Origin of the sequence: Cytobacillus sp. FSL K6-0129 (assembly GCF_038007625.1) — a bacterium.
Lineage (GTDB): Bacteria > Bacillota > Bacilli > Bacillales > Cytobacillaceae > Cytobacillus > Cytobacillus kochii.
In genome coordinates, this window is record NZ_JBBOXM010000001.1 from 230,686 (window position 1) to 288,356 (window position 57,671).

A 57,671-nucleotide genomic window follows, 5' to 3' on the forward strand; every position below is an offset into this window, starting at 1 on the left:
TAATTATTAGCAGATTGGAGTTATGAAAATGAGTTTTTTTAAGAGGTTGAAAGAAAAAATCACTTTACAAACGGATACTGTTACAGAGAAATTTAAAGACGGGTTATCAAAGACAAGAGATAATTTCTCTGGCAAAGTTAATGATTTAGTTGCAAGATATCGTAAAGTGGATGAAGATTTCTTCGAAGAATTAGAAGAAATTCTTATCCAAGCAGATGTTGGTTTTGATACTGTCATGACATTAGTAGAAGAATTAAAGATGGAAGTGAAAAGAAAAAATATTCAAGATCCGAAAGAGGTCCATGCAGTTATTTCTGAAAAATTAATTGATATTTATGAAAGAGCAGGCGAATCTTCTGCAGATTTAAATATTCAAGACGATGGTCTAACAGTTATGTTGTTTGTCGGCGTCAATGGTGTGGGGAAAACAACGACAATAGGAAAACTTGCTCATAAGCTAAAAGGGGAAGGAAAAAAGGTCATGTTAGCCGCAGGAGATACGTTCCGTGCTGGGGCGATTGAACAGCTTGAAGTATGGGGCGAAAGAGTCGGGGTTGAAGTAATTAAACAAGGGGCAGGATCTGACCCTGCTGCAGTGATGTTTGATGCTGTACAGGCAGCAAAGTCAAGAAAAGCAGATGTACTTATTTGTGATACAGCTGGTCGCCTGCAAAACAAAGTGAATTTAATGAAAGAACTTGAAAAAGTAAAACGTGTCATTGAACGAGAAGTACCAGGTGCACCTCATGAAGTTCTGTTAGCTTTAGATGCGACAACTGGGCAAAACGCAATGGTTCAAGCGAAAACGTTTAAAGAAGCGACAAATGTAACAGGTATTGTTTTAACGAAATTAGACGGAACAGCTAAAGGCGGCATCGTCTTGGCCATTCGAAATGAGTTGGAAATCCCAGTGAAATTAGTTGGTTTAGGTGAGAAAATGGATGATTTACAAACATTCAATGCAGAACAATATGTGTATGGATTATTTGCCGAAATGGTTGAAGCAGAAGAATAAGAATAAGAACAAAGCTCATTGCTGAAGAATGCAATGAGCTTTACTTAATGAAATCGGTTATTTTAAAATGACGGAAGCTTGGCTCACTAATATAGCTTATATATAAGTTGACACACTATAAAAGTCAGTCTATGCTTGACAATTCAGTGTGTGATAGGTAAACTTTACATTGTAAAGGCTTTTCACTTAACAAGGGGGTTTAGAGATGCTTGAAAAAACAACGAGAATGAATTATTTGTATGATTTCTATCAATCGTTGTTAACACCAAAACAAAGCAGCTATATGTCCCTTTATTATCTTGATGACTACTCCTTAGGTGAAATTGCAGAAGAGTATCACGTGAGCCGTCAGGCAGTTTATGATAACATAAAGCGTACAGAAGCGATGCTTGAGGAATACGAAGAGAAGTTATTATTGTTTCATAAATTTCAAGAGCGCGCTAAAATTATTGCAAAATTAAAGAGTAATTTTCAACCAGAAAGCTTAAAAGAACAATATGAAGCCTTGCTGGAAGAGCTTGAGAAATTAGATTAGGAGGCGGCGTGCATGGCATTTGAAGGTTTAGCCGACCGACTGCAGAATACAATTCAAAAAATCCGTGGAAAAGGAAAAGTAAGTGAAGCGGATGTAAAGGAAATGATGCGTGAAGTTCGCTTAGCATTACTTGAAGCCGATGTTAACTTTAAAGTAGTTAAACAATTCGTTAAAAAGGTAAGCGAACGTGCTGTCGGACAAGATGTAATGAAAAGTCTGACTCCAGGACAACAAGTCATCAAAATTGTTAAAGAAGAATTAACAGAGCTTATGGGCGGCGAACAAAGTAAAATCGCTGTTAGCAATCGTCCACCAACTGTTATTATGATGGTTGGGTTACAAGGGGCAGGTAAGACGACAACGACAGGAAAGCTTGCAAACTTATTAAGGAAGAAATATAACCGTAATCCAATGTTAGTGGCAGCTGATATTTATCGACCAGCGGCTATTAAGCAATTGGAGACATTGGGTAAGCAAATTAATATGCCTGTGTTTTCCTTAGGAGATCAAGTTAGTCCTGTTGAAATTGCCAAACAAGCCATTGCTAAAGCGAAGGAAGACCATCATGATTATGTGCTAATCGATACAGCTGGTCGTTTACATGTGGATGAAACCCTGATGACTGAGCTTAAAGATGTAAAGGACTTGACAAATCCAGACGAAATCTTCCTTGTAGTTGATGCAATGACGGGACAAGATGCTGTTAATGTAGCGTCTAGTTTTAACGAACAGCTCGGGCTCACTGGTGTGGTATTAACTAAATTAGATGGTGATACCCGTGGTGGAGCAGCACTATCTATTCGCTCAGTCACGGAAACACCGATTAAATTTATTGGACTTGGTGAGAAGTTAGATGCAATTGAAGCTTTTCATCCAGAGAGAATGGCCCAAAGAATTTTAGGTATGGGTGACGTGCTTTCACTTATTGAAAAGGCGCAAGCTAATGTAGATGAGGAAAAAGCGAAAGAGCTAGAAAAGAAAATGCGTACAGCTTCGTTCACGCTTGATGATTTTCTAGAGCAACTTGGTCAAGTGAAGACGATGGGGCCACTTGATGAATTATTAAAGATGATGCCTGGTGCAAACAAGGTAAAAGGGCTGAATAACTTAAAAATTGATGATAAACAAATTGCCCATGTTGAAGCCATTATTCAATCAATGACACAAGAAGAAAAAAGTCAGCCTGAGATCATTAATGCAGGTAGAAGAAAACGAATTGCAAAAGGTAGTGGGCGAACGGTCCCTGAGGTCAATCGCTTACTGAAGCAGTTTGAAGAAATGAAAAAAATGATGAAACAGATGTCAGGAATGCAACAAAAAGGGAAGAAAAAGGGCGGTTTAAAGCTTCCTTTTAACCCTTTTTAATAAAAAAATACTATGTAAAGAAAAAAACCTTTACAAACCAGGGTAGTATCTGATAATATACTATCTTGTGTGAAACTATTCGGAGGTGCTTTAAAAATGGCAGTAAAAATTCGTTTAAAACGTATGGGAGCTAAAAAATCTCCTTTCTATCGTATTGTAGTAGCTGATTCTCGTTCACCACGTGATGGACGTTTCATTGAAACAGTAGGAACTTATAATCCAGTTGCTCAACCAGCAAGTGTTGATATCAATGAAGAACTAGCGCTTAAATGGTTACAAGATGGTGCTAAACCGTCTGATACGGTTCGTAACTTATTCTCAAATGCTGGTATTATGGAAAAATTCCATAATGCAAAGCATGCAAAATAAGTGATTAACTTATGATCAAGGACCTTATCGAGACAATTGTGAAGCCCCTGGTTGATTTTCCTGAAGATATTCAAGTGAGTATTCGTGAAGAAAACCGAGCGGTGACCTATTTGCTTTCTGTCAACAAGAATGACATGGGGAAGGTAATTGGTAAGCAAGGGCGCATTGCAAAAGCGATAAGAACTGTTGTTTATGCAGCAGGTACTTCTCAAGAAAAAAAGATTTTCTTAGAAATTAAATAATCGATTCTATCGATATAGCTGAATAAACAAACATGAGAAAGGAGGGGATACCCTCCTTTTTTCACCATTAAACAAAATTTTCACATTCTATTATTGAATGGAGGCTGGTTGATCTTGCAAATTATTCAAACGGTTACTGTGAAACAAGTTTTAACTGAAACGAGTAAACAGGAATTATTAAATAACTATGAATGGAAAAAACAGCAACTACAAAAAGAATGTGATCAATTTAAGTTTGAAATGAGAAAGTGGGAGAAGAACCAAAAGGCCCAAAATGGCCATCTTCGCTCCTTTTTTGATAAAGAAATAGAATCAAGAAATGAAAAAATGAAATTACTTGATTTTCAAATAGAGCAATTACATATGCTTCCACTTGGAAGTGAATTAAAAGAAAAAGAAGTTCAATCGTTAATAACCATCGAAAAGGGAGATAATTGGGAAGAGATCGAAAAAGGAAAAACGATTATCATTAAAGATGGATTGGTTGACGATATCCGCTAGAGGTGAGTATGAAATGGAAACATGGTTTAATGTTGGTAAAATTGTAAATACCCATGGTGTTCGTGGTGAAGTTCGCGTCATTTCTCGAACAGATTTTACAGAAGAACGCTATTCACCAGGAAATAAATTGACCTTATTTATGCCTGATAATAAACAAGGGAGAGAATTAACAGTTTCATCCCACCGCAAACATAAGTCTTTTGATTTACTTACTTTTGAAGAGGTTGTCGGTATGCAAGAAGCTGAAAAGCTTAAAGGTGGCATTTTAAAGGTAAATGAATCGCAATTGAGTGCATTAGAAGAAGATGAGTTTTATTATCACGAAATCATTGGGTGTAAAGTCTACACGATGGATGGTGAAGAGCTTGGTGAAATTAAAGAAATTCTTTCACCAGGTGCGAATGATGTTTGGGTGATTAAAGGTAAGCAGAAAAAAGAAATCCTCATTCCTTATATTGCTGATGTCGTTAAGGAAGTAAATATCGCTGATCAGAAGATTATGATCGATTTGTTAGAAGGCCTATTATAATGAAAATAGATGTACTATCTCTATTTCCAGAAATGTTTGCAGGTGTATTCGGTCATTCTATCTTAAAAAAAGCAAGTGAAGCAGGAGCTGCATCTTATAATGTAGTGAACTTTAGGGAATATGCGGATAATAAGCATCAAACAGTCGATGACTATCCCTATGGTGGCGGAGCGGGTATGGTGTTAAAACCACAGCCGATTTTTGATGCTGTCAGTGATATAAAGAGTAAAAGTGATGCAAATCCTCGTGTTATTCTTCTATGTCCTCAAGGAGAAAGGTTTACACAGAAAAAGGCTGAAGAGCTTGCCGAAAGTGAGCATCTAATTTTTATATGTGGACATTATGAAGGTTATGATGAACGGATTCGTGAACATATTGTAACTGATGAAATTTCCATTGGTGATTATGTGTTAACAGGTGGAGAATTAGGAGCTATGGTTGTCATTGACAGTGTGGTGAGATTATTGCCTAATGTTTTAGGAAATCAAGAGTCACATATGAAAGATTCTTTTAGTACTGGGATGCTTGAACACCCTCATTATACGAGACCAGCTGATTTTCGAGGATTGAAAGTCCCGGACGTATTAACCTCAGGAAACCACCTTCATATTGAACAATGGCGACAGAGGGAATCGTTAAAGAGAACGTATCAACGACGTCCTGATTTACTTGAACAAATAGATTTGACTGATGAAGAAAGAAATTGGTTAGAAGAAATTAAAAAAGAACAGATTTAACATTGATGTTCTGCAGATGATATGGTATTATAATCTTTGTGACTTGGGCTTGTTAAAAGTCTTTTGTCTGATAACGATGTTCCGCTGTAACACAAATGGTTTGCATGAGCGTCTTGGGAGGAGTTGAAAACGATGCATAAATTAATTCAAGAAATCACTCAAGAACAACTTCGTTCGGATCTACCTGAATTCCGTCCTGGTGATACTGTACGTGTACACGTTAGTATCGTAGAGGGAACTCGTGAGCGTATCCAAGTATACGAAGGAGTTGTGATTAAGCGTCGTGGTGGTGGAATTAGCGAAACTTTCACAGTTCGTAAGATTTCTTACGGTGTAGGCGTAGAGCGTACATTCCCTGTACACACACCTAAAATTGCGAAGCTTGAAGTAATTCGTCGCGGTAAAGTCCGTCGTGCGAAACTTTACTACCTACGTAACCTACGTGGTAAAAAAGCTCGTATTAAAGAAATTCGATAATCGGTTTAACAAAAGGGATGTAAGTTCAACTTATGTTACCTTAGTTAAAATGAAGAAAGGAGAGCTTGTATTTTTACAAGCTCTTTTTCTATACATATTTCTCATTTCTGATATGATAATAACATACTTATAGGCTGTTTTTTCAGCATTGGTAGTGTTAAGAAGCAGTTTGATTCTACTAAATCAAACAATAGTTCATTGTATAGTTGCATCGTCTACTTCTTTTATGTATAAAATAAGAGTATGTCAATAATTGAGAGAATAAAACGCAGCTGTATAAGTGGCTATGCTTTTAAAAGAGAAAGAATGGTGGGGAAACGATGGCTAAGAAGAAAAGTGAATTATGGGAATGGACAAAGGCATTAGTTGTCGCCGTCTTGCTAGCAGCAATTATTAGATATTTTCTTTTTGCACCGATAGTGGTAGACGGATTATCGATGATGCCAACACTGCATGATCAAGACCGAATGATTGTCAATAAATTCAGTTATAAAATTGGAGAGCCTGATCGGTTCGATATCATTGTTTTTCATGCACCAGAAAATAAAGATTATATTAAAAGGGTCATTGGTTTACCTGGAGACAAAATTGAATATAAGGATGATACATTATACGTAAATGGGGAACCTTATGAGGAGCCATATCTTGACGAGTATAAGCAACAAGTAGCTGACGGTCCATTAACAGAGCCATTTACGCTAGAAGAGAAAATCGGCCAAGAAACAGTGCCTGAGGGCCATTTGTTTGTAATGGGTGATAATCGCCGCTTTAGTAAAGATAGCCGTCATATTGGCCCAGTTCCTATGGAAGATGTATTAGGAACTGCTGGAATTATTTATTGGCCGATTGAGGATATTAGATTAATTAAGTAGATTTGAATGAATGATAACATCTAAAACACAATATGGCGCTTAAGGTGATTGCATGATTTCTCTTAACTTAAAGGATGAGTTTATCCTTTTCCTTAAACAAGCGCCATGATTGTGTTTTTTTAGTACGTAGTAGGTAATTTAAATGTTTAATAAAGCGTAAGTTTGAAATGTGAATTTAAAGGTGATGATACGTAATGACAATACAATGGTTTCCAGGACATATGGCGAAAGCTAGACGAGAAGTAACAGAGAAGTTAAAATTAGTCGATATTATTTTTGAATTGATTGATGCAAGGATTCCTCTATCTTCACGCAATCCAATGATTGAACAGATTATTCAACAAAAGCCTAGATTAGTATTGCTTAATAAAGCAGATATGGCCGATCCTATCCTAACGAAACAGTGGATTGAATATTTTAAAAGCAAAGGATTAACCGCAATTAGTATTAATTCACAAGATGGTCAGGGTATGAAGGATATTACTCTAGCAGCCAAACAATTACTTCAAGAGAAATTCGACAAGCAAAAAGCAAAGGGAATAAGGCCGCGAGCCATTCGAGCGATGATAGTTGGCATACCTAATGCAGGTAAGTCAACCTTAATTAACCGCCTGGCGAAGAAGAATATCGCTAAAACAGGTAATAAGCCTGGTGTCACGAAGGCACAAAGTTGGATTAAAGTTGGAAAAGAGATGGAGCTACTTGACACGCCAGGGATTTTATGGCCGAAATTCGAAGATCAAGAAATTGGTTTAAAGCTTGCATTAACTGGTGCGATTAAAGATACGATCTTAAATCTACAAGATATTGCTGTTTATGCTCTGAGATTTATGACAGAACACTACCCAGAGAAGTTAGTTGAGAGGTATCAATTAAATGAGCTTCCTGAAGAAATCGTAGAACTATTTGATGAAATTGGCCAAAAAAGAGGCTGCTTAGTGAGCGGTGGTACAGTTGATTATGATAAGGTGACAGAGTTAATCATTAGAGAGTTCCGCTCAGAAAAATTTGGTCGCTTAACATTAGAAAGTCCGAAAGATATAATAGAAGAAGAGTAATGTGTTCATTGAATGGAAAGAAGAATGGAGTAAGTACATTATCCGAGTATAAAGGTCTTAATCATAGGCCTTTATTTTTTCGTCCATAAATGCAAATGTTTAAGAATTTGACCAATCTGTCGATGAAATAGGAGAGTGCAGATATGAAATCGATTAAAGAAATAGAGCAATTATTAAAGAATAGTGATAGAGAAGATGACTACATAAAAACATTAAGATTAGATGAAAGAAAAGGTGTGCAAAAAGCATTAGGACGCTGGGAAAAGCAAATAGAAAAACGAGAAGCCTTACTAGAGAAGTACGAGCTCATGCAAAAATACGAAAAGCTATTTAATAAGGAAGGTTATCGGATGATCGCCGGTATAGATGAGGTGGGGCGAGGACCGTTAGCTGGACCAGTTGTAGCAGCCGCCGTTATTTTACCTGAGAACATTCAGCTTCTAGGTATTGATGATTCAAAAAAACTCTCTGAAGAGAGACGTTTGTATTATTATGAAAGAATTATGGAGGAAGCAACTGCTGTTTCAACATGTATGATCGATCATCATGAAATTGATACAATGAATATTTTAGAGGCATCGAAAAAAGCGATGATACATGCGGTAAATAGTTTACATACTCAACCTGATTTTTTGCTTATTGATGCCGTTAAATTACCCACACCCTACCCGAGTGAATCAATTATAAAGGGCGATAGCAAAAGTATTAGTATTGCTGCTGCATCGGTTGTAGCAAAAGTAGAACGTGACAGGTTGATGAAAGATTATGATAAACAATTTCCTGACTATGGATTTGCAAAGAATATGGGCTACGGTACAAAGGAACATTTGCGTGCAATTGAAGAAAAAGGAATATCGCCCATTCATCGTCGTAGCTTTGCTCCAGTTAAAGACTATCTAATTGACAATAGAAGGTGATAAGGTTGGTGGAAGTGAATGAATTAACGCTGGTTTCAAAAGACCCAATAAAAAACCAGCCACTCATGTTACGGCCGGGGCAATTGTTAAAGGGCAAAGTTTTGAAGGTGAACGAGGAAAACATGGCTGAAATTCAAATAGGGGCTCAGAAGATTTATGCGAAAACCGCAATCAATCTAATTAACAATAGTGATATTTGGTTTGTGGTGCAAAAGAATGGTGAAGGAATTAACTTACAAATTATCGATGAAAATCAACTTTTAAAAGGCATATCGCCCCAAGCGATTTTACAAACGATGGGAATAAATGCTACACAAGAAAAGGTTGAGCTAGTTAAATGGTTTCAAAGTCGAGAGGTTCCACTTACTCAATCACTTGTAAAATCATTTACTCATTGGATGACAGGAGATACAAAACAAGATATCGCTGTGTTTAAAACACTTTTAGATAGACGATTACCATTAACTAAAGAAGTTTTCAACGCCGTACATAGCATGAAAAATGAGCCAACAATCACGTTCGCAATAAACAATCTTCAACATAAGCTTACGCCCTATCTCAATAACGAAACAGCTCAAACACTTGATAACCTTTTAAATAAATTTAACCATCTTTTCAATGATAAAATGTTAACAAGTTTAATGGATGGCTGGCTGAAAAATAGCGTTCAAGCAAAAGAAAGTTTCTCCTTGTTACAAAAGTTAGGTGTATTTTCGTCGAAAAGCAGTGAAGAACAAATCATTCAGCAGCTGTTATATACCAGTTCAGATGAAAAAAATAAAGCAATATTATCTCTTTTACAAAATATACAAAGCGGGGGATTACAAAAACAAACGGCCCCTTTTTTGCTCACATTAACAAAATTGAATCATGCTTTTTCATTTACATGGGAGAGTGGGACTAACTTACAGGCTAGCATAAAAAATGGAGAAATTACATTGCCTTTAAATGCTAACCAGATAACAAGTTTAATAAAGGATGGTCTGGCGAAATTATATGACCATCCATCAATCCCCATCAAGCAAACCTCATTACCACTTGTAGATGTTTATTCTCGTATGCAAGAACAACTTCAAGTGCTAGAAAACATAAATAAAAACGCTTATTCAAAAACGCAACAACTTTTGTATAATATTGCGGAAGAAAACAGGCAGCAATTACATAACCCAGTGATGATAAAGGGTGAACTAAAGCAAATATTAGCTATATTCGGTTTAACTTATGAACAGCAACTTAATGAAAGACAGCCAATCAACATTCAGGCGATTAAACCACTCATTTTACAGTTGATCAAAGAAATCCAGCAACCTGCTCTGAGTGAAGCTGCTAAGGAGTTATTAAATAAAATCACTGGGATGCAGCTACTTTCACATGATACAAATGGACTCTCCCACTTTGCCCTACAGTTGCCATTTCCACTAAGCCCATTCAGTAAACTCCTTTCAATGCAGTGGTCAAGTAAAAGGAAAAAGAATGGGGAAATTGATCCAAGTTTCTGTCGGGTGCTATTTCATTTAAATATGGAAACATTGGGTGAAACCTATATAAAGTTGCAGATTCAAAACAGAGTAATCACGATGAATATTTCAACTGAAAACAAAAAACTGCTCCCAGATACCCAGCCATATGAGGAGCTGATTAAACGTAAATTAAACGAAACGAATTATCAATTAACACAAATTAATTTTTCCGAAATAACAAGTAAAGTAGAAGAGGATAAGACGGATAAGACGGATACATTTCAAATTACAGGTGTTGATATGCGAATATGAATGGACAAAACGCTAAACAAGCAGTTGCCTTAACTTACTCAGAAAAGATGGATGCACCGGTCGTTTCTGCAAAGGGAAAAGGGCTTATTGCAGAAAATATAATAACTGTTGCACAACAGCATGAATTACCGATTCAAGAAGACCCTTCTTTAGTGGAGTTACTAGGAAAATTAAATATGAATGAAAAGATACCTGAAGAGCTGTATCAAGTAGTCGCGGAAGTTTTCGCGTTTATTTATCAAGTAGATAGAAAAGCGAAAGACAAAGAAGTGCGAAATAATGGTGTCCGTTCACTGAATCAACAGTAATACTTTTTGACCCATTCAAGTGGAGTATGGTAATTATTCATCTTTTTGAAAAGGCAAAGTAGTTGAAACAATAATATTTTTTTGAAATAGAAAAAATGCGATGAGATAAAGGCTTAAAGCACTTTTTTTGAATAAGTATTGAATCAGCTGATTGAATATTTCAGCTAATACAGTAGACAACTTTTGTCACATTATATAAAATGTAAACGCAGTCTAATTTTTTGAAGAGTTAGTTAGGAGGATGGGAAATGAATATACATGAGTATCAAGGAAAAGAAGTCCTCAGACAATACGGGGTTGCAGTACCAAATGGTAAAGTAGCATTCACTGTTGAAGAAGCAGTAGAAGCCGCAAAAGAATTAGGTACTGACGTTTGTGTTGTAAAGGCGCAAATCCATGCAGGTGGACGTGGAAAAGCTGGCGGAGTAAAAGTAGCTAAAAACTTGGAAGAAGTGCGTACATATGCTGAAGAAATTCTAGGTAAAACGCTTGTTACTCACCAAACAGGACCAGAAGGAAAAGAAGTAAAACGTTTGCTTATTGAAGAAGGTTGCGACATTCAAAAAGAATATTATGTTGGACTAGTTTTAGACCGTGCAACTTCTCGCGTAACGCTAATGGCTTCTGAAGAAGGCGGAACAGAAATTGAAGAAGTAGCAGAAGCTACTCCAGAGAAAATCTTCAAAGAAGAAATTGATCCAGTTGTTGGATTAACAGCGTTCCAAGCACGTCGTATTGCTTTTAATATTAATATCCCTACAAAGCTTGTAAACCAAGCTGTTAAATTTATGATGGGTCTTTATCAAGCATATGTAGAAAAAGATTGTTCAATTGCTGAAATTAACCCATTAGTTGTAACAGGGGACGGTAAAGTAATGGCCCTTGATGCAAAATTAAACTTCGATAGCAACGCATTATATCGTCGTAAAGACATTTTAGAAATGCGTGATTTAGAAGAAGAAGATACAAAAGAAATTGAAGCTTCTAAATATGACTTAAGCTATATCGCACTTGATGGTAACATTGGTTGTATGGTTAACGGTGCGGGCCTTGCTATGTCTACAATGGACATTATCAAGCATTATGGCGGCGATCCGGCAAACTTCCTTGATGTTGGGGGCGGTGCGACTGCTGAGAAAGTAACTGAAGCATTCAAAATTATCCTTTCTGATGAAAATGTTAAAGGTATTTTCGTTAATATCTTTGGCGGAATTATGAAATGTGATGTTATTGCTACAGGTGTTGTTGAAGCGGCTAAACAAGTTGGATTAGAAGTTCCTCTAGTTGTACGTTTAGAAGGTACAAATGTGGACTTAGGTAAGAAAATTCTTGCTGAATCTGATGTTGAAATCGTTGCAGCAGACTCTATGGCTGACGGAGCGCAAAAAATCGTATCACTTGTAGGATAAGACCTATAGGTAGATGGCGAAAAAGTGATAATGGGCATAGTGCCTTAGTTATTATTTTTGAGATACGGAAATCAGGAAGGAGAAAAAAACATGAGCGTATTTATTAATAAAGATACAAAAGTGATTGTACAAGGAATTACTGGTTCAACTGCGCTATTCCATACAAAACAAATGCTTGAATATGGTACTAAAATTGTCGGCGGTGTGACTCCTGGTAAAGGTGGCATGGAAGTCGAAGGTGTACCTGTTTTTAATACTGTGAAAGAAGCTGTTGAAGCAACTGGTGCGACTGCATCTGTTATTTATGTTCCAGCACCTTTTGCTGCAGATTCAATCATGGAAGCAACTGATGCTGAATTAGATCTTGCTATCTGTATCACAGAACACATTCCAGTACTTGATATGGTGAAAGTGAAACGTTACATGGAAGGTAAGAAAACACGTCTAGTTGGACCTAACTGTCCTGGTGTTATTACAGCAGATGAATGTAAAATTGGTATTATGCCAGGATACATTCACAAAAAAGGTCATGTGGGTGTAGTTTCACGTTCTGGTACATTAACTTATGAAGCAGTGCACCAATTATCAGAAGCTGGAATTGGACAAACAACTGCTGTAGGTATTGGTGGAGATCCTGTTAATGGTACAAACTTCATCGATGTACTAAAAGAGTTTAATAATGACCCTGAAACTTATGCAGTTATCATGATTGGTGAAATCGGTGGTACTGCAGAAGAAGAAGCTGCTGAGTGGGTAAAGGCGAACATGACTAAGCCAGTTGTTGGCTTTATTGGTGGTCGTACAGCGCCTCCAGGAAAACGTATGGGCCATGCTGGTGCGATTATTTCTGGTGGTAAAGGAACAGCTGATGAAAAAATCCGTGTAATGAATGAGTGCGGAATACAAGTAGCTGATACACCTTCAGTAATGGGTGAAACACTTATTAAAGTGTTAAAAGAAACTGATCTTTATGATAAATGTAAAACGCATTAATTAATAGATAAAGTCCCCTTTTTAAAGAAGGGGACTTTATTAAATAAAATAATATTCTTAAAATTCAGAAAAAGGAGTGCGTTCTTATGAATGATTTGATGACAACTAAACTACTTACTCTCCATCATTGTCGATCTGTATCGTGGAAAACGCTATATCAAATTGTAAAAGCAGATCCCACCCTTTCCTCCATCTCTTTTCAGCGACCAAACCCTCTCCCTTATTTTCACTTCCTAAATGCAGATACGAGAAAGAAAATTAATGATGAAATTCTTACCTTAAACATGGAAGAGCTACTTTCACAGTACGTATACAACGACATAAAAATCATTTCTATTATGGATGAAAATTACCCTAAGCTTTTGAGAGAAACGTATCAGCCACCTTGGTTTCTCTATGCAAAAGGAGACTTGTCGTTACTCAATATGAAACCAATTCTTTCTGTTGTCGGAAGTCGAAATATGACTGAATACGGAGCGAGAGTCATCGAAGAAATTTTTCCCACACTCATAAAAAGAGGATTTATTATCGCAAGTGGTTTAGCAAAAGGAGTAGATGCCCATGCTCATAAGGTAGCTATGCACTTGAGTGGGCATACGATTGGTGTATTGGGAAGTGGATTTTTTAATATGTATCCAACTGGTAACCGCCATTTATTTCAGCAAATGTCTCATAATCATCTAGTGTTATCAGAGTACCCACCGCATACAAAAGCGGAAAGATGGCATTTTCCAATGAGAAATCGCATAATTAGTGGTATTAGCCGTGCGACTTTAGTCATTGAGGCAAAAAGGAAAAGTGGTTCTCTTATTACTGCTAACTTTGCTGTTCAAGAAGGTAGAGATGTGTTTGCGGTACCAGGAGGCATTCTTTCACCTTTTTTCTCAGGAACGAATGAACTAATTCAAAATGGTGCGAAATTAATACTTTCAGCGGAAGATATTATAGAAGAGCTGGTATATTAGGGGCAAAAATCATAAATTTTACAGGAATTTTTATGAAAAAGGTTGAAATTATTGAAAAACTGTTATACATTTTGCTTCAGAAGTTTGTTTGTATGACAGCAAATGGAGAGGCGATAGTAGCGGTTTAGATTTGACAAAGCTAAATAAATTGATTAATAATAGTGGATATTTCGAAGAACAAATACGATTGAGCATTTAAATAGGTAGAAAATGGTCAATAAATAAGAATAAACATTTATTTAAATGAAAGAAACAGCGGGTTTAGCAAATTTATTCCCTCTTGAGGAGGACAACTGGATGTCAGATTTTCTAGTAATCGTAGAATCCCCAGCTAAAGCAAAAACAATAGAAAGATACTTGGGGAAAAAATATAAAGTGAAAGCATCCATGGGGCATGTAAGGGATTTACCTAAGAGCCAGACGGGTGTAGATGTTGAAAATAATTATGAACCAAAATATATAACGATTCGCGGTAAGGGACCCGTATTAAAAGAGTTAAAAACAGCTGCAAAAAAAGCGAAGAAAATTTATCTCGCAGCTGACCCCGATCGCGAAGGGGAAGCAATTGCATGGCATTTGGCGCATAGCTTAGATATGGATATTGATTCAAAATGTCGTGTTGTATTTAATGAAATCACAAAAGATGCCATTAAAGAATCTTTTAAACATCCAAGAGCGATTAATATGGATTTAGTTGATGCCCAGCAAGCAAGAAGAATGCTAGATAGGTTAGTGGGCTATAATATTAGTCCACTACTATGGAAAAAGGTTAAAAAAGGGCTTAGCGCCGGTCGTGTACAATCAATTGCCGTTCGTTTAATCCTTGATAGAGAAAAGGAAATTAACAAATTCGAACCAGAAGAATATTGGAGCATAGATGGAGAGTTTGTCAAAGGTAAATCTACTTTTGATGCAAGCTTTTTTGCCCTAAATGGTAAGAAGTTTGAGTTGAAATCTGAAGAAGATGTGCAAGTTGTTTTAAAAGAGTTAAAGAATAATGAGTTTGAAGTAACAGATGTAACGAAAAAGGAGAGAAAGAGAAACCCTGCAGTTCCTTTTACTACATCTTCTCTTCAACAGGAAGCAGCAAGAAAATTAAATTTCCGAGCAAAGAAAACAATGATGCTTGCTCAGCAGCTTTACGAAGGTATTGATTTGGGAAAAGAAGGTACAATCGGATTAATTACTTATATGAGAACGGATTCTACGAGAGTATCTGAAGTTGCTCAAAGTGAAGCAGTGGATTATATTACAAACCAATATGGCAAAGAGTATTTGCCAGCATCAAAAAGAAAAGAAAAGAAAAACGCTAATGCTCAAGATGCACATGAAGCCATCCGACCTACCAGTATATTAAGGGAACCGAATTCGCTGAAAGAGCATCTTTCAAGAGATCAGCTTCGTTTATATCGTTTAATCTGGGAACGTTTTACTGCTAGTCAAATGGCTCCTGCCATAATGGATACAATGAGTGTTGATTTAATCAACGGTCAAGTGACCTTTAGAGCAAATGGTTCAAAGATTAAGTTCCCTGGGTTTATGAAAGTTTATGTCGAAGGAACAGATGATCAGACGGAAGAAAAATCTAATATGCTTCCTAATTTAAAAGAGGGAGATAAAGTCGTTAAGAAGGATATCGAACCGAAACAACACTTTACTCAACCACCTCCAAGATATACTGAAGCAAGGTTAGTCAAAACGCTTGAAGAACTAGGTATAGGTAGACCATCAACTTTTGCACCGACGCTAGATACAATTCAGAAGCGCGGCTATGTCACATTAGATAATAAACGTTTTGTGCCAACTGAATTAGGAGAAGTTGTTTCCGTACTATTAATGGAGTTTTTCCCTGAGATATTAGACGTGGAATTTACTGCAAAAATGGAACAAGATCTGGATTATATTGAAGAGGGAAAAGAAAATTGGGTTAAAATCATTGATGAATTTTATCAAGGTTTTGAAAAACGATTAGAAGTAGCAGAGAAAGAAATGCAGGAAATAGAAATTAAAGACGAACCTGCGGGAGAAGATTGTGAACAATGTGGAAGCCCGATGGTATACAAAATGGGACGCTATGGCAAGTTTATGGCTTGCAGTAACTTTCCAGAGTGTCGCAATACAAAGGCCATAGTGAAGGAAATCGGTGTGAAATGCCCTACTTGTAAAGAAGGTAATATCATTGAGAGAAAAAGCAAAAAGCGCCGTATCTTTTATGGTTGTGACCGCTACCCTGAGTGTGAGTTTATTTCATGGGATAAGCCGATAGCAAGAAGCTGTCCGAAATGTGAATCACTACTTGTTGAGAAAAAACTGAAAAAGGGTGTACAAGTACAGTGTGTTGACTGCGACTATAAAGAAGAGAAACAAGGATAAATTGAAGTGAGCAATGGTTTGCTCATTCCTAATAAAAAAGTATATGTGCACATAGAAACGAACAATTATTAATTATTTATATTAATTGTTCGTTTTTTTATATTAAAAGCATATTTTTGTGTGTTCAAAAAAACGAATTGGTTTTAAAGAAGATAGGGTTTTTTTCGAAGTCATATAAAGATCTTGTTTAATTGAATTTGAGAGATGTGAATATGAAAGTAAAGATAAATCGTCGTTCCTATTTTAAAAACAACTAACTATTTAATATCTTATAACTGTTCTATATCAGTAATAATGAATGATGGAATCAAAATACAATTTGAAGTTTTTGTGAAGTATTAGAATGAAATGTTATCAAATGAGATGATAAAAATGCGATGATTGTGGTAAAGATGGTTAAGAGACTGAAAGCAATAACATCATGTATTCTATGAAAAAACGGTAAAATCACACAGTGGATGGACAAATGATTTTTTGAGATAGACAACGGTTAAAAAAATACTTTATGCTTTCAAATTTTTTTGTAATATTGTACAATGCAATTTGGGATTAAAAGATTACACTCGTTTATGATTTAGTTAAAACGAACAATTAAATGAATGATATAAATTATTTTACAATAAGTAAGGAGAATTAATTAATGACTGAACAGGTAGTAAACGTAGTTGGGGCTGGGTTAGCTGGAAGTGAAGCCGCTTGGCAAATTGCTAAACGAGGCATTCAAGTACGCTTATATGAAATGAGACCAGTTAGACAAACAGCAGCTCATCATACAGATAAATTTGCTGAATTAGTTTGTAGTAATTCTTTAAGAGCCAACAATTTAACGAATGCTGTAGGTGTATTAAAAGAAGAAATGAGACAATTAAATTCTGTGATTATTTCTTCAGCAGATGAAAGTGCAGTTCCTGCAGGTGGTGCTTTAGCTGTTGACCGCCATGACTTCGCTGCGAGGGTAACTGAAGCAGTGAAGAATCACCCGAATGTGACAGTGATAAATGAGGAAGTAACGGATATTCCTGAAGGGATTACTGTTATTGCGACAGGCCCATTAACAAGTGAATTACTTTCTGAAAAACTACGTGAACTGTCTGGGGAAGATTATCTTTATTTTTATGATGCAGCGGCACCAATTATCGAAAAAGATTCCATTAATATGGATAAAGTCTATTTGAAATCTCGTTATGATAAAGGGGAAGCAGCTTATTTAAATTGTCCGATGAACGAGGAAGAGTTCAATGTATTTTACGAAGCGTTAATTAATGCTGAAACTGTGCCGTTAAAAGAATTTGAGAAGGAAATCTTTTTTGAAGGTTGTATGCCTATCGAAGTGATGGCATCTCGTGGAAAGAAAACAATGCTCTTTGGACCGATGAAACCTGTTGGTTTAGAGGATCCTAAAACAGGGAAGAGGCCATATGCTGTTGTTCAATTACGTCAAGATGATGCAGCAGGTACACTTTATAATATTGTTGGATTCCAAACGCATTTAAAATGGGGGCCACAAAAAGAGGTACTTCGTTTAATACCAGGTTTAGAAAATGCTGAAATTGTAAGATACGGTGTCATGCATAGAAATACTTTTATTAATTCTCCTAAAGTGCTTAAATCAACTTATCAATTCAAGAATAGAGAATCTTTATTCTTTGCTGGGCAAATGACTGGCGTAGAAGGATATGTTGAATCAGCTGCTAGTGGGTTAATTGCAGGGATTAATGCTGCCCGACTTGTGAAAGGGCAAGAAACAGTAGAGTTTCCGATTGAGACTGCTATTGGGAGTATGGCAAGATATATTGCTAATGCCAATCCGAAGAATTTCCAGCCTATGAATGCCAATTTTGGTTTATTCCCAGAGTTAGAAAAAAGAATTAAAGGTAAGCAGGAGAGAAATGAACAACATGCTAATCGAGCATTAGAGACAATTCAGAACTTTGTGAAAAATATGTAAATTTTCTTGCGTGGGTTGCTTAAATATGATAGTATGATGAAGCCCTTGTGAGGTGAGTACAAAAAATGAGCGAAAATGTGAACATTTCTTTAAAGTTATTTATCGAATATTTACAAATCGAAAAGAATTATTCACAATATACAATTGAGCATTATCAGACGGATATAAAAGGATTTTTTATGTTCATGGCTGAACAAGGTTTGAAAAAGTTAAATGATGTCGAATATATGGATGTTCGATTATTTCTAACAAAGCTTTATCAAGAAGGTTTAGCTCGAAAGACTATTGCTCGTAAAATTTCCTGCTTAAGAAGCTTTTTTAAGTTATTGGTACGAGAAGGTATGGTTAACGATAATCCTTTCCAATTAACATCCATCCCAAAAGGTGATAAAAGACTACCGCAGTTTTTTTATGAAGAAGAGATGGAACAACTCTTTAATAGTGTAGAGGTAGATACAGCACTTGGCCAAAGAAATATGGCGATTTTAGAAGTGTTGTATGCAACAGGCATAAGGGTAGCTGAATGTGCTTCTATACAGCTGAGTGATATTGATTTGGATATTTCCGTTATTCTTATTCATGGAAAAGGGAAAAAAGATCGATACATACCATTCGGAAGTTTTGCTCACGATGCTCTTTTAAAATATTGTCATGATGGACGTCTAAAACTCCAAAAAGAGAAGAGCAACCATTTATTTTTAAACCACCGTGGTGGCGCATTAACTGACCGCGGTATAAGAGGTATATTAAATAAATTGATTGAAAAGTCGTCTCTAGAAGGTGGCATCCATCCCCATAAGATTAGGCATTCATTTGCTACACATTTAATGTCAAATGGGGCTGATATGAGAACAGTTCAAGAGCTTTTAGGTCATGCTTTTCTTTCATCAACGCAAATTTACACACATGTTACACCTGATTACTTGAAAAAGACATATAATCAGTATCATCCTAGAGCATAGATTTTAAAGAAGTTTAACTATATGATGGATAAACGAATAGTCATACTCATATATAGTCTATAGTGGATTATTAACATACTCCAAAAGGAGGAATAAACATGTCACAATTTCATGCAACAACAATTTTTGCAGTACAACACAATGGCGAATATGCAATGGCTGGAGATGGACAGGTTACATTTGGTGAATCGGTTGTCATGAAGCATACTGCAAGAAAGGTAAGAAAGCTTGCAAATGGCAAAGTGATTGCCGGATTTGCAGGGTCTGTTGCCGACGCATTTACTTTATTCGAGAAGTTCGAAGGAAAGCTTGAAGAATATAACGGTAACTTGCAGAGAGCGGCTGTAGAGCTTGCTAAAGAGTGGAGAAGCGATAAGGTTCTTCGGAAACTTGAAGCGCTTTTAATTGTTATGAATAAAGACGGTTTATTACTCGTATCAGGAACAGGTGAAGTCATTGAACCTGACGATGGTGTACTAGCAATCGGTTCAGGTGGTAATTATGCATTAGCAGCAGGTCGTTCTTTAAAGAGATTTGCAGGTGAACATTTAACAGCTCGGGAAATTGCAAAAGCTTCGCTTGAAATGGCTGCAGAAATTTGTGTATATACTAACCACAATATTATTGTGGAAGAACTGTAAAACAAAGGAGTGCTAAAATGGTTAAAATGACAAGTTTAACACCCCGTCAAATTGTCGAAAGACTTGACCAGTTCATAATCGGTCAAAAAAATGCCAAGAAAGCTGTAGCAGTTGCATTAAGAAATAGATATCGTAGAAGCCTACTGAATGAAGAGCTTCGTGATGAAGTAAGTCCTAAGAATATTTTAATGATTGGACCAACAGGAGTTGGTAAAACTGAGATTGCAAGAAGGATTGCGAAATTAGTTGGTGCTCCATTTGTTAAGGTAGAGGCAACGAAATTCACTGAAGTGGGTTATGTAGGTAGAGATGTAGAATCTATGGTTAGAGATTTAGTTGAGACATCTGTACGACTTGTGAAAGAAGAAAAGGTAGCAAGTGTGCAAGAAATAGCAGAGAAAAATGCTAATCGCCGCATTGTCGAATTGCTCGTACCTAGTAATAAAAAGTCCGCCAATTATAAGAACCCATTAGAAATGTTTTTTGGTGGTGGGAATGATCAACAAGAGAGCGATCATGAGCAACAAGATGATCAGTCAATTCAGCAAAAGCGTAAAGTAGTGAAAACAAAGCTTGAAAATTTAGAGCTAGAAGATGAAATAATCACTGTTGAAATAGAAGAACAGCAACCGTCTATGTTTGATATGCTCCAAGGTTCGGGTATGGAACAAATGGGGATGAATATGCAAGATGCACTTGGTGGATTAATGCCAAAGAAAAAGAAGAAGCGAAAACTTACAGTAAGCGAAGCTAGAAAAGTTTTAACGAACGAAGAAGCACAAAAGCTTATTGATATGGATGAAGTAGGTTCTGAAGCCATCTATAGAGCAGAGCAATCTGGTATGATCTTTATCGATGAAATTGATAAAATCGCAAGTAAAAACTCAGGTGGCTCCTCAGCAGATGTTTCTCGCGAGGGTGTGCAAAGAGATATTCTTCCTGTCGTTGAAGGATCAACTGTTGTAACGAAATATGGTACAGTAAAAACCGATCACGTCTTATTCGTTGCAGCTGGGGCATTCCATACCGCTAAACCGTCTGATTTAATACCTGAATTGCAAGGACGTTTCCCAATTAGAGTCGAATTGACAAAATTAACTGTGGATGATTTTGTGAAAATATTAGTTGAGCCTGATAATGCCTTGATCAAACAATATCAAGCTTTATTAGAAACAGAAGGTATACAAATTGAATTTTCTGACGATGCTATACGTAGGATTGCAGAATTTGCTTATGATGTAAATCAAAATACCGATAATATTGGAGCAAGACGATTGCAAACGATTATGGAAAAAATGCTTGAAGACCTTTCGTTTGAAGCGCCTGAGGTAACATTAGAGAAGATTGTGATTACGCCACAATATGTAGAAGAGAAGCTCGGGGAAATTTCTAAGAATAAAGATTTAAGTCAATTTATATTATAATCCTTATTTGATGAAATTTCATTGTACTCCTAATCAAGCAAATCTTAGCAAAAAAAAAAAGTAACGAAACATTCAAGGGATTGAAATAATGTTCCAAAGTTATAGGAGGAAAAATCAATGAATTTATTAAAAAAATCAAGAACAATTAATGCAATGCTACAAAAGGCTGCAGGTAAGCCAGTTAACTTCAAAGAAATGGCAGAAACTTTAAGTGTTGTTATCGAAGCAAATATCTACGTAGTAAGCCGTAGAGGTAAACTATTAGGATATGCTGCGAATCAACAAATCGAAAATGAGCGAATGAAGAAAATGCTTGAAGATCGTCAGTTCCCAGAAGAGTACACTAAAAACTTATTTAACATTCAAGAGACATCATCTAATTTAGATGTGAATAGTGAATATACTGCATTCCCTATCGAAAATAAGGAGTTATTTGGCGCTGGCTTAACGACAATTGTTCCTATTATCGGTGGAGGAGAACGTTTAGGTACCCTCATTCTTGCAAGAGTGGAAGATGCCTTTGAAGATGATGATTTAGTTTTAGCTGAATATGGTGCTACAGTAGTAGGTATGGAAATTCTTCGTGAAAAAGCAGAAGAAATTGAAGAAGAAGCTAGAAGTAAAGCAGTTGTACAAATGGCGATTAGCTCTTTATCATACAGTGAGTTAGAAGCAATTGAGCATATCTTTGAAGAGTTAGACGGAAAAGAAGGTCTATTAGTTGCTTCAAAGATTGCCGATAGAGTAGGAATCACACGTTCTGTTATCGTTAATGCACTAAGAAAATTAGAAAGTGCTGGCGTAATTGAATCAAGATCATTAGGGATGAAAGGTACTTATATTAAAGTATTGAACGATAAATTCCTTTTCGAATTAGAAAAATTAAAATCTAACTAAGAAGTAAAATAAAAAAAGTTTAAAAATAACACGGAGACGCAGTGATGCGTTACCGTGTTATTTTTATGGTGTCAAATTTTTCTGTGTTACAACTTTATTACGAACGAAATAATAAAGTAATAACGAATAAAGTAGAACTTTAAACCTATTTTTAATAAACATAATCATTATAGTTCTTTATACCTATTAAATAATATATTCGAACGCTTGATTCAACTGATAATGAATAGCGTTTTAAAAAAAACGGAAAAATGAAGCGTATTTTTACCTAGGAAGAAAAATGTCGAAAATAGGACAAAAGAATTACCAAAAAACCCTTCTAGGTCATAGACTTATTATTTCATATTCTTTACAATGATGATAGATGAATTTATTAGTAAGTGCTAATTGGGGAGAATTTTGGAAAAAACGAGGTGAAGTTTGTGAAAGTCTTCTCACAATCCATGTCGATTATTGAAAACGCAATTCAACAAACATCGACAAAACAAAAGGTGATCTCGCAAAATATCGCGAATGTTGACACCCCAGGATATAAAGCGAAGGATGTAAGCTTCAAATCTGCTTTTGATTCCGCATTATCTAACATGAATACATATAAAACGGATGAAAGGCATTTTGATTTGACGCCATCTAATTTAAATACCACAGTCTTAACGAAGAAAAATGTAACATATAACGAAAGTGGTAACAGCGTAGATATGGATCAAGAAATGTCAGAGCTTGCAGCAAACCAAATTCAATATAACGCATTGGTTGATCGCATGAGTAGTAAGTTTAATGGACTTGAAAACGTAATTAAGGGAGGTAGATAATTGATGACTATCTTTCATAGTTTGGATACAACAGCTTCCGCACTGACAGCGCAAAGGTTAAGGATGGATGTCATCTCTTCAAATATGGCGAATGCTGATTCTACTCGCAGCGTGACTGGGGAAGACCCTTATAGGAGAAAATCCGTCGTGCTTCAAGCGAAAGATAACGGCTTTTCATCATTTTTACAAACGGCAATAAATGAAAAAAGTCAAACAGGTAATGGTGTAAAGGTAACGAGAATTGTTGAAGATGAAACACCTTTTGAACTCGTCTATAATCCATCTCATGCTGATGCTAACGCAGAAGGGTATGTAGAAATGCCAAATGTGGATCCATTAAGAGAAATGGTAGATTTGATGAGTGCAACACGTTCATATGAAGCAAACGTCACTGTATTTAATGCGAATAAGAATATGCTCTTGAAGGCATTGGAAATAGGTAAATAAGAAGGAGACTAAGAGATGAATATTAATAGCTTCTCTCCCGTCGTACATACAAATAGTCCGAATAATGCTCAAAATGTAAAAGAGATTACACCGAGTGATGCACATAATAGCTTTGCTTCGGCTTTGAAAAATGCAATTGGTAGTGTAAATGAAAGGCAAATAGCATCGGATGAAATGACGACAAAGCTTGCTACGGGGCAGGATGTTGATCTCCACGACGTAATGATCACCGCTCAAAAAGCGAGTGTATCCATGTCTTTAACACTAGAAGTGCGTAACAAGGCAGTCGAAGCATATCAAGAGATGATGAGAATGCAAGTGTAAATCATGCATTCTCGTCTAATGAATAACCAAGGACCATCGGGGGATTTTTAGATGAAAGATTCTTTGCAAGCATATGGTACAAAGGTGAGAACGTTCTGGGATGCGAAAACAAAGGGGCAAAAGGCTTTAATAATCGGTGCTCCGTTATTATTAATCATTGGTATTAGTATCATTGTTTTTCTTTCGACCAGAACCACCTTAGTCCCACTATATAGTAACCTGACACCCTCAGAAACAGGCAGTATAAAGGAAAATTTAGATGCTAAGGGGATTAAGTCAGAAATCGTTGAAGGTGGTACAGCTATTAAAGTACCAGAAGAACAAGTAGATAGCCTCATGGTAGAGCTAGCTGCAGAAGGAATCCCAGATAGCGGTAATATTGATTACTCATTTTTTAGTCAAAATGCTGGAATCGGGATGACGGAAAATGAATTTGACGTGATGAAGCTAGATGCGATGCAGTCTGAATTAGCAGAGTTAATGAAAGGTATTGATGGTATTAACAACGCTAAAGTCATGATAAACATGCCTGAATCTGGTGTGTTTTTAAATGAAACAGAGGAACAAGCATCGGCGTCTATCGTTTTAAACACGGATCCAGGTTATAAATTTGAAAATCAACAAATCCAAGCACTCTATCATTTAGTGTCTAAAAGTGTACCTAATTTACCTACTGATAATATCGTCATAACTAATCAAAACTTTGAGTACTTTGATTTGAAAAACAGTGAAGAATTTTCGACAGGCAATCAATTTGCTGTACAACATGAAATAAAAAAAGAAATCGAAAAGGATATCCAACGTCAAGTGCAAACGATGCTAGCTACATTAATGGGTCAAGAAAAAGTAGTGGTGTCTGTTACAGCAGATGTCGATTTCACACAAGAGAATAGAGAAGAAAATCTTGTCGAACCAGTAGATGAAGAGAATATGGAAGGAATAGCCATTAGTGCACAAAAGCTAACAGAAACCTTTACAGGGAATGGAGATACAGAAGGAGGTATCCCGCAAAGTGAAGATGGTGCGGATGCACTCGGCTCTTCTTATGTTGAAGGTTCAAATAGCAACGGCGATTATGAAAAAATAGAAGAAACAATTAATAATGAAGTAAACAGAATAAGAAAAGAAATTGTTGAAAGCCCATATAAAGTAAGGGATTTGGGCATTCAAGTAATGGTGGAACCACCTGATGCTAATAATCCAAATTCATTGCCACAAGATCGGATTAATGATATAACGCAAATCTTATCAACCATTATCCGTACATCCATCGATAAAGACACATTGGATGAAACGTTAACCGATGAAGAGCTACAAAATAAAATAGCTGTCTCCGTTCAAGAGTTCAATGGAAAAGTTGAGTTTCCAAATGAAGAAACAGGAACGATTCCTTGGTGGATATATTTGGTTGTAGGGTTACTATTATTGGTAATTATATTATTACTATGGTTATTCTTACGTAATAAAAAAGAGAAAGAAGAAGATATTGTAGAGTATGAAGTGGAAGAGCAATTAAATGATTCTATTCCTGATGTACATCAGGAAAAGGAAACAGAGGCAAGCATCCGAATCAAGCAATTAGAGAAGCTAGCTAAAGAGAAACCGGAAGACTTTGCCAAGCTCCTAAGAACATGGATTACGGAAGATTAGGAGGCCAGTCAAGCGTGAAAAGGGAGAAGAAAAATCTTTCAGGACGGCAAAAAGCAGCCATTTTATTAATATCTTTAGGTCCAGATATTGCTTCTAATGTGTATAAGCATTTAAGTGAAGAAGAAATTGAAAAGTTGACTTTAGAAATATCCGGTGTAAGAAAAGTAGACACTGAGGCAAAAGAAGAAGTGCTAGATGAATTTCATCAAATCGCTCTTGCTCAAGATTACATTGCGCAAGGGGGTATCGGATACGCGAAGACTGTGCTCGAAAAGGCATTAGGAAACGAGCAAGCAACAGCGATAATAAATCGTTTAACTTCCTCGCTTCAAGTGAGACCATTCGATTTTGCCAGAAAAGCGGACCCAACACAAATATTGAATTTTATTCAGAATGAACATCCGCAAACCATTGCGTTAATTCTTTCCTATTTAGAACCACAGCAGGCTGGTCAAATACTGTCGGAATTACCTCAAAATACGCAAGCAGATATTGCTAGAAGAATCGCAGTAATGGATGGCACTTCTCCTGAAATTATTAATGAGGTCGAACAAATTTTAGAAAGAAAGCTGTCCGCTACTGTTACACAAGATTATACGCAAACTGGTGGAGTCGAGTCTGTAGTAGAAGTGCTCAATGGCGTGGATCGCTCAACTGAACGTACGATTCTTGATGCATTAGAAATTCAAGATCCAGATTTAGCTGAAGAAATAAAGAAAAGAATGTTTGTGTTTGAGGATATTGTTACGCTTGATAATAAAGCCATTCAACGAGTGATAAGAGATTGTGCAAGTGAAGATCTCATGCTTTCTTTGAAAGTGTCTAGTGAAGAAGTAAAAGAGATTATTTATAAAAATATGTCACAGCGTACTGTAGATACATTTAAAGAGGAAATGGAATTTTTAGGACCAGTTCGACTTCGAGAAGTCGAAGAAGCACAATCAAGAATTGTCGCAATTGTACGCAGACTGGAAGAAGCTGGGGAAATCATCGTCGCTAGAGGCGGAGGGGATGATATTATTGTCTAGGTTATTTAAACATTCTACTCACGATTACTTAAGCGAAGAGGAGCAAATAACAATCTCTATTCGGCCGATGTTTAAACAATCAGAGGATCATCCATCACAGCAGATGTCTGCCTATTATGACCAGGTGATTAATGAAGCAGAGAAGAGAGCGGAAGAAATTATCCAATCGGCAAATCAGCATGCTGATCGCATATATCAAACAGTTCAAGAAGAAAAGGAAAAGGCAAAAGAAGAACAAGAATTGGTACGTAAAGAGGCATATGAGGAAGGTTACCTCACCGGGATGAGTAAAGGTAAAGAAGATGGATTTAACTCATATACCTCTAGATTAGCAGAAGTAAAAGAGATAATTAATGCAGCAAAAACTGATTATGAAGAAACTATTCAGTCAGCGGACCGAACGATATTAACGATTAGTATGAATGTAGCAGAAAAAATCATTGCCACGGAATTAACTCATCATTCGGAGCACTATCAATCTTATGTAAAAAACGCATTAAGAGAAGCAAAGCATTACAAAAACATTAAACTTATTGTTCATCCTGATAAATATCTAGAGTTATTAAGTTATAAGGATGAACTTAAGGCAATGTTACCTGTTGAAGCTGGCCTGTATATCCTTCCCGATGAAGAACTTTCTGTAGTAGATTGTGTAATTGATTCAGATAATGGTCGAATTGATGCCACATGTAAAAGTCAAATAGACGAGATCAAAGAAAGACTATCAGAATGGTTGGAGGCCCATCATGAACTTGGATAAGTTATTAGAGGAAATTCATGATACAGATAGTTTCAAAAAATACGGGAGGGTCAAGAGAGTTGTTGGCCTAATGATTGAATCTCAAGGGCCGGTTAGTTCCATTGGTGATGTTTGCTATATTCATGTGCAAGGTAAGAAGAGTAGGAAGATACGTGCAGAAGTGGTCGGATTTAAAGATGAGAATATTATTCTTATGCCATATACAACAGTTACTGATATATCACCTGGTAGTTTAGTAGAAACAACAGGAAAACCGTTAGAAATTAAAGTTGGGACTTCTCTTGTAGGGAATGTCCTTGATTCCTTGGGACAACCATTAGACGGGTCTCTACTTCCAAAAGGATTAAGAGAGGTGCCAACAGAACAAGAGCCACCAAATCCTCTCTTGCGACCACCCATTAGCGAACCAATTGAAGTAGGCGTTCGGTTGATTGATAGTTTACTAACAGTTGGTAACGGCCAAAGAGTGGGCATTTTTGCAGGTAGTGGTGTTGGTAAAAGCACTCTACTCGGCATGATTGCCAGAAATACAAAAGCAGACATTAATGTCATCGCTTTAATTGGTGAAAGAGGAAGAGAAGTCCGTGAGTTTATCGAGAGAGATCTTGGTCCTGAAGGATTAAAACGTTCAATTGTCATTGTAGCTACCTCGGATCAACCGCCATTAATGAGAATAAAAGGTGCCTATACAGCGACAGCCATTGCAGAGTATTTTCGTAGCAAAGGCATGAAGGTTATGATGCTAATGGATTCTGTTACTCGGGTAGCAATGGCACAACGGGAGATAGGTTTAGCAATTGGCGAACCTCCGACAACAAAAGGCTATACGCCATCAGTTTTTTCTGTTTTACCTAAGCTGTTAGAGAGAACTGGCACCTCCATAGAGGGCTCTATCACTGCCTTTTATACAGTGCTTGTTGATGGTGATGATATGAATGAACCAATTGCTGATACTGTGAGAGGTATATTGGATGGTCATTATGTGTTAGATAGAGAACTCGCTAATAAAGGACAATATCCTGCTGTAGATGTACTCAAAAGTATCAGTCGTGTAATGAATCAAATTAGTAGTAAGAGGCATATAAAAGCAGCTGAGAGCTTAAGAGAATCACTTAGTACTTATAGGCAATCAGAGGATTTAATTAATATCGGTGCATATAAGAAAGGGTCATCACAAGAAATAGATCGAGCGATTGCTTTATATCCACAAATTTTAAATTTTCTTAAACAACAAACGGATGAAAAAGTGACGATTGATGATGGAATTGAACAACTATTTGCGCTAGTTGGAGAAGGAGCACAGTAACAAATGTCTTTTAAATATAAGTTTGAGAAAATTATGCATGTAAAAGAACGTGAAAAAGATGAAGCTTTGGATATTTATAATCAAGCGACGAGACGTTTTGAAGAAGCTGCGACCAAACTATATGAATTGCTAAAGAAAAAAGAAGATCTAGATAGATTGCAATCTGAAAGACTAGTTAGTGGTTTACAAGTAGTGGAAATGCGTTATCAGCAACAGTTTATTTCGAATTTAGAAAAGACAATTAGTCATTATCAAAAAAGAGTAATGAATGCTCGTACACAAATGTATTATTATCAAGAAAAGCTTGCAGAAAAAATGACAGAGTACAAGAAATATGAAGTCATTAAAGATAAGAAGAAGATGCAATACGTATCAGAAATGAAGAGATTAGAAAATATTGAAATGGATGATATTTCAATCCAGCAATTTATCCATAAAGAACTTTAGGTGATAAGATGGAAAGTCACAAAGAGAAAAGGTCTAGACCGGTCATTAAGATATTTATGATCATTGCCACCACTTTAATTGGACTTATCGCAATTGGATTATTAATCCTAACTGTAAGTGGATATAACATCTTTGAAGTGGCGAAAAAGTATGGTCAAAATGTTCCTGTTCTATCTACCCTTTTTGAAGAAGATCAAACAGAAATGATGCAAACAATGGAAAATAGACTGATCGAACTAGAGGCAGAGGTCAATGACCGTGAGGCAAGAATTGAGCAACTGCAAAATCAAGTAGAAAGTAAAGACAATGAATTAAATAAAGCAAGCCAAGAAAAAACACGATTAGAAAATAGAGTAGACGAATTAGTTTTAATGAAAGAAGAGAATAAGCGGGCTTTTAGTGACATTATTAAAACTTATGAAGAAATGGCTGCTAAAAAAGCTGCGCCTATTTTATCTAATATGAATGAAGAAGAAGCGGTGCGAATCCTGGCAGAGGTAAAACCTGAAGTACTTGCTGATATACTGGCAAAAATGGAACCAACAAAAGCTGCTTCATTTACAAGCCTGGTAACAGCGTCTGTAGAAAATACTTCTACCACAGATGACGATGAGAAAGCCGCTGAATAAAGAGGGAGATGTTTCATGGAACTCATGTCACTGTTACCTATAAATAATAACCATCAATCTACTAAAGAAGTATCAGCTAATGAGAAGGTGGGGAAAGGCGATTTCGCTCAATTTTTAGGGAGTGTTCTGTCAACTGTGGAAACGGTCAGTTCGAATAGCGACGTCACGAAAGATGCAGTTACAAAGCAAGATGATTTGCTTTCTCTTCTCGGAGTATTAGAGTGGGAAGATTTGCCGGAAGAATGGCAATCGTTTATGTATATCGACTTACGAGATGAACCGCTAGTTGTAGAAAAGGCTAGTCAGTTATTAAACATTGAAGAAGAAGAGATGGAATTGATTTTTACTCATATCCAGTCATTGTTGAAAAATCAAGATGATATTTCTATAGATCTTCAAACGGCAGAAGCTAGAGAGAATTTTCTTTCAAAGTTAGTTTCAGTAGTGGAAGGTGGGCGTGCGCAAACACAAACACAAACAACTGACCTTATCACTCAGAACAAAGCCGTCTTCCAAACAATAAAGCTTGTGCAAATGATGAATCAACAAACGGAACCATCACCATTTAATCAACAACAATTAGCTGGACTCGTAAAAGACATCGTGAAAATACTAGAAAACGAAGCAGTTGTACCGATACCTCAATCCATTTCTTTAAAAGCCCGAGAGACACAACTTCGAACACAACAGTTGGTCAATCATTCACCACTAAGCATGACGTTAATAAATAGTGAGCAGAAGCAAATGGAAACAGAAGTGGAAATACTTTCAACAATTAGTAAAGGAATAGAGGATCAAAATCCGGATATAAAGACTGTGCAAGTTCCTACAAATCCGGTTGCAATCTCTAAGAACGATACTTTGCAATTACATATTCTACAAAATGGTAAACCAATTCCGGCAGAACAATTAGTAAAACAGTTTGAGAATACCTTATCCCGTGCCAAATTTACGACTGTTAATGGGATACAAAAACTGAGCATACAACTCACACCAGAACATTTAGGCACATTGAAGATAGAAATTGTCCAAAAAGATCAAGTGATGATTGCTAGAATTATTGCAAGTACACAGGCAGCCAAAGATGCATTTGAATCTAGCGCACAAACTCTCAGACAAGCATTTCATTCACAAAATATCAATGTCGATAAGATCGAAATTTATCAAACCTCCTTAGAACAAAAGCATGCAGAGGAATCGTTCAGTCAAAGAGAGAAGAATCAACCAAATCAAGATGGTGATGGTCATAACCGAAGAGAAGAACAAGAGGATAAAGCAACCTCTTTCTTCGATGAATTAGAAGCAGAATTATTAAATCTAAAGGTTTAGGTGGTAAGTTATATGACAAACAGTATTGATTCTTCTTTATTGCTATCACAATCACAAGCAGCCAATACCAATAATAGCAATACATTAGGCAAAGATGACTTCTTAAAATTATTAATGGTTCAACTTCAAAATCAAGACCCAACAAGCCCGATGGATGATAAAGAATTTATATCACAAATGGCTCAGTTTTCTTCTTTAGAACAAATGACTAATTTGACAACAAGTATGGAAGAAATGATCAACATTCAAGAGCAGAACCAATTACTATCTTATTCTCAATTTGTAGGTAAAGAGATTACTTGGCATAAATTAAATACTAATGAGGCTAATGTGGAAGTTGAGCAAGGAACTGGAAAAGTTGCTTCCATACAGTTCAAAGATTCTACTGTCACATTTATTCTTGAAGATGGAACCGAGTTATCACCAAGTAATATTTCTGAACTAAATCAGCCAACGATTGATGAGAATACATTAGTTCAATCTAGTTTATTAATCGGAAAAGAAATTACTTATCAGGATGATCAAGGGGAAAATCAAATAGCTAAAGTGGAGTCAGTGTCCTTTAAAGATGGACAAACATATTTTCATATTTCAGGTTCTGAAAAATTAATTACCCCACAGCAAATTATGAAAATTGAATAAAAGCGAAATGATATATTTGATGATTTAAAGGAGGAAATGCAATGCTACGCTCAATGTATTCAGGGATCAGTGGAATGAAGAATTTTCAAACAAAATTAGATGTAATTGGTAATAATATCGCCAATGTTAATACAGCTGGTTTTAAGAAGAGTAGAGTCACATTTAAAGATGCAATGAATCAAATGGTGGCTGGTCCATCCTCACCGACAGAATTACGTGGTGGGCGAAATGCAACACAAGTTGGCCTAGGGTCTACTTTGGCTACGATCGATGTTATTCACTCTGGATCGAGTATGCAAACGACCGGTAGAGCATTGGATTTGGGCATTGAAGGAGATGGTTACTTTATCGTTCAGCAAGGTGGGGCCCAGTATTATACGCGTGCAGGTAATTTTTATTTGGATGATGATGGCAGTCTAGTGAATAGTGAGGGGTTAAAAGTACAGGCATATAATAGCAACGGTGTATTAGGTGATGTGGTTGTAAATGTGAATGCCACCCTTCCTGCAGTGACAACAGAATCAATCACAGTTCAAGGAAATCTAGCAAAAGATGCGAATATTGGAACGGTATTTAATCAACAAATAAAAACAATTGATAGCAATGGTAATGCCCATGCGTCAACTGTTTACTTTAAAAAGATGGGCGACAATAGCTGGGGTGTCTTTTTTAATGAAGAGCCAAAACCATCTTCTGTTGGTACGATCACAAATCCAGATGAAGACGCTGGAAATATTAGTGTGAAAAATCCAGAAGGTTACATGGGGACACAAACAGGAGATTGGGAAGTTGAGTTAAAAGATGATGTATATACGATTTCAACACCTGATGGTGATGTAACTGTAAATGCGTCTCAAGTTAAGAATGGCGTCTTATCCGCCCATGGCTTACAAATTGATGTATCAAATGTGAAAGAAGATGGTACTTGGACGTTTAATGTTACGGCACCAACCCAACCTGAGGATAATCTTACATTAAGCTTTGATGCCAATGGACAAATCGTAGGTGCTGATGCGTTAAAAGAAGGTATTAGAATACCAGTTCCTTCAGGTGTAACAGATAATATGGCAACGGATGAAGATGAAAGTCAATTATTAGTTAATCTTGATTTTTCTGCACTTACACAAGTAGAAGGAGCATCGAATGCCAATGTATTTCCTGATGGTTATACGGAAGGGAAACTGGAAAGCTTCAATATTGGTGCATCTGGTGAAATTAATGGTGTCTATTCAAATGGTCTTATCGATATTCTTGGAACGATCGCTTTAGCCAAATTTAGCAATAGCTCAGGGTTAACAAAAGCTGGTAATAACCTTTATCAAGCTTCTGCCAACTCAGGTGTGGCTAATATTGGTATGGCAGGTGACGGAAGAGGGAGCTTAGCAGCAGGATCACTTGAAATGTCTAATGTTGATTTATCAGAAGAATTTACTGAAATGATTACTGCCCAAAGAGGCTTCCAAGCAAATACAAGAATTATTACGACGTCTGATGAGATTCTTCAAGAACTAGTTAACTTGAAACGTTAAAAAGGGAGGTTTAGGCAAGCTTTGGTTTGCCTATTACAATAAATTGATAAAATTATCGAGATTAAATGGTCAATCGTTTAGGTTAAATGCGTTTTATATCGAAACAGTCGAATCATTTCCTGATACAACAATCACACTTACCAATGGTAAAAAGTATGTTGTGAAGGAAAATGAATTAGAAGTAGTGGAAAGTATTCAGCAGTTCTACCAGGCTGTTGGTATGATTAAAGCTCATTCTATGTGGGAGGAGAACGGTGAAGATGAATAAAAAATGGCTCATCGTTGGAATTCTGTCATTGTTACTAGTAATTAGTGGTTCGTTATTTTACTTTACGGATGTATTTGCGAAGGATGCAAACGAGTCTTCTATTGATGATATTCTTGAACGCACTGTCTCTATTGACCAGATTACGACAAATCTAGCAAGTGACGATTATATACGGATATCTTTTACTATCCAAGTGGAGAGTAAAAAGGCGAAAGAAGAGTTAGAGAAAAGAGATTTCCAAGTGAAGAACTTAATGATCCAAGAGTTATCAGAAATGCAAGCAGATGATTTAAGAGGTAAAGATGGTCAACTATTATTACAGAAAAATTTAACAAAAAAAATAAATGACCTGATGGAATCGGGCAAAATTGAAAAAATCTATATAACTGAATCAATCCTCCAATAACATAATTGCTGACAGATTACTCATCTTTTAAAAATAAGAGTTTAATTCAAAGATATGGAGGTGACTTTTTTGCCAGGAGAAGTTTTATCGCAAAGTGAAATAGATGCGCTTCTATCAGCCCTTTCAACTGGAGAGATGGACGCTGATCAACTGAAAAAGGAACAGAGTGAGCGCAAAATTAAAACATATGATTTTAAACGTGCTCTTAGGTTCTCTAAAGATCAAATTAGAAGCATAACAAGGATTCATGAAAATTTTGCTCGGTTATTAACAACGTACTTTTCAGCACAATTAAGAACTTATGCGCAAATTTCGGTGACATCTACTGATCAAATTCCGTATGAAGAGTTTATTAGTTCAGTTCCTAAAATGACAATCCTTAATGTTTTCGATGTTCCACCACTTGATGGAAAAATATTGATCGAAGTAAATCCCAATATCGCATACGCATTAATGGATCGCATGATGGGTGGCAAAGGATCTAGCTTAAATAAAGTAGAAAACCTAACAGAGATAGAAACAAAGATTATGTCTAATACGTTTTCGAAAGCTTTTCTTCTCTTGAAAGAGGCTTGGAGCAATGTAATAGACATCGAGCCAAGTTATGCAGATTTTGAAGTCAATCCCCAATTCTTGCAGATGGTTTCACCTAATGAAACAGTTGTCGTAATATCTCTCACTGCCACAATAGGCGAGGCAAGTGGAATGATCAACATTTGTATCCCGCATGTGGCATTAGAAGCCATTATGCCAAAGTTATCAGTAAGATATTGGATTGAATCAGATGTAAAGAACAGAGAGCCTGAAGAGATAGAACGATTAACAAAAAATATTGAGATGGCCAGTATTCCCGTTGTATGTGAATTAGGATCGACGGATATTAGTATTGAAGATTTCTTAGATTTAACAATTGGTGATGTGATTGAATTGGATCAAGGCATTCACGAACCGATGCAGATTAAAGTTGGCGAAATTCAAAAATTCACAGGACAACCTGGGAAAGTCCATAAAAAAATGGCTGTACAAATTTTGGATTTTGTGAAAGGAGAAGAAGAAAATGAGTAATGATATGCTTTCACAAGATGAAATTGATGCATTGTTAAAAGGAACGGGAGACGAGAACGAAACATTTTTTCGTTCTGCTCCAGAAGAGCAAGACAAAGGGCAAGAACTAACGCTTATTGAACAAGATGCTCTTGGAGAAATAGGTAATATTTCATTTGGTAGTTCGACGACAGCTTTGTCTACATTATTAAATCAGAAGGTAGAAATAACGACTCCTTCTGTTTCTGTTATCGAATATGATAAATTAATTGAAGAATTCCCCCATCCTTATGTTGCCATTAAGGTGAATTATACAGAAGGGTTCAAGGGAACGAATATTCTTGTTATTAATCAACATGATGCATCGATCATTGCCGATTTGATGCTTGGTGGCGATGGAAGTCAACCATCACCAGACATGGGAGATATTCATTTAAGTGCGGTGCAAGAAGCAATGAATCAAATGATGGGCTCAGCTGCTACTTCAATGTCCACTATTTTTGCGAAAAGGGTGGATATATCTCCTCCGACAATTGATATACTGAATTTATCGACAGGTGAAGGGACAGAAACGATCCCTAGGGAAGATCCTCTAGTGAAAATCTCTTTTCGCATCATCATTGGTCAATTAATTGATTCTCATATTATGCAAGTATTACCTTATCACTTTGCCAAAAGCTTAGTGAAAGAGTTATTACAAACAACAGCTGAAGAACAAAGTGACAAGGAAATGGAACAACAAAAAGTAAGTGATGTACAACCGCAAGAGATTGCACAGATGGAAGAGACAAGCTCATCTTTATCAATGAGTGATATGCCTCATAGCTCTACTGAAAATGTTGATACATATAGTCAGCCTAATTATTATCAACCACCAACTGAGCCAATGCAAAAACAAGCGGTACAGGCGCAGATTCAGCCGGCCAACTTTTTAGAGTTTGGTTCGCAACAACCAGCTGAAAAGCAAACGAATAATTTGGATATGCTCTTAGATATACCATTGCAGCTAACAGTCGAATTAGGACGTACCAAAAGATCTGTAAGAGAAATTTTAGATATGACGCAAGGGTCAATTATTGAATTAGATAAATTGGCAGGCGAACCAGTAGATATTTTAATAAATAGTAGATTAATAGCAAAAGGTGAAGTGGTTGTAATAGATGAAAACTTCGGTGTAAGGGTCACTTCAATAATCAGTCAACAAGATCGTCTTAAAAAGTTAAGGTAACCAAGGAGGAATAGAAAATGTCTCAAAAAATATTAATTGTCGATGATGCAGCTTTTATGAGAATGATGATTAAAGATATATTGGTGAAAAATGGTTTTGAGGTTGTAGGAGAGGCAGCAGATGGTTTACAAGCAGTTGAAAAGTACAAAGAAACAATGCCTGATTTAGTTACAATGGATATTACCATGCCAGAAATGGACGGAATCACAGCATTAAAGGAAATCAAAAAAATTAATAGTCAAGCTAAGATTATTATGTGTTCTGCTATGGGACAGCAGGCGATGGTGATCGATGCCATTCAAGCAGGTGCTAAAGATTTTATTGTTAAACCATTTCAAGCAGATAGGGTTATCGAGGCGATTTCAAAAACATTGAATCAATAAGCCGTAAGAAGTGAGATGTAATGAACATGTATAAACAAGTAATAGGAAGAATATGTATACTAGCCATTTCCTGCTTATTTTTGACGCAGTTACTTCATGTGACTGCGTCAGCTGAATCTAGAAGTGTTGAGGAAATGGTGAAGGATGAGGAAAAATCCACAGAGAAAAATGAGGTTGAACCAAATATACACTCAGAAGAAATAACAGCAGACACTACGGAAGTCGGGTTAAATGCTTGGGATTTTATTCAGATGATTTTTGCTACAGTGTTTGTGGTTGGCTTGTTATATGGCTTGTTAAAGTTTGTTAATAAAAAGAGCCGCTCTTATAAATCAACCAATGTCGTTAATCACCTTGGTGGGACTGCCTTAGGTCAAAATCGCTCGGTGCAAGTCGTCAAAATAGGTGAAAAAGTGTATATACTAGGCGTTGGTGAAAATGTACAACTCATCAGTGAGGTCGCTGATAAAGAAGAGCGGGATACTTTATTAAAAAATTATGAAGAACAAGGCGACCAGTCATTGCAAGCAAAACAGTTTCTTACTCAACCTTTCAAGATAATGAAGAAGTCGGAAAGTGAACAAGTTAAGAACCAATCTTTTCAAGATATTCTTAGTAAACAACTGGCAGATATGAAAAAAAAACGTTCCGACCAACTTGAAAATTTGAAGAAGGGTAAACACGAACATGAATGAAGTAATGGAGATATTTAATAACAGTTCACCCGATAATATTTCAACATCTATTAAACTGTTACTAATGTTAACAGTACTTTCTTTAGCGCCAAGTATTTTAATATTAATGACATGCTTTACGCGTATCGTGATTGTTCTCTCTTTCGTAAGGACGGCATTAGCTACTCAATCTATGCCTCCCAATCAAGTGATAATTGGACTTGCCTTATTTTTAACTTTTTTTGTGATGGCGCCTACTTTTCATGAGGTTAACGAACAAGCATTATCACCCCTATTCAATGAAGAAATTGATCTAGAGGAAGCATATGATAGAGCTTCCCTTCCCTTTAAAGAGTTTATGAGTGCTCATACGAGAGAAAAGGATCTACAGCTATTTCTAGATTATTCAGGAGCTGAAAAGCCTACTTCTATCGAGGAGATTCCATTAACAGCACTAGTGCCAGCATTTGCTATTAGTGAAATTAAAACAGCCTTCCAGATTGGTTTTATGATTTTTATTCCTTTTCTAGTCATTGATATGGTCGTAGCCAGTGTATTAATGTCGATGGGAATGATGATGCTTCCACCTGTAATGATCTCATTACCTTTTAAGATTTTATTGTTCGTGTTAGTTGACGGTTGGTATTTAGTAGTGAAATCACTACTACAAAGTTTTTAAGTAAGGGAATGTTAGAGAAATGACTTCGGAAACCGTAATTTCAATCGCCGAGCAGGGGATAATGGCAGTACTAATTGTATGCGGACCATTATTATTACTAGCTTTAGTGGTCGGCTTAATTGTGAGTATCTTTCAAGCAACAACACAAATTCAAGAACAGACGCTAGCATTTGTGCCAAAGATTGTCGCTGTGTTAGTTGGTATAGTCGTCTTTGGACCATGGATGTTAAATTATATGGTTAGCTATACGAGTGATATTCTTTCTAATTTAACAAGGTATATAGGTTAAAGTTATTATGCAAGAATTATTCAACTATTTTCCAAGTTTCCTATTAGTATTTGTAAGAATTACCTCATTTTTTGTGATGATGCCGATTTTTTCATATAGGAATGTTCCTAATACAATGAAAATAGGGCTTGGCTTTTTTATTGCATGGATTATGGTATTTACACTCGATTTACCATTACTTGAAATAGACAATATGTATATTTTTCTCATTCTTAAAGAAGCATTGGTTGGTTTGTTTATCGGCTTTCTTGCTTATTTATTATTATCGGCGATTCAAACTGCAGGTGGTTTTATCGACTTTCAAATGGGTTTTGCTCTAGCGAATGTCATTGATCCACAAACTGGTGCACAAAGTCCGCTAACGGGTCAATTTTTATACATTATCTCACTCCTATTTCTATTATCGGTCAATGGTCATCATTTATTATTAGACGGAATCTTCTATAGTTATCAATATGTCCCACTTGATCAACCGTGGATTGCGTTTGGAAATGCTAATATGGCTGAATATATGGTGAAAGCTTTTAGTAGAATGTTTGTTATTGCCTTTCAAATGGCTATTCCCGTTGTCAGCTGTTTATTTCTTGTTGATGTGGCATTAGGGATTCTCGCTCGAACGTTCCCTCAGCTAAATGTTTTTGTAGTCGGGTTACCGTTGAAAATTGGTGTAAGCTTCATCATCTTATTTATTATGATGGGTGTGATGATGTTAGTTGTTTCAAAACTGTTTGAAGAAATGTTGTATTTCTTACGAGGCTTGATGAACTTGATGGGAGGGGCATAAAAAAATGTTTCTCACACTCGATTTACAGCTTTTTGCTGGAGAAAAGACAGAGAAAGCAACACCGAAAAAGAAACAAGATAATCGTAAGAAGGGGCAAGTTGCAAAAAGCCAAGATGTAAATACTGCTATTATGTTACTAGCTGTTTTTACGTTCTTTTTCTTTGCCGCAGATTTTCTGCAAACTTCCATCATCACAATGCTTGAGCATTCTTTTAATGAATATTTATTACTTGATGTAACGGAAGCATCTGTTTTTAAGATTTTATTGGACATCTTAAAAGAACTAATTATGATTGTAGGTCCAATTATGGTAGTGGCCCTTATCGCAGGAATCATTGCTAATTATATACAAGTTGGCGTGTTATTTACGACAAAACCAGTTGAACCGAAGCTTGAGAAGTTAGACCCGATTAAAGGCTTTAAGAGAATTTTTTCTCTCCGTGCTATCGTTGAAATGTTAAAATCGATTCTTAAAATTAGTATCATTGGCGTCGTTGTTTTTTCGATTTTGTGGTTAAGAATTGACGAGATTCTCATTCTCTCACAAAAAACAATTGGGGCTGCAATGAAAACAGTCATTGATTTAACCATCCAAATGGGGATATTTGCTTCCTTAGCGTTATTGGTTCTAGCAATATTAGATTATTTATACCAAAAATATGATTATGAAAAGAATTTACGAATGTCAAAGCAAGATATAAAAGATGAACATAAAAGTTCGGAGGGAGACCCTTTAATTAAATCTAAAATTAAGCAAAGGCAGAGGGAGATGGCGACAAGAAGAATGATGCAAGAAGTGCCAAAAGCAGATGTCATCATTACCAACCCCACTCACTATGCTATCTGTTTGAAATATGATGAGTCGAAAGCAGACGCACCAATTCTTACAGCTAAAGGGGTAGACCATGTCGCACAGAAAATAAAATTAATCGCTAATGAACATAAAGTAATCATGGTAGAGAATAGACCGCTTGCTAGAGGTCTTTATGATCAAGTTGATATTGGCGAGAGTATACCTGAAGAGTTTTTTAAAGCGGTTGCTGAAGTTTTAGCTTATGTATATAAAGTGAAAAACCAATTGGAGAAATGATAACTATTAAAAATAACCATCTATCAAAAGATGGAGAGATAGATTGTTTTATATATCGTTAGGAGAGAATCAGATGGCTGTTAAAGATTTATCGGTGTTGTTGAGCGTTATTCTAATTGTTGCTATGCTCATCATTCCTTTTCCCCATTGGCTATTAAGTATTTTAATTATCATTAATATGGCGCTCGCACTTATGGTTTTACTCATGGCCATGAGTATGAAGGAAGCACTGGAATTTTCTATATTTCCATCGCTTGTTCTTTTAATGACTTTATTTCGCATCGGGTTGAATGTCTCTACGATGCGTGCCATCCTTTCCGAAGGTGATGCGGGAAAAGTTGTTGAAACGTTTGGTTCCTTTGTTACTGGAGGTAACGTAATCGTCGGTTTAGTTGTGTTCATCATTCTCGTAATCGTTCAGTTTATTGTTATTACAAAAGGGACTGAGCGTGTATCTGAGGTTGCAGCAAGATTTACTTTGGATGCAATGCCTGGAAAGCAAATGAGTATTGATGCAGATTTAAATGCTGGGATGATCTCTGAACAAGATGCTAGAAATCGTCGTGAAAAAATCGGGCGGGAAGCAGATTTCTATGGAGCGATGGATGGTGCGAGTAAATTTGTAAAAGGCGATGCCATTGCGTCTATTATTATTACATTAATTAATCTAATCGTTGGAATAATCATTGGTGTCACGCAATTAGGTTTACCAATAGGAGAAGCTGCCACTCATTTTTCTATGTTAACAATTGGTGATGGGTTAGTGAGCCAAATACCAGCTCTTCTAATGTCTACTGCTACTGGTTTAGTTGTCACTAGATCAGCTTCAGAGGGGAATATTGGATCAGATATAACTGGGCAATTATTTTCATATCCTAAAATGCTCTATATTGCCGGCGCGACTATTCTTTTCTTAGGTGTGTTTACACCGATTGGCTTGTTATTAACACTTCCTATCGCAGGTTTGTTAATAGCAGGCGGGTATTTTATTTCTAAAACACCAGCACCTGACAAAGAACAATTACAAGAAATTGAAGAAGAAGTGCAAACAGATGAAATGAAAAGCCCTGAGAATGTGATTAATCTATTAAATGTGGATCCGATAGAATTTGAATTTGGCTACGGGCTTATCCCATTAGCAGATGGGAATCAAGGTGGCGATTTACTTGATCGAATCGTTATGATTAGAAGGCAATTAGCCATAGAGTTAGGAATTATCATCCCTGTCGTTCGCATTAGAGATAATATTCAATTACAACCTAATGAGTATCGACTCAAAATAAAAGGGAATGTTATGGCCAAAGGGGAGCTTTTGTTAGATCATTATCTAGCCATGAGTCCAGGTGTCGAGGAAGATTCTATTGAAGGAATTGATACAATCGAACCCTCATTTGGTTTACCAGCTAAATGGATTAATGAAGACACGAAAGAGCAAGCTGAAATTTACGGTTATACCGTTGTTGATCCCCCCTCAGTTGTGTCCACTCATTTAACTGAAGTGATCAAAAATAATGCTCATGAGTTAATAGGTCGTCAAGAAACGAAGCAATTAATCGATCATTTACAATCAAGTTATCCTATTTTGGTGGAAGAAGTCACACCGACGCCTTTAACAACGGGAGATATTCAAAAAGTGCTGGCGAAATTACTTAGAGAAAACATCTCTATTAAGAATCTACCAGTGATATTTGAAAGTTTAGCAGATACTGTTAGATCGACAACTGATACAGATTTATTAACGGAGTATGTTCGTCAAGCACTTGCTAGACAAATCACTGATCAATTTCATGATGAAGGTGAATCGTTAAAAGTGATTACTTTATCTGGAAAAGTAGAAAAGATTATTGCTGATGGGATTCAACAAACAGAACAGGGGCGTTTTTTATCGGTAGATCCGACACAAACACAAACGATTTTAGAGTCTCTGGCAAACCAAATCGAACAAAGCTCTATGTTGAATCATACACCAGTGGTCTTATGTTCACCTGCTGTTCGTTTATATGTAAGACAATTGACGGAAAGGTATTTTCCTCAAGTGCCTATTCTCTCTTACAATGAGATAGAAGCTAATGCAGAAGTACAAAGCGTTGGAGTGGTGAATCTATAATGAAAGTGAAAAAATTTACTGTTAATACAATGGCAGAAGGATTAGAGAAAATACGTAAAGATTTAGGACCAGATGCCATGATTTTACAAACGAAAAAAACTAAAAAAGCAACGGGATTTCTCGGTCTCTTTAAAAAGGAGCAACTAGAGATTATGGCAGGTGTCGACCCTGAGGCAAAGCAGCAGAAATCTGATCAACCACCAGCCTTTCAGACGCAGACTTCTTCAAGTGAGTTAGAGAATATGCAACAAATTATTACGCAGTTGAATGAAGTGAAAGGGCTAATGAAAGAAAAGCGAAACAATTTACATAGGCAAACTGAAACCGTGCCAACAGATGTTAAAACAATGATTGAACGATTACACAATATGGAATTGCCAGCATTTCTTATCAATGAGATGACAGACCATCTATTATCGAGATGGTATAAAGAATCAGAGCAATTACGTGATAGCAAGGTGACAGAATGGATAGAAGAATATCTGACTAGTAAACTAGAAGGTATTTCATTTGGCGGTATTACTTTTAACAATAAATTAATTAAACTGGTAGGTCCAACAGGGGTTGGGAAAACAACTACCATTGCTAAACTGGCTGCTGAAGCGGTATTAAAACATAAGAAACAGGTAGCATTTATTACAACTGATACGTATCGTATTGCTGCTATTGAGCAATTAAGGACATATGCTGATATTTTCCATGCACCTCTAGAGGTTTGCTATTCTGCCGAAGATTATCAGCAGGCAGTAGAAAAGTTTGCTCATTACGATGTGATATTTATAGATACAGCAGGAAGGAATTATCGTCTCGAGGAAAATATAAAGGAGCTTTCCTCTGTAACAAAAGCCACTGATTTTCCGACTGAGACGTTCCTGGTGCTGTCACTTACTGCAAAAGTAGAAGATATGAAAGAGATATATGAGCAATTTACCAGAATGGACATTGACCGTTTCCTATTTACTAAAATAGATGAAACGAGCAACCTTAATGCAGTAGGAGAAATGGTGCTTCGTTTTCAAAAAGGGATTGCTTATATGACAAATGGACAAGAAGTACCCGAAGACTTGAAAGAGATGACAAAGGAAAAATTTTTGAATATCGTTCTCAAAAAGGATTCGGCTTATGTATGATCAAGCAGCTAAACTACGTGATCATTTAAGGAATAATCAACCCTTTATCGATCAAGAAGGTCGTGTCATCTCTGTGATTAGTGGTAAAGGGGGCGTGGGGAAGTCAAATATATCCTTGAATCTTTCCATTTTATTGAAAGAGCAACAGAAGAAAGTCTTGTTAATTGACATGGATATAGGTATGGGGAATCAAGATATTCTAATCGGTCGTTCTTTTCCATTTACTTTAGCTGATTATTTTCATGAAAAGCGCTCATTTAATGAGTTAATAGAAAAGGGGCCATTAGGTATTGATATGATTGCCGGTGGTTCAGGACTCTCAAATATATTGCAACTGGATAAACAAAAGGTGGATAACTTCCTTGATGATTTAAGTGTCGTTTTAAGGACATATGATTTCATCATTTTAGATATGGGAGCAGGGATGAGTTTGGAAGCTGTTTCATTTATTTCATCTTCTAAAGAAGTGATTGTTGTTACAACACCAGAGCCTCCAGCTATAATGGATGCTTATGGTGCGATAAAACAAATTGCCCGAAATCAGTCGGATATTCAATTTTCAATGATTATGAATCGCGTCGATGACATACAGCAAGCTGGTGAAGCATACGAGCGTATTTCGGCAGTAGTAAAGAAGTTCTTACAATTGGAAATTGTATATTTAGGATGTGTGTTTGAAGATAAAAAAGTGAAAAAAGCCGTTCAACACCAAGTCCCTTTTGTCCAATTGGATCGACAGGGACAAGCTGCTAAACAATTAGCACTCATTACTTCTCAATTATTAAATGAAATAGAAAGAATGGAACAAGGAAGCGGTACTTCTTTTATCCAGCGTTTAAAACATTTGCTTTTAAGTAGGAGGTGATGGGTGTGAATAAGATAAAGGTAGTTGTAATTGATGACTCAGCATTTATGAGAAAGCTAATTACCGATTTTTTATCTGGAGATCCACTAATAGAAGTAATAGGTGTAGCGAGAAATGGTGAAGAGGGCGTACGTGAAGTGATTCAAAAACAGCCTGATGTCGTTACACTAGATATTGAAATGCCAATTATGAATGGACTTGAGGCGCTGCAAAAAATAATGGCAAATAAACCTCTACCAGTTATCATGTTATCTAGTGCCGCGAAAGTAAGTACAGATCATACGATACTAGCATTTAAATATGGCGCATTTGATTTTATAGAAAAGCCATCGGGTCCGATTTCCTTAGATTTATATAAAATCAAACATGATTTAATAGAAAAAGTGAAAATAGCACGACAAACAAACATGAAATCGTTAATTAGTCCTATAAAACAACCTCACAAAAACATAAAAACATCTGCCGATTATAGTAATATAGAACTAAAGGGTGAGCATTTAGTATTAAAAGAGAAAAAACCTTTACTCGTTACAATTGCTGCATCAACAGGAGGGCCACGAGCCATTCAATCTATTTTACAAAGTTTTCCGCAGGATATAAATGCAACAATGCTGATTGTCCAACATATGCCACCGTATTTCACCCATTCTTTAGCAAACCGATTGAATCAAATGACTCATATTACGGTGAAAGAAGTAGAAGATGGAGAAAAGTTGGAGAAAGGTGTTGCTTATATTGCTAAAGGCGGCTTACATTTTACTATAAATCAAAAAGGCAGTTTTCTTTTTGCTCATTTATTACCACCGGAGAAAAAAGTGGGGCATTGTCCATCTGCTGATATGCTGTTTGCTTCATTTAGTGAATTGCAGGGCTATAGACAAGTAGCTGTCGTATTGACCGGAATGGGCGTAGATGGAAAAAAGGGAGCACAAAAGTTAAAAGAGAAAACGAAAACAACCATTATTGCCGAATCGAAAGAAACAGCCATCGTTTACGGGATGCCAAAAGCGATAGTTGATAATGGATTAGCTGATGAAGTAGTAGAGTTACAAAATGTCTCATCTACAATCTTGAAGTATGTTTAATGGAGGTGTCCTTAGATGGAAATGAACCAATATTTAGATCTTTTTATTGAAGAAAGTAAAGAACATCTACAAAATTGTAATGATTTGCTGCTTAAATTAGAGCAAAGTCCAGAGGATTTATTCATTGTTAATGAAATTTTTCGCTCTGCTCATACTTTAAAAGGCATGTCAGCTACGATGGAGTTTAATGATTTAGCCCAATTAACTCACCAAATGGAGAACGTGTTAGATCTTATTCGTAATGAGAAACTAGCTGTATCTTCACAAGTACTTGATGTATTATTTTTAGCAGCTGATTACTTAGAAGAAATGGTAGAATCTATTGCCAGTGGAGGCAATGGACAATTGAATGTAGAGACTGTAGTGAAACAATTGCAGAGCTTAGATGGCAAAGAACAGCTTGAGAATGTAAATGCACCGGAAACTATGCAATTTGGGAAGCTGACCTACGATGATTATGAATGGACTGTATTAAGTCAATCAAAAGGTACCGATTATCACCCCTATGAAGTGACGGTGCAATTACATAAAGATTGTTTATTAAAAGCAGTTCGAGTATTTATGGTTTTTGAAACACTAGAGAAAAATGGAGAAATCATTAAATCGCACCCTCAGGCAACTGCTCTTGAAGAGGAACAATTTGACTTTGAGTTTACAGTAACTATTCTCTCCTCTAACACAAAAAAAGAGATTGAAATGGAGCTGTTGAAAATATCTGAAATCGACGCTGTCGAAATCATAGCGATAGATTTGTCTCAGGCAAGTGAAGAAGCGGCGGTAGCTGTAGAACAAGTGGTATTGCCTACAGAAAAAGAGGTTGAAGTAGCACAGCAACAGACTTCATCATTCAAACAGCAGAGCAAACATGCAACGAAAACGATTAGGGTAAACATAGAACGACTAGATATCTTGATGAATTTATTTGAGGAATTGGTGATAGATAGAGGACGTCTACTACAAATTTCTCAAGATTTAGACCATCAAGGGTTACAAGAAACCGTTGAACATATGTCTCGTATTTCCGGAGATTTGCAAAATATAATTCTCAATATGAGGATGGTTCCAATTGATACAGTCTTCAATCGTTTTCCTAAAATGGTAAGACAACTAGCGAAAGATTTACATAAGTCTGTCAACCTAGAGATTATTGGTGCCCAAACGGAATTAGATCGAACAGTCATTGATGAGATTGGTGATCCACTCGTTCATTTGATTAGAAATGCAATGGACCATGGAATTGAAAAGCCCGAAGAGCGTTTAGCGAAAGGTAAGTCACAACAAGGAACAATTATCTTGAAGGCTTATCATAGTGGAAATCATATTTTCATAGAAATAACGGATGATGGGGCAGGAATAAATAAGGACAATGTGTGTCGAAAAGCCATTTCCAAAGGGATTATTAAAGAAGAAGAGATCGCTTCTATGGAAGATCAAGATATTTATCAGCTTATTTTTTCATCAGGCTTTTCTACAGCTAAGGAAATTTCCGATGTTTCGGGCAGAGGCGTCGGTTTAGATGTTGTTAAAAGTACAATTGAATCATTAGGTGGATATGTTACGATTCAGTCTAATGAAGGAAACGGCTCAACCTTCTCCATTCAATTACCTTTAACCCTTTCAATTATTTCCGCTATGTTAGTAGAAGTAGAAAATGAAAAGTATGCTATTCCTTTATCCTCCATTATTGAAACAGCAATTATAAAAAAAGCTGACATTATGAAAACACATAATCAGCAAGTAATCGATTTTAGAGGTAAAGTCGTTCCGCTCGTTTCTTTACAATCTATTTTTGAAGTGAATGATGAAAGTGAAGAAACACCAGAGACGCTTTCAGTTGTTATCGTTCGAAAAGGAGAAAAGCTGGCTGCATTAATCGTGAGTTCTTTTATCGGGCAACAAGAGATTGTACTAAAATCATTAGGTGATTATTTAACGAATGTTTTTGCCATATCGGGTGCGACAATATTAGGCGATGGACAAGTAGCGCTAATTATTGATTGTAATGAGTTGATAAAATAATAGGAAGATGGTGATTGGACTGTGGAAAATAACCAACATACTGTTCAATTAATTGTATTTCAGCTTGGTGATAAAGAATATGGGGTACCTGTTGCAGATGTACTCTCAATAGAAAAAATAGAACATATTACGAGAGTGCCAGGAACAGAGAAGTATATTAAAGGTGTCATTAATCTACGTGGTGTTATATTGCCAATTGTCGATTTACGCACGAGATTTAATTTACCCGAACACCCCTATTCCGAACATACTAGAATTATTATTACGAAAAAAGGTGAAAAGGAAGTGGGGTTAATTGTCGATGCAGCTAATGATGTGATAGATGTTGCAACATCACAATTAGAGCCCCCGCCTGAAGTGGTAGGAACAGAGTCGTTTGATTATATAAAAGCTGTCGCCAAAATGAATCAACAAATTCTTATTTTGATTGACTTAGCTAAAGTATTAAATATAGAGGAGAATGTAGAAGTTTAATGGCTGATTCTTATTCTATTAATAATCGACACCATCTCCCAAAATTTATAGATATGTTAAAAGAAGTAGCAAATATTGGTGCAGGTAATGCAGCAACAGCACTTTCTACTTTGCTGGATAAAAAAGTAAATATGCGTGTTCCCTCGGTTCACATCTATACCTATCAAGAGGTAGTCGAGGCGAACGGTAATGACGAGAATGTAACGGTTGGGGGTCTGTCGCAAGTATCAGGCTCTCTTTCAAGCCAACTATTATTATTAATGTCTTATCAAAATGTAGAACGGTGGATAGCAAACTTGCTACAAAGCCAAAATGAAATGTTTAGTAGTCTATACGATCACATGGAACAATCAGCATTAGCGGAATTAATGAATATGTTAACAGGCGCCTACGCTTCAGCACTTGGGGATTTTTTTGAAGAACCACTCTTTTGTTCACTTCCTGCTATAAGTATCGATATGTCAGCTGCATTAATCAGTGATGCTTGTATTACACAATCATACGACTATGATGAGTTATTAGTTATTCAAACGAGTATGGAGATTGTTGAAGAATCGAAAGAAGAGCTTTGTCACTTATTGATCTTCCTCGATAATCACTCGTTATCTGAAATCTTAAAGAAATGTGACGGATAAATATAATGAATACAAGTGAAGTCGTGAAAGTTGGGATAGCTGACTGTCATATTGTTCAGGCACCTCAGTTAATTAGGACGTCAGGTTTAGGTTCTTGCGTAGGTGTCGTACTTTATGATCAAAAAAAGAAAATAGCAGGATTGGTTCATATAATGCTCCCTGACTCATCCTTAGCAAAATCAAAGGTATTTAACCCCGCTAAGTTTGCTGATTCAGGAATTAAGCATTTGTATGATGAGTTAATTAAAAGTGGTGCGCATCGTATTTCCATCATGGCTAAGTATGCAGGTGGGGCACATATGTTTAAATTTTCATCCGGTCAAGATGTGATCCGTATTGGCGAAAGAAATATAGCCACTACAGAACGAATATTAAAAAACTTGCAAGTTGAAGTGACAGGTAAGGATGTAGGTGGTCACTGTGGACGAACGATAGAGTTCAATCCAGAGAATGGCAAGATGATGGTTAAGACGGTTAATCAAGGAGTGACATATATATAAATATTTGTTAGAGGAGGTGAGTATCTGGTTTAAATCATGTATTTAACCAGATTCAATCAATGCTACAAGTTTCAGAAGAGAAAGCTTGGGATGAGTGGGTATGTTCACGAAATCAAGACGCGGGTAATTTCCTCGTTAAAAGATATATGCCACTTGTGAGTTATCATGTTCAAAGGATTGCAGCAGGTCTCCCTAAAAACGTGTCAAGGGATGAATTAAAAAGTCTAGGCATGATGGGTTTATTTGATGCACTAGAAAAATACGACCCAAATCGTGACCTTAAATTTGATACGTATGCATCCTTCAGAGTTAGGGGCGCCATCTTAGATGGTTTAAGAAAAGAAGACTGGCTATCAAGAAGCACGAGAGAAAGAACAAAAAAAGTGGAAGCGGCGATTGAAAGATTAGAGCAGGCCTATATGCGTAATGTCACAGTTGAAGAAATTGCTCTTGAGGTACAATTATCAACTAAGGAAGTATATGCTACTCTAAATGAACAATACATGGCCAACTTATTATCTATTGATGAAAAACCGAGTGACTATGATTATGATGATTATTCATTTGTTCTTCAAGATGAGAGAGCTATTTTACCAGAAAAACAGCTTGTTAAAAATGAATTAATTGAAGAATTAACATCACAAATTAAGCAATTAAACGAAAAGGAACAATTAGTGGTTAGTTTATTTTATAAAGAAGAACTGACATTAACCGAAATTGGTGAAGTTTTACAGCTTTCTACATCTAGGATTTCACAAATTCATTCAAAGGCAATTCAAAAGTTAAAGAAAACATTAGAAAAAATCGTCTAATGTTCTTTGAAGGAGGGTTTTTCTATGGTAGGAGGGCATATCATTTCTGTATCACCTGATAGGTTAACTGCTTTGTTACATCTACAGGCAAGTGAGATACAAGATGATAATATTAAACAAGTAATAGAAAAAAGTATTCGTAAAGCGAATATTACATACGGACTTGACCATGCGCTAATCGCGAAAATAGTTGAAGACCCTCTAGCCTACACTTCCCCAATCGAAATTGCAAAAGGTGAGAAACCAATCGCTGGAAGAGATGCTTATTTAGTAAAGGAAAAGTTAAATATGCATAGTGATAAGCGAGAGAAGCTTAATGACATACATGAGTATATGGTCACAGTAGCAAATGGAGAGGTGATCGCAACTATTTTTCCAGCTACACCTGGAACGGACGGAATCGATGTTCATGGACAAAGGGTTAACAGCATGAATGGAAAAGAATTACACATCACTCCAGGGGAAAATGTGATCTTACATCATGAGCAATATTATTCTTTAATTGATGGTGAAGTCTTACTGTCAAAAAACAGCTTGTCTGTGTTGCCGATACAACTGATAGATGGTGATTATCATCCAGGAAAAGGTATAATGAAATTTGATGGTAACGTAGTTGTGAAAGGGAATGTCTTAACAGGAAGCCATATAGTGGCAACAGGTAATATAAGGGTAGAAGGAACAGTTGAAAACGCAAATTTAGAGGCACAAGGCTATATTTATATTGAAGGTGGAGTCCTCGGAAATCAATATGGTAAAATTCAGGCTCAAGGTAGTATAAGAGCCCATTTTTTAAATCAAGCAGTAGTAGAATCTGAAAGTAATATATATATAGAGCGTTCAATCCTTCATAGTGTAGTGTTTGCCAAGGAACATATTTATGCTAATAATGCATCTGTCATCGGGGGGCATTTATCAACATATGGTGAAATGATTGTCAAAGATATTGGCAATCACCATTTTACATATACTGAAATTGAATTAAAAGATGAGGATTATTCACTACAAGAAAAGTTAGGGGAAATCTCGAACAAACTTGCTGATTTAAATATCGTAAAACAAAAGTTAGTTTCTATTGAGTCTAAATTGCAGGAGGATCAACAGGGACATCCGTTGGCATTAAAACATAAAAAGACTAAGAAGCATATCGAGCAAGAAATCTTAAATCTAACGAAAAAGAAACAAGAGATAGAAAGTCACCACACTTTTCAAAAGGATAAGCTAGCTATCAAAATTCTTGGAGATCTATACCCTCAAACAAAGATAAAAAAAGGTAAGTACGCCAAGCTTTTTAAAAAGCCGAATGCGCATATTACCATTCATTTTGATAAATCAGAATTTATTGTATTACCTATTGAAAATTAAAAAGTAGAGAGTCACTAATAGTTGACAAAAAAGAAGGGATAAATAATGATTGTTTTCTTCCTTATCATTAGTCTCATATTGAATATACTCGCAATCACTGCGATTCTTCTCCTTTATTTACGGCAAAATCGTTTTGTTTCTTTAGAAAAAGAACAAAAAAATAATATAGAACAAATGGATCAATTATTAGCGATATACATAACGGAAATGCGTGAAGAGAACGAAGCTTTTTTGAAGCAGGTCCAGCAAAGAAATATATTATCTCCAGTAAATGACGAATCTAACGTACAAAATGAGCCAAATCCACAAGAGTTGAATAAACGCTATCGGACAACAACAGCTAAAAAGAAGGCTGCATCTATTTATCAAGCTAATCAAGCCAATAAGGATACTCATATTGACCGTCAAAAAGAAAAGAATGAAGCGACTACCCATTCTTCTATTCAGGACCTTTATCATCAAGGGCACTCCGTCGATGAAATTGCAAAACGCATGAATAAAGGAAAAAAAGAGGTAGAACTTTTATTGAAATTTTCTAAGGAATGATGATAAGTCTTGCTTACTTACTGGAGTTATGCTATAGTATAAAACGGTGTTAATACACACGCTTATTGATTTAACTAGTTGGTGCTGTCAATACAGTTTCTAGTTAAAGATGATATGAGCGGAGGAAAATAAAAACCATTAGGAGGAAACATCCATGTCAGTAATTTCTATGAAGCAATTGCTTGAAGCTGGTGTACATTTCGGACACCAAACTCGCCGTTGGAACCCAAAAATGAAAAAATACATTTTCACTGAGCGTAACGGCATCTACATTATCGACCTTCAAAAAACAGTTAAGAAGGTAGAAGAAGCTTATAATTTCGTTAAAGAACTAGCTGGTGAAGGCGGAACAGTTCTTTTCGTTGGTACTAAAAAACAAGCGCAAGATTCTGTTAAAGAAGAAGCAATTCGTTCTGGTATGTACTATGTAAACCAACGTTGGTTAGGTGGTACATTAACAAACTTTGAAACAATCCAAAAGCGTATTGCACGTCTTAAAGATATCGAAAGAATGTCTGAAGATGGCACTTTTGAAGTACTTCCTAAAAAAGAAGTTGTTCAATTAAGAAAAGAGCAAGAACGTTTAGAAAAATTCTTGGGCGGAATCAAAGATATGAAAGCTCTTCCTGATGCTTTATTCATCATTGATCCTCGTAAAGAGCGCATTGCAGTTGCAGAAGCGCATAAATTAAACATTCCAATCGTTGGTATTGTTGATACGAACTGTGATCCAGATGAAATCGATGTAGTAATCCCTGCAAACGACGATGCAATTCGTGCCGTTAAACTTTTAACTGGTAAAATGGCGGATGCAATTTTAGAAGCTAAACAAGGTGAAGAAGTAACGACTGCATAATTGCTATGAAATGCGTTATTTTTGAAAAGGTGATAATAGGGAGCACCCTTTATCACCTTTTTTTAAAAAGAATGACGTATTTGTTGCCTGCAAATCAAAAGAACGATTGGCATACGCAATATTTGGAAAAGATAATGTAATAATAAAAAATCATGCTGAATGTTCATATACGACATTTACATATTCAATAAGGAGGATTCCATAATGGCAATCACTGCACAAATGGTAAAAGAATTACGTGAAAAAACAGGTGCTGGAATGATGGATTGTAAAAAAGCACTTCAAGAAGTAGACGGAGATATGGAAAAAGCAATTGACTTTCTTCGTGAGAAAGGTATTGCAAAAGCTGCGAAGAAAGGCGATCGTATCGCTGCTGAAGGCTTAACTTCTATTAAAGTAGAAGGAAATGAAGCTGTTATTCTTGAAGTAAATGCTGAAACAGACTTCGTTGCTAAAAACGAAGGTTTCCAAACACTTGTAAAAGAATTAGGAGAGCACTTGTTAAGTGTAAAACCTGCGTCAGTTGAAGAAGCACTTCAAGGATCTATGACAAATGGTAACACAGTTGAGTCTCATATCAATACAGCTATTTCTAAAATTGGAGAAAAACTATCATTACGCCGTTTTGAAGTTAAAACAAAAACAGATAACGATGCTTTTGGCGCATACCTACACATGGGTGGACGTATTGGTGTACTTACAGTACTTGAAGGTACAACTGATGAAGAAGCAGCAAAAGACGTATCTATGCATATTGCAGCATTAAACCCTAAATATATCTCTCGTGATGAAGTTTCACAAGAAGAAGTTGAACATGAGCGTCAAGTTCTTACTCAACAAGCGCTTAACGAAGGTAAACCAGAAAAAATCGTTGAGAAAATGGTTGAAGGTCGCTTAGGTAAATATTTCGAAGAAGTTTGTGTAAACGATCAATCATTTGTTAAAAACCCAGATGAAAAAGTTGGGAAATTTGTTGCTTCTAAAGGCGGTAAAATTAGCGAATTCGTACGTTATGAAGTAGGAGAAGGTATCGAAAAACGCGAAGATAACTTTGCAGAAGAAGTAATGAGCCAAGTGAAAAAATAATAAATCTACCATAGTAGATGAATTTGTGGGGAACACTGTGTGTTCCCTGTTTGTTAGAATAAATGTAATTTGAAATTTTAAGCAAAAGCTTTTTTTGCTTACTATTCATTATGGAGGTTCTTATGAGCGACCCTAAATATAAAAGAGTTGTTTTAAAATTAAGTGGTGAAGCATTGGCTGGAGAACAAGGTTTCGGCATTAATCCATCAGTAATTAAGTCAGTCGCACAGCAAGTGAAAGACTTAGCTGAGCTAGATGTTGAAGTAGCTGTCGTTGTTGGTGGCGGAAATATTTGGCGTGGTAAGATTGGTGAAGAGATGGGTATGGAACGTGCTAATGCAGATTATATGGGAATGCTTGCAACGGTAATGAACTCCTTAGCACTTCAAGATAGTTTAGAACAACTTGGGATTGAAACAAGAGTACAAACTTCAATTGAAATGAGACAAGTTGCTGAGCCATATATCCGTAGAAAAGCCATTCGTCACTTGGAAAAGAAAAGGGTCGTTATTTTCGCTGCAGGCACAGGAAACCCTTATTTCTCTACAGATACAACAGCTGCACTAAGAGCGGCAGAAATTGATGCTGAAGTTATCTTAATGGCAAAAAATAATGTTGACGGTGTATACTCTGCTGATCCACGAATCGATAAAAATGCAAAAAAATACGATGAATTATCCTATTTAGATGTCATTAAAGAGGGATTAGCAGTCATGGATTCAACGGCATCATCACTTTGCATGGATAATAATATTCCACTGATTGTCTTTTCTATTATGGAAAAAGGAAATATCAATCGCGCTGTATTAGGCGAGCCAATCGGTACAATCGTAAGGGGGAAAAACTAAATGCCAAAAAATATCATAGCTAATGTAAAAGAACGTATGACAAAAGCAACACAATCTTACTCACGCGAATTAGCCGGTATCAGAGCTGGGAAAGCTAACTCTTCTATATTAGATAGAATAACAGTAGATTACTATGGTGCACCAACACCTATTAACCAATTAGCTGGTGTTTCTGTACCAGAAGCACGTTTATTAGTCATTCAACCCTATGATAAATCTATATTAGGTGACATTGAAAAGGCAATCTTGAAATCAGATTTAGGACTTACTCCAACAAGCGATGGAAACCTTATTCGTTTATCCATTCCACAACTAACTGAAGAGCGCCGTAAGGAACTTGTAAAAGTTGTGAAAAAAGAGGCGGAAGAAGCAAAAGTAGGCATCCGTAATATTAGAAGAGACGGTAATGATGATCTGAAAAAACTAGAAAAAAATGGAGAAATCACTGAGGATGATCAACGTGGTTACTCAGATGATATCCAAAAAGCAACAGATGAGTTCATTAAGAAAATTGATGAGCTTACAAAAGATAAAGAAAAAGAAATTTTAGAAGTATAATCTTATTTACATTATATAGGACATACTTTTTCGATTGTAGGCGAAGCCCTCTATGATAAATAGGGGGCTTTTTCTATAATGGACCGATTCTAAAACTTCGTGTTTTATGAATGAAGTGAAAAAGGCAGTAGCGTAGAAGAAAATGGAACTATTTTCTTTACTGATAGAATTTGTTGGCAGATAAACCAAAACGGCAATCCTTGAAATCGAACTCTTAATTTTAATTAATATCTTAAAAAAATATCTTATTGCATCGTTTTGTGGTAATCTTTAAAATGAGGAGCACAATTGGAGGAAAGTTATTGATGTGCTTACTTATTCTGCCTATAATGAATATATCTGAAATGGCAAAAGCGTCACTCGTTTAATCATCGAAGTAGTATGAACGGAAAAGGGTGCTTATCCATTAAATACATGGCATTACTTATTTAATGGTAAATCAGCCGATTAAAAGGAGTATTCAAATGTTCGATAAAATGAAACTTTGGAAAAATAATAATGACTCAATAGATCTTCAAGATAGAATAGATAATATTAAAGCACAGCCAATTCCAGAGCATGTAGCTATCATCATGGATGGTAATGGTCGCTGGGCTAAAAAAAGAACGTTGCCACGTGTTGCAGGTCATCATGAAGGGGCAAAAGTCGTTAGAAAAATCACACGATTCGCCAATCAACTGGGTGTTAAAACGTTAACATTATACGCCTTCTCTACTGAGAATTGGAAAAGGCCGAAAATGGAAGTCGATTTCCTTATGAAGTTGCCATCTGAATTTCTGCAAACGTTTTTACCCGAATTAATTGAAGAGAATGTTCAAGTGAAAATGATAGGAAATAAATCTATTTTACCGGCAGCGACATTAAAAGCGATTGACGAAGCGATCCAATCTACTGCTCATAATGATGGGTTAGTGTTAAATTTCGCTATGAACTACGGGAGTCGAGCGGAAATTATTGAGGCAGTTAAAAACGTCTTAATTGATGCGCAAAGTGGTATAATAGATGATGAAAAGTTAACAGAAGAAGTTTTTTCATCATACTTAATGACAAATGAGTTGACCGATCCAGACCTACTGATACGAACGAGTGGGGAAATTCGTTTAAGTAATTTTATGCTATGGCAACTAGCTTATGCTGAGTTTTGGTTTACAGATGTTTTATGGCCAGACTTTGGGGAAGAACATTTTGTTGAAGCAGTTGAAGTATTCCAAAAGCGTCAAAGGCGTTTTGGAGGAGTTTAATAAAGGTGTTGAAATGAATGAAAGAAAGAGTAATCACAGCAATCATTTTTGGAGCAGTTCTCTTGCCACTAGTATTTATTGGTGGGTGGCCATTGATGCTCCTTGCCTATTTTTTTGCAACAGTAGGCTTATACGAACTATTAAGAATGAAAGGGTTTAATCTATTTTCCCTTCCAGGACTCATATCTACGTTTATATTATGGATGATCATGATTCCTACAGAATTTTATTTTGCTTGGTTAATACGAGCAGGAGTTGGAAAGACAGATATTTTAGTACTTGGTGTACTTCTTTTGCTTACATATACAGTATTAACAAAGAATCGTGTTACATATGATGATATTGCCTTTATGCTCATTTCTACTATCTATATAGGTTTTGGTTTTCATTACTTTCTAGAAACGAGAGCGATGGAGAATGGTCTTATTTGGATCTTTTTTAGCCTATTTATTATATGGGCTTCTGATTCAGGTGCGTATTTCTTTGGAAAGGCATTTGGAAAAAGAAAGCTATGGCCAGATATTAGTCCTAATAAAACAATAGAGGGTAGTGTTGGCGGTGTTATTTCATCTGTTGTTGTTGCTTGTTTGTTTTTGATTTTTACAGATATTAGTGAACCCGCTATTCTCATTATTCTTATGACCTGTCTATTAGCTGTCTTTGGACAAGTTGGCGACTTGGCAGAATCAGCATTTAAAAGACATTACGGGGTAAAAGATTCGGGTAGAATATTACCTGGTCATGGTGGGATCCTTGACCGTTTCGATAGCTTGTTATTTGTTTGGCCATTTATGTATATTATCTTATCTATCATGTAATAAAAGACAGGGTAGAGAAACGATTATATAGAGACGCCGTTTTTAGCGGGGAAAGTGTAATCATACCATATGATATGTGGCTTAGTAGACACTTTTCTTAATAGGAGATGTTTTAGAAATGAAAAAAATTAGTTTAATGGGTGCTTCAGGTTCTATCGGTACACAAACGTTAGATATCATTAGACAGCATCCTGATGAATTCCAATTAGTAGCTTTTTCAGTAGGAAAAAATATTCATTTTGCCCGTCAAGTAATCAATGAATTCCATCCAGAGCTTGTTTCCGTCTTAGAAAAAAGTTCGATGGAGATGCTTAAAGCTGAGTTTCCAAGCATATCATTTACATATGGACAACTCGGTTTAACAGAAGTGGCTGTATACAATAAAGCAAATATATTGGTAAATGCTGTTTTAGGTCGTGTCGGACTAGAACCAACATTACAAGCAATTGAGGAAAGAAAAACGATTGCTATTGCAAATAAGGAAACATTGGTAACAGCGGGGCATTTAGTCATGGAAGCAGCAAAAAACTATGGTGTTGACCTTTTACCTGTTGATAGTGAGCATTCAGCGATTTTTCAAGCATTACAAGGTGAGAATGCGAAGAATATCGATAGATTGATTTTAACCGCTTCTGGAGGATCTTTTCGTGATTATAGCAGAGCGGATTTAGA

The 57,671-nt window shown here is 36.2% G+C and carries 63 protein-coding genes (1 of these 63 running past the window's edge); all 63 read left to right on the top strand.

Annotated features, from left to right (window positions below; translation table 11 throughout):
* The first annotated feature begins 28 nt into the window (after positions 1 to 28).
* On the top strand, positions 29 to 1,015 hold the full coding sequence (gene ftsY, locus MHI57_RS01170; protein ID WP_340974514.1) for a signal recognition particle-docking protein FtsY: 987 nt from the start codon (positions 29 to 31) through the stop codon (positions 1,013 to 1,015).
* Between the two features lie 205 nt (positions 1,016 to 1,220).
* On the top strand, positions 1,221 to 1,550 hold the full coding sequence (locus MHI57_RS01175; RefSeq protein ID WP_095369555.1) for a putative DNA-binding protein: 330 nt from the start codon (positions 1,221 to 1,223) through the stop codon (positions 1,548 to 1,550).
* Positions 1,551 to 1,562: 12 nt separating this feature from the next.
* Entirely contained in the window at positions 1,563 to 2,915 is a 1,353-nt protein-coding gene (gene ffh, locus MHI57_RS01180) for a signal recognition particle protein (protein WP_095369554.1), read from the top strand.
* Between the two features lie 96 nt (positions 2,916 to 3,011).
* Positions 3,012 to 3,284, top strand: a complete 273-nt coding sequence (rpsP, locus tag MHI57_RS01185) for a 30S ribosomal protein S16 (RefSeq protein ID WP_095369553.1) — start codon at positions 3,012 to 3,014, stop codon at positions 3,282 to 3,284.
* Between the two features lie 14 nt (positions 3,285 to 3,298).
* Complete coding sequence (locus tag MHI57_RS01190) at positions 3,299 to 3,526, top strand: KH domain-containing protein (protein WP_095373476.1); 228 nt, start codon at positions 3,299 to 3,301, stop codon at positions 3,524 to 3,526.
* Positions 3,527 to 3,640: 114 nt separating this feature from the next.
* Positions 3,641 to 4,027, top strand: a complete 387-nt coding sequence (locus MHI57_RS01195) for a YlqD family protein (RefSeq protein ID WP_095369552.1) — start codon at positions 3,641 to 3,643, stop codon at positions 4,025 to 4,027.
* A 13-nt stretch (positions 4,028 to 4,040) separates the two neighbouring features.
* The gene (rimM, locus tag MHI57_RS01200; protein ID WP_095369551.1) at positions 4,041 to 4,556 is read left to right on the top strand and encodes a ribosome maturation factor RimM; all 516 of its coding nucleotides are present in this window, start codon (positions 4,041 to 4,043) and stop codon (positions 4,554 to 4,556) included.
* Positions 4,556 to 5,293: a tRNA (guanosine(37)-N1)-methyltransferase TrmD gene (gene trmD / locus MHI57_RS01205; protein ID WP_095369550.1), complete on the top strand. Its 738-nt coding sequence runs from the start codon at positions 4,556 to 4,558 to the stop codon at positions 5,291 to 5,293. The genes rimM and trmD overlap by 1 nt, the downstream gene beginning before the upstream one ends.
* A gap of 132 nt (positions 5,294 to 5,425) precedes the next feature.
* Positions 5,426 to 5,770: a 50S ribosomal protein L19 gene (gene rplS / locus MHI57_RS01210; protein WP_095369549.1), complete on the top strand. Its 345-nt coding sequence runs from the start codon at positions 5,426 to 5,428 to the stop codon at positions 5,768 to 5,770.
* A gap of 320 nt (positions 5,771 to 6,090) precedes the next feature.
* On the top strand, positions 6,091 to 6,642 hold the full coding sequence (gene lepB / locus MHI57_RS01215) for a signal peptidase I (protein WP_095369548.1): 552 nt from the start codon (positions 6,091 to 6,093) through the stop codon (positions 6,640 to 6,642).
* A 194-nt stretch (positions 6,643 to 6,836) separates the two neighbouring features.
* On the top strand, positions 6,837 to 7,700 hold the full coding sequence (ylqF, locus tag MHI57_RS01220) for a ribosome biogenesis GTPase YlqF (protein ID WP_095369547.1): 864 nt from the start codon (positions 6,837 to 6,839) through the stop codon (positions 7,698 to 7,700).
* Positions 7,701 to 7,843: 143 nt separating this feature from the next.
* The gene (locus tag MHI57_RS01225; protein WP_340974523.1) at positions 7,844 to 8,617 is read left to right on the top strand and encodes a ribonuclease HII; all 774 of its coding nucleotides are present in this window, start codon (positions 7,844 to 7,846) and stop codon (positions 8,615 to 8,617) included.
* A 5-nt stretch (positions 8,618 to 8,622) separates the two neighbouring features.
* Complete coding sequence (locus tag MHI57_RS01230; RefSeq protein WP_340974526.1) at positions 8,623 to 10,389, top strand: hypothetical protein; 1,767 nt, start codon at positions 8,623 to 8,625, stop codon at positions 10,387 to 10,389.
* Positions 10,386 to 10,697, top strand: a complete 312-nt coding sequence (locus tag MHI57_RS01235; protein WP_095369544.1) for an EscU/YscU/HrcU family type III secretion system export apparatus switch protein — start codon at positions 10,386 to 10,388, stop codon at positions 10,695 to 10,697. The genes MHI57_RS01230 and MHI57_RS01235 overlap by 4 nt, the downstream gene beginning before the upstream one ends.
* A gap of 248 nt (positions 10,698 to 10,945) precedes the next feature.
* The gene (sucC, locus tag MHI57_RS01240; protein WP_095369543.1) at positions 10,946 to 12,106 is read left to right on the top strand and encodes an ADP-forming succinate--CoA ligase subunit beta; all 1,161 of its coding nucleotides are present in this window, start codon (positions 10,946 to 10,948) and stop codon (positions 12,104 to 12,106) included.
* Positions 12,107 to 12,196: 90 nt separating this feature from the next.
* The gene (gene sucD / locus MHI57_RS01245; RefSeq protein ID WP_095369542.1) at positions 12,197 to 13,099 is read left to right on the top strand and encodes a succinate--CoA ligase subunit alpha; all 903 of its coding nucleotides are present in this window, start codon (positions 12,197 to 12,199) and stop codon (positions 13,097 to 13,099) included.
* 86 nt (positions 13,100 to 13,185) lie between these two features.
* Positions 13,186 to 14,064 carry a DNA-processing protein DprA gene (dprA, locus tag MHI57_RS01250; protein WP_095369541.1) on the top strand — a complete coding sequence of 293 codons (879 nt, stop codon included), beginning with the start codon at positions 13,186 to 13,188 and terminating at the stop codon, positions 14,062 to 14,064.
* Positions 14,065 to 14,361: 297 nt separating this feature from the next.
* The gene (topA, locus tag MHI57_RS01255) at positions 14,362 to 16,437 is read left to right on the top strand and encodes a type I DNA topoisomerase (protein ID WP_340974531.1); all 2,076 of its coding nucleotides are present in this window, start codon (positions 14,362 to 14,364) and stop codon (positions 16,435 to 16,437) included.
* 640 nt (positions 16,438 to 17,077) lie between these two features.
* A complete protein-coding gene (gene trmFO / locus MHI57_RS01260) occupies positions 17,078 to 18,385 on the top strand; it encodes an FADH(2)-oxidizing methylenetetrahydrofolate--tRNA-(uracil(54)-C(5))-methyltransferase TrmFO (RefSeq protein WP_095369540.1) in 1,308 nt (435 codons plus the stop codon).
* A 65-nt stretch (positions 18,386 to 18,450) separates the two neighbouring features.
* Positions 18,451 to 19,347 (top strand): tyrosine recombinase XerC, encoded by an 897-nt coding sequence (gene xerC / locus MHI57_RS01265; protein WP_340974534.1) that lies wholly within the window; start codon positions 18,451 to 18,453, stop codon positions 19,345 to 19,347.
* Between the two features lie 98 nt (positions 19,348 to 19,445).
* Complete coding sequence (gene hslV / locus MHI57_RS01270) at positions 19,446 to 19,988, top strand: ATP-dependent protease subunit HslV (protein ID WP_095369538.1); 543 nt, start codon at positions 19,446 to 19,448, stop codon at positions 19,986 to 19,988.
* A gap of 26 nt (positions 19,989 to 20,014) precedes the next feature.
* Positions 20,015 to 21,412: an HslU--HslV peptidase ATPase subunit gene (gene hslU, locus MHI57_RS01275; RefSeq protein ID WP_445293211.1), complete on the top strand. Its 1,398-nt coding sequence runs from the start codon at positions 20,015 to 20,017 to the stop codon at positions 21,410 to 21,412.
* 117 nt (positions 21,413 to 21,529) lie between these two features.
* A complete protein-coding gene (codY, locus tag MHI57_RS01280) occupies positions 21,530 to 22,309 on the top strand; it encodes a GTP-sensing pleiotropic transcriptional regulator CodY (RefSeq protein WP_095369536.1) in 780 nt (259 codons plus the stop codon).
* Between the two features lie 422 nt (positions 22,310 to 22,731).
* Positions 22,732 to 23,121, top strand: coding sequence for a flagellar basal body rod protein FlgB (gene flgB, locus MHI57_RS01285; protein WP_095369535.1), 390 nt, complete (start codon positions 22,732 to 22,734; stop codon positions 23,119 to 23,121).
* Positions 23,122 to 23,124: 3 nt separating this feature from the next.
* Positions 23,125 to 23,568, top strand: a complete 444-nt coding sequence (gene flgC / locus MHI57_RS01290; protein ID WP_095373475.1) for a flagellar basal body rod protein FlgC — start codon at positions 23,125 to 23,127, stop codon at positions 23,566 to 23,568.
* Between the two features lie 15 nt (positions 23,569 to 23,583).
* Entirely contained in the window at positions 23,584 to 23,892 is a 309-nt protein-coding gene (fliE, locus tag MHI57_RS01295; protein ID WP_095369534.1) for a flagellar hook-basal body complex protein FliE, read from the top strand.
* 51 nt (positions 23,893 to 23,943) lie between these two features.
* On the top strand, positions 23,944 to 25,542 hold the full coding sequence (fliF, locus tag MHI57_RS01300; RefSeq protein ID WP_307314433.1) for a flagellar basal-body MS-ring/collar protein FliF: 1,599 nt from the start codon (positions 23,944 to 23,946) through the stop codon (positions 25,540 to 25,542).
* A complete protein-coding gene (fliG, locus tag MHI57_RS01305) occupies positions 25,524 to 26,570 on the top strand; it encodes a flagellar motor switch protein FliG (protein ID WP_095369532.1) in 1,047 nt (348 codons plus the stop codon). The genes fliF and fliG overlap by 19 nt, the downstream gene beginning before the upstream one ends.
* A complete protein-coding gene (fliH, locus tag MHI57_RS01310) occupies positions 26,563 to 27,330 on the top strand; it encodes a flagellar assembly protein FliH (protein WP_340974544.1) in 768 nt (255 codons plus the stop codon). Before fliG ends, fliH begins: the two co-directional genes overlap by 8 nt.
* Complete coding sequence (gene fliI, locus MHI57_RS01315) at positions 27,317 to 28,636, top strand: flagellar protein export ATPase FliI (protein WP_095369530.1); 1,320 nt, start codon at positions 27,317 to 27,319, stop codon at positions 28,634 to 28,636. Before fliH ends, fliI begins: the two co-directional genes overlap by 14 nt.
* A 3-nt stretch (positions 28,637 to 28,639) precedes the next feature.
* On the top strand, positions 28,640 to 29,083 hold the full coding sequence (fliJ, locus tag MHI57_RS01320; protein ID WP_095369529.1) for a flagellar export protein FliJ: 444 nt from the start codon (positions 28,640 to 28,642) through the stop codon (positions 29,081 to 29,083).
* 8 nt (positions 29,084 to 29,091) lie between these two features.
* Positions 29,092 to 29,712, top strand: coding sequence for a MotE family protein (locus tag MHI57_RS01325; protein ID WP_095369528.1), 621 nt, complete (start codon positions 29,092 to 29,094; stop codon positions 29,710 to 29,712).
* A 15-nt stretch (positions 29,713 to 29,727) separates the two neighbouring features.
* Entirely contained in the window at positions 29,728 to 31,041 is a 1,314-nt protein-coding gene (locus MHI57_RS01330; RefSeq protein WP_340974548.1) for a flagellar hook-length control protein FliK, read from the top strand.
* A 12-nt stretch (positions 31,042 to 31,053) separates the two neighbouring features.
* Entirely contained in the window at positions 31,054 to 31,683 is a 630-nt protein-coding gene (gene flgD, locus MHI57_RS01335; protein ID WP_095369526.1) for a flagellar hook assembly protein FlgD, read from the top strand.
* Between the two features lie 41 nt (positions 31,684 to 31,724).
* Positions 31,725 to 33,212, top strand: a complete 1,488-nt coding sequence (locus MHI57_RS01340; RefSeq protein ID WP_445293191.1) for a flagellar hook protein FlgE — start codon at positions 31,725 to 31,727, stop codon at positions 33,210 to 33,212.
* Between the two features lie 43 nt (positions 33,213 to 33,255).
* Positions 33,256 to 33,480, top strand: coding sequence for a flagellar FlbD family protein (locus MHI57_RS01345; RefSeq protein ID WP_095369524.1), 225 nt, complete (start codon positions 33,256 to 33,258; stop codon positions 33,478 to 33,480).
* Entirely contained in the window at positions 33,473 to 33,886 is a 414-nt protein-coding gene (fliL, locus tag MHI57_RS01350; protein ID WP_095369523.1) for a flagellar basal body-associated protein FliL, read from the top strand. The genes MHI57_RS01345 and fliL overlap by 8 nt, the downstream gene beginning before the upstream one ends.
* Before the next feature lie 69 nt (positions 33,887 to 33,955).
* Positions 33,956 to 34,951, top strand: a complete 996-nt coding sequence (gene fliM / locus MHI57_RS01355) for a flagellar motor switch protein FliM (RefSeq protein ID WP_095369522.1) — start codon at positions 33,956 to 33,958, stop codon at positions 34,949 to 34,951.
* Positions 34,944 to 36,158, top strand: a complete 1,215-nt coding sequence (gene fliY, locus MHI57_RS01360; protein WP_322909232.1) for a flagellar motor switch phosphatase FliY — start codon at positions 34,944 to 34,946, stop codon at positions 36,156 to 36,158. The genes fliM and fliY overlap by 8 nt, the downstream gene beginning before the upstream one ends.
* Positions 36,159 to 36,175: 17 nt before the next feature.
* Entirely contained in the window at positions 36,176 to 36,541 is a 366-nt protein-coding gene (locus MHI57_RS01365; protein WP_095369520.1) for a response regulator, read from the top strand.
* Positions 36,542 to 36,561: 20 nt separating this feature from the next.
* Positions 36,562 to 37,236: a flagellar biosynthetic protein FliO gene (locus MHI57_RS01370; protein WP_322909233.1), complete on the top strand. Its 675-nt coding sequence runs from the start codon at positions 36,562 to 36,564 to the stop codon at positions 37,234 to 37,236.
* Entirely contained in the window at positions 37,229 to 37,894 is a 666-nt protein-coding gene (gene fliP / locus MHI57_RS01375) for a flagellar type III secretion system pore protein FliP (RefSeq protein WP_095369518.1), read from the top strand. The genes MHI57_RS01370 and fliP overlap by 8 nt, the downstream gene beginning before the upstream one ends.
* A gap of 19 nt (positions 37,895 to 37,913) precedes the next feature.
* On the top strand, positions 37,914 to 38,183 hold the full coding sequence (fliQ, locus tag MHI57_RS01380) for a flagellar biosynthesis protein FliQ (protein WP_095369517.1): 270 nt from the start codon (positions 37,914 to 37,916) through the stop codon (positions 38,181 to 38,183).
* Between the two features lie 7 nt (positions 38,184 to 38,190).
* Positions 38,191 to 38,967 carry a flagellar biosynthetic protein FliR gene (gene fliR / locus MHI57_RS01385; RefSeq protein WP_095369516.1) on the top strand — a complete coding sequence of 259 codons (777 nt, stop codon included), beginning with the start codon at positions 38,191 to 38,193 and terminating at the stop codon, positions 38,965 to 38,967.
* Positions 38,968 to 38,971: 4 nt separating this feature from the next.
* Complete coding sequence (gene flhB / locus MHI57_RS01390; RefSeq protein ID WP_095369515.1) at positions 38,972 to 40,057, top strand: flagellar biosynthesis protein FlhB; 1,086 nt, start codon at positions 38,972 to 38,974, stop codon at positions 40,055 to 40,057.
* A gap of 73 nt (positions 40,058 to 40,130) precedes the next feature.
* Positions 40,131 to 42,164, top strand: a complete 2,034-nt coding sequence (flhA, locus tag MHI57_RS01395; RefSeq protein WP_340974560.1) for a flagellar biosynthesis protein FlhA — start codon at positions 40,131 to 40,133, stop codon at positions 42,162 to 42,164.
* Positions 42,164 to 43,294, top strand: a complete 1,131-nt coding sequence (flhF, locus tag MHI57_RS01400; protein WP_307314403.1) for a flagellar biosynthesis protein FlhF — start codon at positions 42,164 to 42,166, stop codon at positions 43,292 to 43,294. The genes flhA and flhF overlap by 1 nt, the downstream gene beginning before the upstream one ends.
* Complete coding sequence (locus MHI57_RS01405) at positions 43,287 to 44,159, top strand: MinD/ParA family protein (protein ID WP_095369512.1); 873 nt, start codon at positions 43,287 to 43,289, stop codon at positions 44,157 to 44,159. The genes flhF and MHI57_RS01405 overlap by 8 nt, the downstream gene beginning before the upstream one ends.
* Positions 44,159 to 45,244 (top strand): protein-glutamate methylesterase/protein-glutamine glutaminase, encoded by a 1,086-nt coding sequence (locus tag MHI57_RS01410; protein ID WP_307314400.1) that lies wholly within the window; start codon positions 44,159 to 44,161, stop codon positions 45,242 to 45,244. The genes MHI57_RS01405 and MHI57_RS01410 overlap by 1 nt, the downstream gene beginning before the upstream one ends.
* 15 nt (positions 45,245 to 45,259) lie before the next feature.
* A complete protein-coding gene (locus MHI57_RS01415) occupies positions 45,260 to 47,263 on the top strand; it encodes a chemotaxis protein CheA (protein WP_322909236.1) in 2,004 nt (667 codons plus the stop codon).
* A 21-nt stretch (positions 47,264 to 47,284) separates the two neighbouring features.
* Entirely contained in the window at positions 47,285 to 47,737 is a 453-nt protein-coding gene (locus MHI57_RS01420) for a chemotaxis protein CheW (protein WP_095369510.1), read from the top strand.
* Entirely contained in the window at positions 47,737 to 48,372 is a 636-nt protein-coding gene (locus tag MHI57_RS01425; RefSeq protein WP_340974569.1) for a chemotaxis protein CheC, read from the top strand. Before MHI57_RS01420 ends, MHI57_RS01425 begins: the two co-directional genes overlap by 1 nt.
* Positions 48,373 to 48,377: 5 nt before the next feature.
* Positions 48,378 to 48,872 (top strand): chemotaxis protein CheD, encoded by a 495-nt coding sequence (locus tag MHI57_RS01430; protein WP_180316976.1) that lies wholly within the window; start codon positions 48,378 to 48,380, stop codon positions 48,870 to 48,872.
* A 59-nt stretch (positions 48,873 to 48,931) separates the two neighbouring features.
* Entirely contained in the window at positions 48,932 to 49,684 is a 753-nt protein-coding gene (locus MHI57_RS01435) for a FliA/WhiG family RNA polymerase sigma factor (protein ID WP_289433539.1), read from the top strand.
* A 24-nt stretch (positions 49,685 to 49,708) separates the two neighbouring features.
* Positions 49,709 to 51,046, top strand: coding sequence for a DUF342 domain-containing protein (locus tag MHI57_RS01440; RefSeq protein WP_340974574.1), 1,338 nt, complete (start codon positions 49,709 to 49,711; stop codon positions 51,044 to 51,046).
* 45 nt (positions 51,047 to 51,091) lie between these two features.
* A complete protein-coding gene (locus tag MHI57_RS01445) occupies positions 51,092 to 51,592 on the top strand; it encodes a hypothetical protein (RefSeq protein WP_095369505.1) in 501 nt (166 codons plus the stop codon).
* A gap of 154 nt (positions 51,593 to 51,746) precedes the next feature.
* Positions 51,747 to 52,448, top strand: coding sequence for a 30S ribosomal protein S2 (gene rpsB, locus MHI57_RS01450; protein ID WP_095369504.1), 702 nt, complete (start codon positions 51,747 to 51,749; stop codon positions 52,446 to 52,448).
* A 204-nt stretch (positions 52,449 to 52,652) separates the two neighbouring features.
* A complete protein-coding gene (gene tsf / locus MHI57_RS01455; RefSeq protein WP_095369503.1) occupies positions 52,653 to 53,534 on the top strand; it encodes a translation elongation factor Ts in 882 nt (293 codons plus the stop codon).
* Between the two features lie 122 nt (positions 53,535 to 53,656).
* On the top strand, positions 53,657 to 54,382 hold the full coding sequence (pyrH, locus tag MHI57_RS01460; protein ID WP_095369502.1) for a UMP kinase: 726 nt from the start codon (positions 53,657 to 53,659) through the stop codon (positions 54,380 to 54,382).
* A complete protein-coding gene (gene frr / locus MHI57_RS01465; RefSeq protein ID WP_095369501.1) occupies positions 54,383 to 54,940 on the top strand; it encodes a ribosome recycling factor in 558 nt (185 codons plus the stop codon).
* A 464-nt stretch (positions 54,941 to 55,404) separates the two neighbouring features.
* Positions 55,405 to 56,181 (top strand): isoprenyl transferase, encoded by a 777-nt coding sequence (locus MHI57_RS01470; protein WP_095369500.1) that lies wholly within the window; start codon positions 55,405 to 55,407, stop codon positions 56,179 to 56,181.
* Between the two features lie 17 nt (positions 56,182 to 56,198).
* A complete protein-coding gene (locus MHI57_RS01475; RefSeq protein ID WP_095369499.1) occupies positions 56,199 to 56,999 on the top strand; it encodes a phosphatidate cytidylyltransferase in 801 nt (266 codons plus the stop codon).
* Positions 57,000 to 57,117: 118 nt separating this feature from the next.
* Positions 57,118 to 57,671, top strand: the 5' end (the start) of a protein-coding gene (gene dxr, locus MHI57_RS01480; protein ID WP_095369498.1) for a 1-deoxy-D-xylulose-5-phosphate reductoisomerase. The gene runs 592 nt beyond the window's last position; 554 of the gene's 1,146 nt are visible here — the first part of the coding sequence; its start codon is at positions 57,118 to 57,120; its stop codon lies beyond the right edge, outside the window.

Coding starts and splice junctions, on each gene's coding strand:
- ftsY (WP_340974514.1), top strand. CDS start 29: ATGAGTTTTTTTAAGAGGTTGAAAGAAAAAATCACTTTACAAACGGAT.
- MHI57_RS01175 (WP_095369555.1), top strand. CDS start 1,221: ATGCTTGAAAAAACAACGAGAATGAATTATTTGTATGATTTCTATCAA.
- ffh (WP_095369554.1), top strand. CDS start 1,563: ATGGCATTTGAAGGTTTAGCCGACCGACTGCAGAATACAATTCAAAAA.
- rpsP (WP_095369553.1), top strand. CDS start 3,012: ATGGCAGTAAAAATTCGTTTAAAACGTATGGGAGCTAAAAAATCTCCT.
- rimM (WP_095369551.1), top strand. CDS start 4,041: ATGGAAACATGGTTTAATGTTGGTAAAATTGTAAATACCCATGGTGTT.
- trmD (WP_095369550.1), top strand. CDS start 4,556: ATGAAAATAGATGTACTATCTCTATTTCCAGAAATGTTTGCAGGTGTA.
- rplS (WP_095369549.1), top strand. CDS start 5,426: ATGCATAAATTAATTCAAGAAATCACTCAAGAACAACTTCGTTCGGAT.
- lepB (WP_095369548.1), top strand. CDS start 6,091: ATGGCTAAGAAGAAAAGTGAATTATGGGAATGGACAAAGGCATTAGTT.
- ylqF (WP_095369547.1), top strand. CDS start 6,837: ATGACAATACAATGGTTTCCAGGACATATGGCGAAAGCTAGACGAGAA.
- MHI57_RS01225 (WP_340974523.1), top strand. CDS start 7,844: ATGAAATCGATTAAAGAAATAGAGCAATTATTAAAGAATAGTGATAGA.
- MHI57_RS01235 (WP_095369544.1), top strand. CDS start 10,386: ATGAATGGACAAAACGCTAAACAAGCAGTTGCCTTAACTTACTCAGAA.
- sucC (WP_095369543.1), top strand. CDS start 10,946: ATGAATATACATGAGTATCAAGGAAAAGAAGTCCTCAGACAATACGGG.
- sucD (WP_095369542.1), top strand. CDS start 12,197: ATGAGCGTATTTATTAATAAAGATACAAAAGTGATTGTACAAGGAATT.
- dprA (WP_095369541.1), top strand. CDS start 13,186: ATGAATGATTTGATGACAACTAAACTACTTACTCTCCATCATTGTCGA.
- topA (WP_340974531.1), top strand. CDS start 14,362: ATGTCAGATTTTCTAGTAATCGTAGAATCCCCAGCTAAAGCAAAAACA.
- trmFO (WP_095369540.1), top strand. CDS start 17,078: ATGACTGAACAGGTAGTAAACGTAGTTGGGGCTGGGTTAGCTGGAAGT.
- xerC (WP_340974534.1), top strand. CDS start 18,451: ATGAGCGAAAATGTGAACATTTCTTTAAAGTTATTTATCGAATATTTA.
- hslV (WP_095369538.1), top strand. CDS start 19,446: ATGTCACAATTTCATGCAACAACAATTTTTGCAGTACAACACAATGGC.
- hslU (WP_445293211.1), top strand. CDS start 20,015: ATGACAAGTTTAACACCCCGTCAAATTGTCGAAAGACTTGACCAGTTC.
- codY (WP_095369536.1), top strand. CDS start 21,530: ATGAATTTATTAAAAAAATCAAGAACAATTAATGCAATGCTACAAAAG.
- flgC (WP_095373475.1), top strand. CDS start 23,125: ATGACTATCTTTCATAGTTTGGATACAACAGCTTCCGCACTGACAGCG.
- fliE (WP_095369534.1), top strand. CDS start 23,584: ATGAATATTAATAGCTTCTCTCCCGTCGTACATACAAATAGTCCGAAT.
- fliF (WP_307314433.1), top strand. CDS start 23,944: ATGAAAGATTCTTTGCAAGCATATGGTACAAAGGTGAGAACGTTCTGG.
- fliG (WP_095369532.1), top strand. CDS start 25,524: ATGGATTACGGAAGATTAGGAGGCCAGTCAAGCGTGAAAAGGGAGAAG.
- fliI (WP_095369530.1), top strand. CDS start 27,317: ATGAACTTGGATAAGTTATTAGAGGAAATTCATGATACAGATAGTTTC.
- fliJ (WP_095369529.1), top strand. CDS start 28,640: ATGTCTTTTAAATATAAGTTTGAGAAAATTATGCATGTAAAAGAACGT.
- MHI57_RS01325 (WP_095369528.1), top strand. CDS start 29,092: ATGGAAAGTCACAAAGAGAAAAGGTCTAGACCGGTCATTAAGATATTT.
- MHI57_RS01330 (WP_340974548.1), top strand. CDS start 29,728: ATGGAACTCATGTCACTGTTACCTATAAATAATAACCATCAATCTACT.
- flgD (WP_095369526.1), top strand. CDS start 31,054: ATGACAAACAGTATTGATTCTTCTTTATTGCTATCACAATCACAAGCA.
- MHI57_RS01340 (WP_445293191.1), top strand. CDS start 31,725: ATGCTACGCTCAATGTATTCAGGGATCAGTGGAATGAAGAATTTTCAA.
- fliL (WP_095369523.1), top strand. CDS start 33,473: ATGAATAAAAAATGGCTCATCGTTGGAATTCTGTCATTGTTACTAGTA.
- fliY (WP_322909232.1), top strand. CDS start 34,944: ATGAGTAATGATATGCTTTCACAAGATGAAATTGATGCATTGTTAAAA.
- MHI57_RS01365 (WP_095369520.1), top strand. CDS start 36,176: ATGTCTCAAAAAATATTAATTGTCGATGATGCAGCTTTTATGAGAATG.
- MHI57_RS01370 (WP_322909233.1), top strand. CDS start 36,562: ATGAACATGTATAAACAAGTAATAGGAAGAATATGTATACTAGCCATT.
- fliP (WP_095369518.1), top strand. CDS start 37,229: ATGAATGAAGTAATGGAGATATTTAATAACAGTTCACCCGATAATATT.
- fliQ (WP_095369517.1), top strand. CDS start 37,914: ATGACTTCGGAAACCGTAATTTCAATCGCCGAGCAGGGGATAATGGCA.
- fliR (WP_095369516.1), top strand. CDS start 38,191: ATGCAAGAATTATTCAACTATTTTCCAAGTTTCCTATTAGTATTTGTA.
- flhB (WP_095369515.1), top strand. CDS start 38,972: ATGTTTCTCACACTCGATTTACAGCTTTTTGCTGGAGAAAAGACAGAG.
- flhA (WP_340974560.1), top strand. CDS start 40,131: ATGGCTGTTAAAGATTTATCGGTGTTGTTGAGCGTTATTCTAATTGTT.
- flhF (WP_307314403.1), top strand. CDS start 42,164: ATGAAAGTGAAAAAATTTACTGTTAATACAATGGCAGAAGGATTAGAG.
- MHI57_RS01405 (WP_095369512.1), top strand. CDS start 43,287: ATGTATGATCAAGCAGCTAAACTACGTGATCATTTAAGGAATAATCAA.
- MHI57_RS01410 (WP_307314400.1), top strand. CDS start 44,159: ATGGGTGTGAATAAGATAAAGGTAGTTGTAATTGATGACTCAGCATTT.
- MHI57_RS01415 (WP_322909236.1), top strand. CDS start 45,260: ATGGAAATGAACCAATATTTAGATCTTTTTATTGAAGAAAGTAAAGAA.
- MHI57_RS01425 (WP_340974569.1), top strand. CDS start 47,737: ATGGCTGATTCTTATTCTATTAATAATCGACACCATCTCCCAAAATTT.
- MHI57_RS01430 (WP_180316976.1), top strand. CDS start 48,378: ATGAATACAAGTGAAGTCGTGAAAGTTGGGATAGCTGACTGTCATATT.
- MHI57_RS01435 (WP_289433539.1), top strand. CDS start 48,932: ATGCTACAAGTTTCAGAAGAGAAAGCTTGGGATGAGTGGGTATGTTCA.
- MHI57_RS01440 (WP_340974574.1), top strand. CDS start 49,709: ATGGTAGGAGGGCATATCATTTCTGTATCACCTGATAGGTTAACTGCT.
- MHI57_RS01445 (WP_095369505.1), top strand. CDS start 51,092: ATGATTGTTTTCTTCCTTATCATTAGTCTCATATTGAATATACTCGCA.
- rpsB (WP_095369504.1), top strand. CDS start 51,747: ATGTCAGTAATTTCTATGAAGCAATTGCTTGAAGCTGGTGTACATTTC.
- tsf (WP_095369503.1), top strand. CDS start 52,653: ATGGCAATCACTGCACAAATGGTAAAAGAATTACGTGAAAAAACAGGT.
- pyrH (WP_095369502.1), top strand. CDS start 53,657: ATGAGCGACCCTAAATATAAAAGAGTTGTTTTAAAATTAAGTGGTGAA.
- frr (WP_095369501.1), top strand. CDS start 54,383: ATGCCAAAAAATATCATAGCTAATGTAAAAGAACGTATGACAAAAGCA.
- MHI57_RS01470 (WP_095369500.1), top strand. CDS start 55,405: ATGTTCGATAAAATGAAACTTTGGAAAAATAATAATGACTCAATAGAT.
- MHI57_RS01475 (WP_095369499.1), top strand. CDS start 56,199: ATGAAAGAAAGAGTAATCACAGCAATCATTTTTGGAGCAGTTCTCTTG.